The sequence below is a fragment of the Micromonospora sp. LOL_023 genome (assembly GCF_048060115.1).
In the GTDB taxonomy this organism is placed as follows: domain Bacteria; phylum Actinomycetota; class Actinomycetes; order Mycobacteriales; family Micromonosporaceae; genus Micromonospora_E.
Map to the genome: position 1 here is coordinate 56392 of NZ_JBHMIM010000018.1, position 55274 is coordinate 111665.

General features: G+C 71.0%; 37 protein-coding genes (1 of these 37 running past the window's edge). 5 read left to right on the top strand and 32 right to left on the bottom strand.

The features are described from left to right. Window positions 1-393, bottom strand: partial view of an ATP-grasp domain-containing protein gene (locus tag ACFHVL_RS12320; RefSeq protein ID WP_416627774.1) — the start only. Its footprint begins 984 nt before the window's first position; only the first 393 of its 1377 coding nucleotides appear in the window; it begins with the start codon at window positions 391-393; the stop codon falls past the left edge of the window. 155 nt (window positions 394-548) lie between these two features. Between ACFHVL_RS12320 and ACFHVL_RS12325 the strand changes: the two genes are divergently transcribed. Continuing rightward, a complete protein-coding gene (locus ACFHVL_RS12325; RefSeq protein WP_416627775.1) occupies window positions 549-1787 on the top strand; it encodes an RNA-guided endonuclease InsQ/TnpB family protein in 1239 nt (412 codons plus the stop codon). Here ACFHVL_RS12325 and ACFHVL_RS12330 read toward each other — a convergent pair. From ACFHVL_RS12330 to ACFHVL_RS12400, 15 genes are all read right to left on the bottom strand, one after another. Continuing rightward, on the bottom strand, window positions 1781-2710 hold the full coding sequence (locus ACFHVL_RS12330; RefSeq protein WP_416627776.1) for a 3-oxoacyl-[acyl-carrier-protein] synthase III C-terminal domain-containing protein: 930 nt from the start codon (window positions 2708-2710) through the stop codon (window positions 1781-1783). The genes ACFHVL_RS12325 and ACFHVL_RS12330 overlap by 7 nt on opposite strands. Further along, the gene (locus ACFHVL_RS12335) at window positions 2707-3996 is read right to left on the bottom strand and encodes a glutamate synthase-related protein (protein WP_416627777.1); all 1290 of its coding nucleotides are present in this window, start codon (window positions 3994-3996) and stop codon (window positions 2707-2709) included. The genes ACFHVL_RS12330 and ACFHVL_RS12335 overlap by 4 nt, the downstream gene beginning before the upstream one ends. Beyond that, window positions 3993-5003, bottom strand: coding sequence for an asparagine synthetase A (locus tag ACFHVL_RS12340; RefSeq protein ID WP_416627778.1), 1011 nt, complete (start codon window positions 5001-5003; stop codon window positions 3993-3995). The genes ACFHVL_RS12335 and ACFHVL_RS12340 overlap by 4 nt, the downstream gene beginning before the upstream one ends. Beyond that, complete coding sequence (locus tag ACFHVL_RS12345) at window positions 5000-6253, bottom strand: methylaspartate mutase (RefSeq protein ID WP_416627779.1); 1254 nt, start codon at window positions 6251-6253, stop codon at window positions 5000-5002. The genes ACFHVL_RS12340 and ACFHVL_RS12345 overlap by 4 nt, the downstream gene beginning before the upstream one ends. Then, window positions 6250-6708, bottom strand: coding sequence for a cobalamin B12-binding domain-containing protein (locus tag ACFHVL_RS12350; protein ID WP_416627780.1), 459 nt, complete (start codon window positions 6706-6708; stop codon window positions 6250-6252). Before ACFHVL_RS12350 ends, ACFHVL_RS12345 begins: the two co-directional genes overlap by 4 nt. A gap of 165 nt (window positions 6709-6873) precedes the next feature. After that, window positions 6874-7080 (bottom strand): MbtH family protein, encoded by a 207-nt coding sequence (locus ACFHVL_RS12355; RefSeq protein WP_416627781.1) that lies wholly within the window; start codon window positions 7078-7080, stop codon window positions 6874-6876. Between the two features lie 12 nt (window positions 7081-7092). Next, the gene (locus ACFHVL_RS12360) at window positions 7093-11070 is read right to left on the bottom strand and encodes a condensation domain-containing protein (protein WP_416627782.1); all 3978 of its coding nucleotides are present in this window, start codon (window positions 11068-11070) and stop codon (window positions 7093-7095) included. A 15-nt stretch (window positions 11071-11085) separates the two neighbouring features. Next, entirely contained in the window at window positions 11086-11883 is a 798-nt protein-coding gene (locus tag ACFHVL_RS12365; protein WP_416627783.1) for a thioesterase II family protein, read from the bottom strand. A 132-nt stretch (window positions 11884-12015) separates the two neighbouring features. Further along, window positions 12016-16884 carry an amino acid adenylation domain-containing protein gene (locus tag ACFHVL_RS12370; RefSeq protein WP_416627784.1) on the bottom strand — a complete coding sequence of 1623 codons (4869 nt, stop codon included), beginning with the start codon at window positions 16882-16884 and terminating at the stop codon, window positions 12016-12018. A 24-nt stretch (window positions 16885-16908) separates the two neighbouring features. Continuing rightward, window positions 16909-18708 carry a non-ribosomal peptide synthetase gene (locus ACFHVL_RS12375; protein ID WP_416627785.1) on the bottom strand — a complete coding sequence of 600 codons (1800 nt, stop codon included), beginning with the start codon at window positions 18706-18708 and terminating at the stop codon, window positions 16909-16911. Between the two features lie 8 nt (window positions 18709-18716). Continuing rightward, the gene (locus ACFHVL_RS12380) at window positions 18717-19748 is read right to left on the bottom strand and encodes a TauD/TfdA family dioxygenase (protein WP_416627786.1); all 1032 of its coding nucleotides are present in this window, start codon (window positions 19746-19748) and stop codon (window positions 18717-18719) included. A gap of 17 nt (window positions 19749-19765) precedes the next feature. Beyond that, window positions 19766-26125, bottom strand: coding sequence for an amino acid adenylation domain-containing protein (locus tag ACFHVL_RS12385; RefSeq protein ID WP_416627787.1), 6360 nt, complete (start codon window positions 26123-26125; stop codon window positions 19766-19768). 39 nt (window positions 26126-26164) lie between these two features. Then, complete coding sequence (locus ACFHVL_RS12390) at window positions 26165-26398, bottom strand: acyl carrier protein (protein ID WP_416627788.1); 234 nt, start codon at window positions 26396-26398, stop codon at window positions 26165-26167. 75 nt (window positions 26399-26473) lie between these two features. Then, a complete protein-coding gene (locus ACFHVL_RS12395) occupies window positions 26474-27496 on the bottom strand; it encodes a beta-ketoacyl-ACP synthase III (RefSeq protein WP_416627789.1) in 1023 nt (340 codons plus the stop codon). Between the two features lie 118 nt (window positions 27497-27614). Next, complete coding sequence (locus ACFHVL_RS12400) at window positions 27615-28955, bottom strand: helix-turn-helix domain-containing protein (protein ID WP_416627790.1); 1341 nt, start codon at window positions 28953-28955, stop codon at window positions 27615-27617. Between the two features lie 247 nt (window positions 28956-29202). On the opposite strand from ACFHVL_RS12400, the gene ACFHVL_RS12405 reads away from it, so the two are divergent. After that, window positions 29203-29400 carry a hypothetical protein gene (locus ACFHVL_RS12405; RefSeq protein ID WP_416627791.1) on the top strand — a complete coding sequence of 66 codons (198 nt, stop codon included), beginning with the start codon at window positions 29203-29205 and terminating at the stop codon, window positions 29398-29400. A 15-nt stretch (window positions 29401-29415) separates the two neighbouring features. Here ACFHVL_RS12405 and ACFHVL_RS12410 read toward each other — a convergent pair whose 3' ends face one another. The 12 genes from ACFHVL_RS12410 to ACFHVL_RS12465 all read right to left on the bottom strand — a co-directional run bounded on the left by ACFHVL_RS12410 (window position 29416) and on the right by ACFHVL_RS12465 (window position 43751). Continuing rightward, complete coding sequence (locus tag ACFHVL_RS12410) at window positions 29416-32373, bottom strand: AfsR/SARP family transcriptional regulator (RefSeq protein ID WP_416627792.1); 2958 nt, start codon at window positions 32371-32373, stop codon at window positions 29416-29418. 290 nt (window positions 32374-32663) lie between these two features. After that, complete coding sequence (locus ACFHVL_RS12415; RefSeq protein ID WP_416627793.1) at window positions 32664-33782, bottom strand: Gfo/Idh/MocA family protein; 1119 nt, start codon at window positions 33780-33782, stop codon at window positions 32664-32666. Further along, a complete protein-coding gene (locus ACFHVL_RS12420) occupies window positions 33752-34462 on the bottom strand; it encodes a ThuA domain-containing protein (RefSeq protein ID WP_416627794.1) in 711 nt (236 codons plus the stop codon). The genes ACFHVL_RS12415 and ACFHVL_RS12420 overlap by 31 nt, the downstream gene beginning before the upstream one ends. 178 nt (window positions 34463-34640) lie before the next feature. Continuing rightward, window positions 34641-35216 (bottom strand): class I SAM-dependent methyltransferase, encoded by a 576-nt coding sequence (locus ACFHVL_RS12425; RefSeq protein WP_416627795.1) that lies wholly within the window; start codon window positions 35214-35216, stop codon window positions 34641-34643. Between the two features lie 83 nt (window positions 35217-35299). Further along, window positions 35300-36535: a condensation domain-containing protein gene (locus ACFHVL_RS12430; protein WP_416627796.1), complete on the bottom strand. Its 1236-nt coding sequence runs from the start codon at window positions 36533-36535 to the stop codon at window positions 35300-35302. A 19-nt stretch (window positions 36536-36554) separates the two neighbouring features. Continuing rightward, window positions 36555-37610 (bottom strand): hypothetical protein, encoded by a 1056-nt coding sequence (locus ACFHVL_RS12435; RefSeq protein WP_416627797.1) that lies wholly within the window; start codon window positions 37608-37610, stop codon window positions 36555-36557. Next, complete coding sequence (locus ACFHVL_RS12440) at window positions 37607-38674, bottom strand: phosphotransferase family protein (RefSeq protein WP_416627798.1); 1068 nt, start codon at window positions 38672-38674, stop codon at window positions 37607-37609. The genes ACFHVL_RS12435 and ACFHVL_RS12440 overlap by 4 nt, the downstream gene beginning before the upstream one ends. Further along, window positions 38652-39662: a Gfo/Idh/MocA family protein gene (locus tag ACFHVL_RS12445; protein WP_416627799.1), complete on the bottom strand. Its 1011-nt coding sequence runs from the start codon at window positions 39660-39662 to the stop codon at window positions 38652-38654. The genes ACFHVL_RS12440 and ACFHVL_RS12445 overlap by 23 nt, the downstream gene beginning before the upstream one ends. Next, window positions 39652-40968, bottom strand: coding sequence for a hypothetical protein (locus ACFHVL_RS12450; protein WP_416627800.1), 1317 nt, complete (start codon window positions 40966-40968; stop codon window positions 39652-39654). Before ACFHVL_RS12450 ends, ACFHVL_RS12445 begins: the two co-directional genes overlap by 11 nt. Next, a complete protein-coding gene (locus tag ACFHVL_RS12455; RefSeq protein ID WP_416627801.1) occupies window positions 40965-41225 on the bottom strand; it encodes an acyl carrier protein in 261 nt (86 codons plus the stop codon). Before ACFHVL_RS12455 ends, ACFHVL_RS12450 begins: the two co-directional genes overlap by 4 nt. A gap of 4 nt (window positions 41226-41229) precedes the next feature. Beyond that, window positions 41230-42405: a radical SAM protein gene (locus tag ACFHVL_RS12460; RefSeq protein ID WP_416627802.1), complete on the bottom strand. Its 1176-nt coding sequence runs from the start codon at window positions 42403-42405 to the stop codon at window positions 41230-41232. After that, window positions 42378-43751 (bottom strand): MFS transporter, encoded by a 1374-nt coding sequence (locus ACFHVL_RS12465; protein WP_416627803.1) that lies wholly within the window; start codon window positions 43749-43751, stop codon window positions 42378-42380. The genes ACFHVL_RS12460 and ACFHVL_RS12465 overlap by 28 nt, the downstream gene beginning before the upstream one ends. A gap of 239 nt (window positions 43752-43990) precedes the next feature. Between ACFHVL_RS12465 and ACFHVL_RS12470 the strand changes: the two genes are divergently transcribed. Next, a complete protein-coding gene (locus ACFHVL_RS12470; protein WP_416627804.1) occupies window positions 43991-44776 on the top strand; it encodes a spermidine synthase in 786 nt (261 codons plus the stop codon). 451 nt (window positions 44777-45227) lie between these two features. On the opposite strand, the gene ACFHVL_RS12475 is transcribed toward ACFHVL_RS12470, so the two are convergent. From ACFHVL_RS12475 to ACFHVL_RS12490, 4 genes are all read right to left on the bottom strand, one after another. After that, window positions 45228-50696 (bottom strand): carboxyl transferase domain-containing protein, encoded by a 5469-nt coding sequence (locus tag ACFHVL_RS12475; RefSeq protein WP_416627805.1) that lies wholly within the window; start codon window positions 50694-50696, stop codon window positions 45228-45230. Window positions 50697-50892: 196 nt separating this feature from the next. Beyond that, window positions 50893-51600, bottom strand: a complete 708-nt coding sequence (locus ACFHVL_RS12480; protein ID WP_416627806.1) for a hypothetical protein — start codon at window positions 51598-51600, stop codon at window positions 50893-50895. A 110-nt stretch (window positions 51601-51710) separates the two neighbouring features. Further along, complete coding sequence (locus tag ACFHVL_RS12485; RefSeq protein WP_416627807.1) at window positions 51711-52190, bottom strand: tyrosine protein phosphatase; 480 nt, start codon at window positions 52188-52190, stop codon at window positions 51711-51713. A 49-nt stretch (window positions 52191-52239) separates the two neighbouring features. After that, a complete protein-coding gene (locus ACFHVL_RS12490) occupies window positions 52240-53328 on the bottom strand; it encodes a LacI family DNA-binding transcriptional regulator (RefSeq protein WP_416627808.1) in 1089 nt (362 codons plus the stop codon). Between the two features lie 164 nt (window positions 53329-53492). Between ACFHVL_RS12490 and ACFHVL_RS12495 the strand changes: the two genes are divergently transcribed. Together ACFHVL_RS12495 and ACFHVL_RS12500 are read left to right on the top strand one after the other, a co-directional pair. Continuing rightward, window positions 53493-54797, top strand: coding sequence for an ABC transporter substrate-binding protein (locus tag ACFHVL_RS12495; RefSeq protein WP_416627809.1), 1305 nt, complete (start codon window positions 53493-53495; stop codon window positions 54795-54797). Beyond that, window positions 54794-55198: a carbohydrate ABC transporter permease gene (locus tag ACFHVL_RS12500; RefSeq protein ID WP_416627810.1), complete on the top strand. Its 405-nt coding sequence runs from the start codon at window positions 54794-54796 to the stop codon at window positions 55196-55198. The genes ACFHVL_RS12495 and ACFHVL_RS12500 overlap by 4 nt, the downstream gene beginning before the upstream one ends. Window positions 55199-55274: the final 76 nt, after the last annotated feature.

Consider the following 55274-nt stretch of genomic DNA (forward strand, 5'->3'; position numbering starts at 1 on the left):
CGCGAGCGTCCGCAGCTCGTCGAGCAGCCGGGGCGAGCGCAGTGCGTCGACCGTGACCGAGTTGGCCGGGTCGTGTTCGTCGGTGACCAGGATCTCCGGCAGGTTCAGCCCGAGGCCCTCCAGGTACGCGAGGTAGTCGGGGTCCGGCGCGGACTTCAGCACGACGTGGTCGCCCTTGCCGGCGAGCAGGACGGCGAACTCGTCCATCCGGTTGACGATCGCGGTCGAGGCCCGGCCGCCGACCGAGGGCAGGCCGATCTCGTCGCGGGCCCACTCGTCTTCGACCTCGAAGTTGCCGAGCAGGACGAACGGGGTGTCCGGGTCGCCGGTGCACGCGTCTTTGACGCCTTCGAGGAAGGACAGGTTCGGCGCTGACATAGGGGTTCTCTTCATCAGATTCCTTCCGTGGATACTCCGGCGTTGCGGCCGGGGAGGAAATGGAACGTCTGCGGAGCGGGGCAGGGATAGCCGATCCGCCGCCGGGGCGGATCGGCGTCCATCCACACGCCACCGCAGGGCTCACCGGTCGAATTGTTAGACTGTGGACTGTGTCCAGGACCGTGAAGCGGGCGTTCAAGTACCGCTTCTACCCGACCCCCGGGCAGGCCGCCGAGCTTGCCCGGACCTTCGGCTGTGTCCGGCTGGTCTACAACATGGCACTGGCCGCGCGCAGCGAGGCGTGGACCCAACGTCGGGAACGGATCAACTACAACGCCACGTCGGCGATGCTGACCGGGTGGAAGAAGACCGACGAACTCGCGTTCCTCAACGACGTCTCCTCGGTCCCTCTGCAGCAGGCGCTGCGGCACCTGCAGACCGCGTTCACCAACTTCTGGGCGAAACGTGCCCGGTATCCGGCGTTCAAGTCGAGGAAGCGGTCGCGGCGGTCGGCGGAGTACACCGCCAGCGCGTTCCGCTGGCGCGACGGCCGGCTCACCCTCGCGAAGATGTCCGATCCGTTGGACATCGTCTGGTCCCGGCCCCTGCCGCAGGGTGCGGTGCCGTCGACTGTGACGGTGTCGCAGGACGCGGCGGGCCGCTGGTTCGTGTCCCTGCTCTGCGACGACCGGATCGCGCCGGCCCCGGCCTCCTCCGCAATGGTGGGGGTCGACGCCGGGCTCGACAGTCTGTTCACCCTGTCCAGCGGGGAGAAGATCCCCAACCCAAAGCATGAGCGGGCCGACCGCGATCGGCTGGCCCGCGCCCAGCGGAACCTGGCGCGTAAGGCCAGAGGTTCGGCGAACCGGGCCAGAGCCCGACTCGCGGTGGCCCGGGTTCATGCCCGGATCGCCGACCGCCGCCGTGATCACCTGCACAAGTCGAGCACTCGGCTCGTTCGTGAAAATCAAACGATCGTGATCGAGGACCTGGCCGTCCGCAACATGATGGCCAACCACAGTCTGGCCCGCGCTATCTCGGATGCGGGTTGGCGGCAGTTCCGGACGATGCTGGGGTACAAGGCGGACTGGTACGGCCGGGACCTGGCGGTCGTGGACCGTTGGTTCCCGTCGTCGAAGCTGTGCTCGGGCTGCGGCGTACTGGCTGAACACATGCCGTTGACGGTCCGGTTGTGGACGTGCCGGTGTGGGCGGACCCATGACCGGGATGTGAACGCGGCCCGCACCATTCTCGCGGAGGGGCTCTCCGTGATTGCCTGTGGAGGCGGTGTAAGACCTCAACGGGAGTCTTCCTCTCGGACGGGGTGGTCGTCGGTGAAACAGGAAACCCCGAGGGTGACCAAGGGAATCCCCGTTCCTTCAGGGCGGGGAGGAAGTCAAGCTCAGTGACGCAGGACCGCGGCGGAGAACGTGGCGCCCAGGCCCACGGAGGCCATCAGGTACGGGTCTCCGGGGCGCAGCCGGCCGGCGGCGCGGGCGTGGATGTAGTTGATGAACGGGTCGGCGGTGAAGCAGTGCCCGGTGACCGGGATGTTGTCGAGGAAGACCCGGTCCAGCGGAATGTCCAGCAGCCGGCAGGTCCACGACCAGGAGAGCCGGTTGACGTTGTGGGGCAGGACCAGCGCCAGGTCCGCGACGTCCAGGCCGGCCTCCCGGCATGCCTGCCGCATGACGCCGGCGAGCAGCTCGTTGTGGTCTTTGAGGAAGTCCGGATCGAGCGCGAACGGCGGGAACCCCTCGCAGTACTGGCCGATCGTGCGGGTGGCGTACCCGAGCAGCCGGTCGCGCTCACCGCCGGAGGTGACCAGACACGCGGCCGTCGACTCGCCCATCACGGTGCTCTCCGGGATCATCTCCAACGTCGAGCTGAAGACCTTCTCCCCGACCAGAATGAGCGCGAGCGCGTCCGGGTCGCCGTCCGCGTCGAGCAGTTCACCGGCGAGCCGCACCGCCAGCAGCCCGCCGGCGCAGGCGTGCTGGGTCAGGGTGAACACGACCGCGTTGGTCAGGCCAAGCGCGGCGCAGACGTCCTCGACCGGCCGCTCGCCGACCGTGGTGACGGTGGCGACGGTGCGCGCGGCGATCACGTACCGCACCCGGTCCTCATTGCCGCGCAGCTCGGTCAGGTTCGCGGCGGCGGCGGTGAGAATGCCGCGGAGGTCCTGCCCGGGTGCCCGGCGGACCGAGCCAAGCCCGTAGAACCGCCGAAACGTCCGTATCAGGCCGTCGTCGGAGCCGACGGAGGCACCGATGTCGGCGATGTCGACGCTCGTGTCGGGCAGGTGGCACCCGACGTCCAGCAGCGCGGTCATGGCTGTCCTCCGGTTCGCTCGACAGCGGGCAGGTCATCCGGTGCCGACGTCCACCGCGGTGGCGTGTCCGGCCACCACACGTCCTCCGGGGCGAGTGCGTCCGGTGTGTACTTTCCCAGCGCGCTGATCAGCAGCCGGCACTCCAGCGCCAGGCTCTCCACGAGCCGTACCAGGCCGGCGTCGGGGTCCTCGTCGACCGCGAGCAGGGCCGCGCGGCCGAGCCCGGCCGCCCTCGCGCCGAGCGCGAGAGCGCGGACCACCCGGCCGCCCTCCCACATCCGGCCGGTGACCAGCAGGCACCCGGTGGGCTGGCCGATGCGGCGCAGGCACTCGGCCAGCGGCAGCCCGACGCCGTCGAGGAAGCCCAGCGGCGCCCAGCCGGCACCGCCCTCGGCGCCGTCGACCGTCACCGCGTCGGCGCCGGCCCGCCATGCCGCGTCGACCGCCTCGGCGATGTCCCGGCCCGGGTGGAACTTCACCCAGATCCGCGCCTTCGGGAAGTTGTTGCGCATGAACCGCAGCTGCTGGCGGACGATCTCGGCGGTGAACGTGCCCGGGCTGGCGCAGCGCAGCCGGCTGTCCGGGTCGAGCACGTCGCTGACGGCGAACCGGTCGGCCAGCCGGGCCGCCTCGGCGGCCGGCAGCACGGTCATGCCACCCAGGCCCGGCTTGGCGCCCTGGCCGACCTTCAGTTCGAAGGCCAGCCGGCCCGACGCCAGCAGCGGCCCGGTCGCCGGGTCGCTGTAGACCAGGTTCCACACCTCGCTGTCGGCGTCCTCGGTGCTCTGCTGCACGACCACTCCGCCGAGCTGGTCGTCGGCCTGTTCGAGGTACGCCCCGATCCGGGCCAGCAGCGGCGACACGGCACCACCGCGGCGGTAGCCGTGCACCGGGACCATGTTCTCGCCGATCACCATCGGCACGCCGAGTCGGCCCGCCTGGCGGCTGGCGGCGATCGCGAGATCGCCGCTGCCCGCCCGGGTCGATCCGAACGCGGAGAGGAACACCGGCAGGCTGCTGGTGAAGCCGCCGATCCCGGTACGCAGGTCGACGTCGTCGTGCAGGGGTTCGCGGCCGAGGTCGATGAGTTTCTCCAGCCGCAGTGGCATGAACACCGGGGGCGCGAGCCGCGCGCGGTCCAGTGGGTCACCGGTGTCGACCGGTGACGCCGCGCCGAACAGCCGGGTGCCGTACTCGCCTGCCGGTGGGAACACCGCCGCCGTACCGGTGCGGGCCCGCAGCCGGATCCGCGCCTCCGGTAGCTCCACAGCCGTGAGGTTCTTCACGGTGCCACCACCCCGGGGAGCTTCGGGTAGGCGCTGACCTGCCAGAGCGCGTCCAACCCGGTGAGGTAGCGGACCAGCCGCTGCACGCCCATGCCGAACCCGGCGCTGGCCGGGATGCCCTCGCGGGCGACCCGCAGGTACCAGTCGTACTTGGCCGGGTTCTCGCCGCTCTCCCGCATCCGGGTGACGATCGTGCGGTAGTCGACCTCGCGTTCGCTGCCGCTGACGAGCTCGCCGTAGCCGCCGTGCGCGATGAGGTCGAAGTTGCGCAGCGTGCCCGGCCGCTGCGGATCCTCCCGGTCGTAGAAGCCTCGGGAGCCCTTCGGATAGTCGGTGACGAAGAACGGCCGGTCCGCCTTGTGCGACAGCAGTTCCTCACCGACCCAGTCGATTTCGGCGTCGCCGCTCTGCGCGTGTCCGCTGTCGTGCAGCCGGGCGACCGCCTCGGCGTGCGTGCAGACCTCGAAGCCACCGGCGAGCAACTCAGCGAAGGTGACCTCGTCGCGACCGAGGCCGCGCAGCACCTCCGGGACCTCCTGCCAGACCCGTCGGACCACGTGCTGGAGCAGACCGGCGGCGACGGCCATCGCGCCGGCACGGTCGGCCCCGGCGATCTCCACGTCGATCTGGTGGAACTCGACCAGATGGCGGCCGGTCGTCGCGGTCTCCGGCGGCTCGACGCGCACGTTCGGGGCCACGTAGAAGAGCCGGTCGAAGCCGCGCAGCGACGCCTGCTTGTACAGGATGGCACTGGTCATCAGCTTGTACGGATGTCCGTAGTAGTCGACGTCGAGCGCCTTGGCGCCCCGCCCGCCCGGATCGGTCACCGGCCCGACCAGCGGTGGCAGCAGCTCCACGAAGCCCTGGCCGCGCAGATACTCCCGCGCCGCCGACAAGGCCTCCTGCTGCACGAGCATCGCCGCTCTGGTCGTCGGTGCGCTCAGGTGTTCCCCGAGCGGGACCAGCCCGCACGGCTCCTGCTGCTGCATGTCTGCCTCCGCGTTCATCGGTCGAAGCTCCGGGCCACGTGGTTCAGGGCCGAGTGCAGCCGCGACGACGTCATCGCGGCCCGGTCGCCCGGCGTCGTATCGGGTCTGATCGGCATCCGGCCGACCGTCGCCCACCGCAGCCGCCCACCGTCGTCGATGTAGCTGCGTGCGCGGCCGGCGTTGTCGGGGTGCAGGCAGTAGGGAACGTCCAGCACGCCGCGGGCGAACGCCGCGAGCAGCGCGCGGCCCGGGTCGGCGTCCAGCTCCAGCACGGCCTCGATGAGTGTCCGCGCCTCGGTGTACACGCCGGTGCCGCCGGCAGGGCCGAGGCCGTCGTGCCGTTCGGTCACCGCCGCGACGGTGGCGGCGGTCTCCAGCGCGGCCACGTTCTCCCCGATGGTGGGGATACGGTGTGCCTCGGCGACCGTCTTGACGATCAGCCGTTCGGCCCCGGACCGGACGGCGAGCTCGGCGGCCGTTTCCAGCAGCCGTCGCGCGCCGCCGGCCGACGTCGGATACACCCCCATGTAGGCGTAGAGCACGACATGCCGGTCGACGTGCGCCGGCAGGAACTCACCGGCGAGCCGGCGCAGTGCCCGCACCGCCTCCCCGTCCTGTGCCGGGTCGGTCTGCTGCGCGTAGCTCAACGACACGCTGCCGATGCCGTGCTGGGCGAAGAACCGCGCCTCCAGCAGACTGATCGCCACCAGCAGACCCGGCGGGCAGAGCTGGCCGAGCAGGCAGCCGCCGAACGTCTCCAGGTGCGGTACCCGCGGCGCCGCGACCCGCTGGATCAGCAGGTGGCAGGCGCGTTCCCAGTTCGTCACCGACTCCCGCAGCGGCGTGCGGCCGTACGGCAGGCAGTAGGAGACCGGGCCGCCCTCGGTGGCGTCGAGCCCAGCAGCGGTCAGCGCCCGGACGATCTGCTGCGGACGAGACGAACCGTGCCGTACCTGGATCGGGAACGTCGGGTCGAGTACCCCGTCGAGCAACGCGCGGGTCCGGCTCAGCGGGTACGCCACGATGGGATACCCGTTGAGCGGTGTCCCGGCGGCGAGCGTGCGGTGTACGGCCCGGTGGTCGCCGAGCCGGGTGTAGCTGTCCAGGGTGATCGTTCCGACCGTGGTGGCCGCCGCGAATCTCGTGCGCTCCAGGCCGGCACGCATCCGGCGGGGGTCGCTGAAGCCCATCCGAGGCTGGACGACGAGGCGGCCGGCGGCCGCTGCGGCGATGACGAACTCGCCGAACGAGGTCGTCGCGCCGCTCATCGCAGCCCCGCCCGGATGGCGTCCACTCGAGGCGTGGCCGGCACGGTGGCCGCCACGCCGGCTGCCAGCCGGTGCAGCAAGCCCCGGAAGCTGTCGAGATCGCCGCCGTCGAACACCGCGGCGAAGCCGGCCGTGAGCAGCCGGTGCACCTGCTCGGCGGCGAGCCGACCGGTCACGCCGAGCTTGCCGCCGATCACCACGGGCGGCGCCGCCGAGCGGAGCTGGTCACGCAGCTGGGTGACAGCGCGCAGCCCGTCGGGGTAGCCGTGCCCGTTGACGCTGCTGAGCACGACGAGGTCCGGCTCCACCGTCCGGCACGAGTCCGCCAGCAGCGTCGGCGGGACGCACGGACCGAGGTTGACGACCCGGTGGCCCTGCTCCTCGACGAACAGCTGCAGGAACATCAGGTTCCAGGTGTGGGAGTCGGATGCCGCTCCGGTCACCAGAACCGTCAATCTCGGCTGCGATGTTGTGGGCACGAGTTGAACTTAGGGAACGGAGGAGGTGTCGATCGGCAGTTGTGGCGGCAGCCGCCACGGCAGTCGGTACCGCGGGAAATCAGCACGCAGAAGGCGGGCCGTGTGTGAACCACACGGCCCGCCTTCGGTGGGGAATCGCGGTCAGGTGTACTGGGCCACCAGGGACCGGGGACGGATGTCGGTCCAGTTCTCCTCGATGAAGTCCAGGCACTCCTGCCGGGGAGCGGTCTGCTTGACGACTGTCCAGCCATCGGGCACCGGCGCGAACTCCGGCCAGAGGGAATGCTGCCCCTCGTCGTTGACCAGCACCATGAAAGCGCCGTCGGCGTTGTCGAACGGATTCACCATCTCAGCTCCTCATCATTGCGGTAGACGCCGGGAATCCAGCGCCGCCAACGTCGCGGAAATCGTCGCGCCGATCTCGGCGAGCGGTTCCGGCTCGGTCATCCTCAGGTGATGCACGTCGATGGCGTGACGAGTCACCTCGCCGTCGACGTAGGGTTGCCAGCGCTCGACAGTAGGCGAGCGCGGTCCCTTGTCGGCGGTGGCCGTGAAGAACAACGCGTCGCCACGGAACACGTCGGGCCGGTGGGCCCGCATGATTTCCGCGTGATTGACGGAGGCGTCGACGAGCGCGCCGACCTCCCCGTCAGTGAGGCCAGCGAGGACCGGTTCCCGCCGGCGTAGCATCCGTACGACGGCATCCCGGTCGTAGCGGTCGAAGAACCCGTCCGGTAGGTCCGGCAGGCCGGTGTCCGGGCCGAAGAGCATCTCCAGGATCTCCGGCTCGGTCAGCGGACCCTGCGGCTCGCTGGGCAGCACCGGATAGGAGTCGAGCAGGGCGAGTAGCTCGACTTCGGCGCCCTCGGCGCGCAGCCGGGTCGCCATCTCGTGCGCGACGACCCCGCCGAAAGACCAGCCGAGCAGCCGGTACGGCCCCTCGGGCTGGACCCGACGCACCTGCCCCAGGTAGTCCGCCGCCATCTCCGCCACGCTGGTGGCCCGGTAACCCGGCTCGGTCGCGGCGCGGGTCTGCAGGCCGTAGACCGGCTGGTCCGGGTGCAGGTGCCCGGTGAGGCCAGCGTACGGCCAGCTCGTCCCGGCGACCGGGTGCACGCAGAACAGCGGCGGCCGGTCCCCCTGGGCCCGCAGCGGCAGCAGCACGGCCAGGGCGTCACCGGACCGGTCGGCGGCACCGATCCGCCGATCCAGCTCGGCCGCGGTCGGCGCGAGGAACAGGTCCCGGATGCCGACCTCCACCCCCAGCTCTGTCCGTACCCGGTTGGCCATCCGCAGCGCCAGCAGCGAGTACCCGCCAAGGTCGAAGAAGTTCTGCTCCGGCTCGACCGATGGCAGGCCGAGCACCTCGGCGAAGAGTCCGCACAGGACGGCGAGCCGGCGGCCGGACCCGACGGCCGGCACGACCGCGGCGGACGCGGACACGGCGGACGCGGTCAGCTCGGCGAGCCGGGCCCGGCGAGCGGCGAGGGCACGGGTCTGTGCGGCGGTCAGTACGGCGGCGGCGCCCACCCGGGTCGACGGGTCGGTCGCGAGTGCCCGCAGGAACTGGCCGAACACCTCCACGACCAGGCGGGCGCCTTCCTCGTCGAAGCAGTCGACGGCGTACTCCAGCCACGCCTCGATCCCGGCCGGCGCGCCTGCGGCGTCGCGCAGCTCCACGCAGGCCACGGAGAGGTCGAACTTCGCCGCGACCAGGTCGGCCGGCTCGATCCGCCCCTCGATGTCGCCGAGGCGCACGGCGGGCAGCCCACCGTCCTGCAACGTCAGCATCACCTGGAACAACGGGTGGTGCGCCAGCGACCGGGCCGGGTTGAGCCGCTCGACCAGCAGGTCGAACGGCAGATCCTGGTGCTCGTAGGCGGTCAGGTCGGCGTCGCGGACCCGGGCCACGAGGTCGTCGAGTGCCGGGTCGCCGCTCACGTCGGTCCGCAGCACGAGCGTGTTGACGAAGAAGCCGACCAGCTCGCGCAGCGCCTCGTCGGGCCGCCCGGCGACCGGGGTGCCGATCGGGATGTCCTCGCCGGCGCCCAACCGGGACAGCGCGGCGGCGAGCCCGGCCTGCAGCACCATGAACAGGCTGGCCCGGTGCCGACGGGCGAGCACCACGAGTCCACGGTGGGTGTCGGCGTCGAGGTGGACCACGGTCGAGGCACCCCGGCCGGTCGGCTCGGCCGGTCGGGGACGGTCGGCCGGCAGGTCGAGTACGGTCGGTGCGCCGCCGAGCGCCGTACGCCAGAAGTCCACCTGTCTGGACAGCCGGCTTTCCGGGTCGTCGGGGCTGCCGAGCAGCTCCTGGTGCCAGAGCGTGTAGTCGGCGTACTGGATCGGCAGTGGCTCCCAGCCCGGCGCGCTACCGGTGGTGCGCGCGGTGTACGCGGTGGACAGATCACGCAGCAGCGGTCCCATCGACGCGCCGTCGGTGGCGGCGTGGTGCACGACGACCGCGAGGCGCGCGGTGTCGCCGGCGATGAACAACCGCGCCCGGATCGGCAGGTCGACGGCGAGGTCGAAGGGCTCGTTCGCGAACCCGGCTACCGCGTCCTCCACTGACTCGGGCGTACAGTCGACGGTGGTGAACGGGACGTCCGTGGTGGCGAGGATCCGCTGGTACGGTTCGCCGCCGGTGGTGCCGAACACGGTGCGCAGCGCTTCGTGCCGGTCGACCACGTCGCCGAGCGCCGCCCGCAGCGCCGCCGGTTCGGGCACCGCGGCCAGGCGGAGCACAACTGGCACGTTGTAGGCCGGGGACGGCCCTTCGAGGCGGCTGAGGAGCCACAGCCGGCGCTGGGCGTACGACAGCGGCACGATGTCTTCGTCGTCGGGCGGAGCGGCCTCCGGCGGCCCGGCACGCAGCAGCCTACGGTCGACCTTTCCGGTGCTGGTGTACGGCAGGGCAGCCAGGACGTGCAGCACGCTCGGGATGGCGGGTGCGGGTAGCCGGCCGGCCAGGTGCGTCCGCAGCTGCGCTACGTCGACGTGGCCCGCCGCCACGACGTACCCGAGCAGCCGCTTGGCGCCATCAGGCAGGTCCTGCGCGACGACGGCCGCCTCCCGGACGGCCCGATGCGCCAGCAGCATGGACTCCACGGCGGCCGGGTCGATCCGGTACCCACTGATCTTCACCTCGTCGTCGACCCGGCGGATGAAGCCGATCTGCCCGTCGGGCAGCAGATCCACCACGTCACCGGTGCGGTAGGCCGGGGTGCCGGCACGCGTGGTGAACCGCCGTGCGGTCAGCTCCGGACGCCCGAGGTAGCCGCGGGCGAGAGCCGGACCGGAGATCCACAGCTCCCCGTCCACCACCGTGGCGCGGACGCCGGGCAACGGCAGGCCGATCGGCACCGCGGCACCGGCGAAGGTGGAGAGATCGGCGACGGTGGCCACCACGGTAGCCTCCGTCGGGCCGTACGTGTTCAGCAGCCGCACCGCCGGGCCGACGGTGGCGCACCACCTGGCGACCCGCTCCGGCAGCGCGGCCTCGCCGCCGATGATGACGGTCCGCACCGCCGGGGGAAGCCGCACCGCACCGGTGGCGACCGCGTACGCGAGCTCGTGCCAGTACGCGGTGGGCAGGTCCAGGACGGTCACCCCGTGCGCGGCGCAGCCGGCCAGCAACGCCGGCACGTCGAGCATGTCGTCGGTACGCAGGACGAGCGTGCCGCCCGCGCAGAGCGTGACGAACAGTTCCTCGACGCTGGCGTCGAAGTGCAGCGGGGCGAACTGCAGGACCCGGTCGGCCGGGCCGATGCCGTAGCGCTGCCGGGCGGCTGCGACGAAGTGTTCGAGGGCCTCGTGGCCGATGACGACACCGTTCGGCACGCCGGTCGAGCCGGAGGTGTAGATGACGTAGGCGACCTGCGGCCCGGCACCCGGCCCGGGCAGGACGGCGGTGCCGCCGACGCCGCAGAACGCGTCGGGCGGCGGGGGTGTGCCGCCCGACGCGTCGGTGAGGATGGCGTCGGTGCGGATGTCGCCGACAGCCGGGTCGAGTGGCAGGTAGCCGGCGCCGGTCCGCAGCACGGCCAGGATCGTGACGACCGCGTCGATCCCGCGCTGCTGTCGTACCGCGACCAGTCGGCCGGGTCCGGCACCGGCTCCCCGCAGCTCCTCGGCTCGCGCGGTGTACGCGGCGACCAGTTTCCGGTAGCTCAGCCGTGCCGCGTCGTGGACCAGAGCGGCCTGTTCGGGTGCCTGCGCCGCCCACCCGGCGACAAGGTCGAGCACGGGCGCGCGCGGCACGGCGAGTGGCTCACCGTCCACCACGAGGTCGGCGGTTGCGGCCACCTCGACGGGCGGCTCGGCGACGGCGACGGTCATCTGTACTCCTGCGGGTCAGGCGGGCTGGCGCTCGGCCGTGACCGCGTCGAGGACGCCGGTGACGAGCGACAGGAACGCGGTCAGCTGCTGCTGGAAGTAGAAGTGGCCGCCGGGCATCAGTTCGACCGCTGCCGTCGCGGAGGTGGTGGCCGACCATCCGGGCAGCGCGCTCGCCGGGACGACCGGGTCGGCCGCTCCGCCGATGACGGTCACCGGGCAGGTCAGCACGGCCGGGTCGGCGGTGAACCGGTACGCGTCGTCGATGGCGAAGTCGGCCCGGATCGACGGCATGACGACCTCGCGTAGTTCGGGCTCGTCGAGGATCCCGTTGTCGGTGCCGCCGCGCGCCTTGATCGCGGCGACGAGCGCGTCGTCGTCGAGCTGGTCCGGGTGCACGGGGCTCGGGTTCGGCAGGTAGGGCGGCCGGCAGGCCGACGCGATCAGCGCGCTGGGCGGCTGACCGGCGCCGGTGAGTTCCCGGGCCACCTCGAACGCGACGAGCGACCCCATGCTGTGCCCGAGGACCACCAGGTCGCCGGTGTCGGGCGGCAGACAGCGGACGACCGGGCCGGCGAGGTCGGCGATCGAAGCGCCCGGCGACTCGCTGAACCGGGCGCCGCGGCCCGGGTACTGACCGATCAGCAGGCGCACGTCGGCGGGGAGCAGCTCCCGCCATGGCGCGTACGAGTGGGCGTTGCCTCCGGAGTGCGGCAACACGAGCAGGGACACCCGGGGCGGTGTCGCCGCGCCGGGTAGCACCCAGACGACGTCCTCGGGGTCGCTGCCGGTGGCAGCGGTGTGGGCAGGGCTCACGAGTCGCTCCAATACACAGTGGGTGATCCGGTCGACATCCCTGCCCATGACGCTAGTGAGCGCAGGTGCCGGCGAGCGGCAGGTACGGCGGCGGCCCGGCGGCGGTGTCGCCCGCCGGCCCGCCGGATCGCGTCACAGTCGCGTGCCGGCCCGGGTGCGTCGCCGCAGTGCCGGCCGCTGCTGCGCGTCGGGCTCGGGCACCGCCGTACGCCCGGCGAGGTGCTCGGTGAGCGCGGCGACGGTCGGTGCCTGGAACACGTCGCGGATGCTGACCTCGATGCCGAGCACCGCGCTGATCCGGCTGCCGAGCTTCGCGGCCAGCAGGGAGTGGCCGCCGAGGTCGAAGAAGCTGTCATCGATGGAGACCGCCTGGACACCGAGGATCTCGGCGTACAGATCACAGAGCACCGCCTCGCGTGGGTCACGCGCAGCCCGACCCCGCACCGACGGCCCGTACACCGGCGCAGGCAACCGCCCACGGTCGACCTTGCCGTTGGCCATCAACGGGAACGTCGCCAACACCACCACCGCCGACGGCACCATATGCTCCGGCAACACCCCCGCCGCGAACCGCCGCAACTCCACCGCATCCACCCCGGCCACCGAATCAGCCGGCACCACATAGGCGACCAACCGCTTGTCACCAGGGGGGTCCGCCCGGGCCAACACCACCACCCGACCCACCGACCGATGCCGGGCCAACACCGCCTCCACCTCCCCCGGCTCGATCCGGAAACCCCGAATCTTCACCTGCTGATCCGCCCGACCCATCAACTCAACGACACCCGCAGCGCTCCACCGGGCCAAATCACCCGTGCGGTACATCCGCGCACCGGGCGCACCGAACAGGTCGGCCACGAACGCCGCCGCCGACAACCCACTACGGCCGAGGTACCCGTCGGCGAGACCGGTGCCCGAGACATAGAGCTCTCCGGTGATCCCAGCCGGAACCAGCCGCAACCGCTCATCCAGCACATAGCAGCGGCGGTCGCCGATCGGCGAACCGACCGGCAGTACCGCACCCGGCGGTTCCACGACGGGATACGCGTGGGTGAAAATCATGCTCTCGACCGGTCCGTACACGTGCAGCAAGCGCAACTCCGGACGGTCCCTTCGCAGCCGGGACACGTGATCCAACGACGGCTGCTCCCCACCGGTCATCACCTGCCGCAGCACCCCGAACACCGCCGGGTACTCGTCCACCACCAGGTTGAACAACCCGGTCGACAGGAACAGCGTGTCCACCCCGTGCTCCACCACCAGGCTCGCGATCAGGTCCGCCTGCGGCCGCTGACCCGGCTGCAACACACACACCCCGCCAGACAACAACGGACCCCAGAACTCCAACGCGAACGCATCCCACGACACCGGCGCACACTGCAACCAGACACCGCCGAAATCTGCATAGGACTGACCCGTCACCGTGCCCACCACCGCCCGATGCGACGACAACGCACCCTTCGGCCGCCCCGTCGAACCCGACGTGAACATCACACAAGCCGCATCACGCTCGTCCCCCACCACCCCCGGACCGTCACCGACCAGCCCATCCCAGACAGACTCCTCCACATTCACCACCGGCAAACCCGGAACCCGACCGGCCAACACCGAATCGGTCACCACCACCGACACACCCGCATCCGCGACCAACTCACCCAACCGCACATCCGGAAACTCCGGATCCAACATCGCGTAAGCCGCACCCGACTTCACCACCGCCAACACCGCGACCGCCATCGCCACACCCCGCGGCAACAACACCCCCACCACACCACCACGACCCACACCCAGGCTGAGCAGATACCGCGCCAACCGGTTCGCCGCCACATCCAACTCGCCGTAACTCAACCGCTCACCACCGAACACCACCGCCGTCGCCCCCGGACACGCCACCACCCAACGCCCGAACCGCTCAGCCAACGTGCCCCCACCAGCCCGCGGACCGGCACCCCAGCCGAGCACCAGATCGGCTTCACCGACGGCCAGGAGGTCGACGTCTGCGACCCTGACGTCGGGGTCGGCCGCGATCGCTTCGAGCAGTCGCACCAGGCGGTCGGCGAGCGCCGCGACGGTCGGCGGGTCGAACAGGTCGGTGGCGTACTCCAGTAGTCCACTGATGCCGGTCGGCGCACCGGCGGTGTCGCGGTGTTCGCGGACGGCGAGGCTGAGGTCGAACTTCGCCACGCCGGTGTCGAGCGGCACCTCCCGGCCGGACAGGCCGGCGTCGGCCAGGTCGGCCCCCACGGTCTGTTGCCAGACCAGCATCACCTGCACCACCGGGTGGTAGGCGGTGGACCGGGTCGGGTTCAGCTCCTCCACCAGGCGCTCGAAGGGCAGATCCTGGTGCGCGTAGGCGGCCAGGTCGACGTCGCGGACCCGGCCGAGCAGCTCCCGGAACGTCGGATTGCCCCCGGTGTCGGTACGCAGCACGAGCGTGTTGACGAAGAACCCGACCAGGTCGTCGAGCGCCTCGTCCGGACGACCGGCCACGACCGTGCCGAGCGGGACGTCGGTGCCGGCGCCGGACCGCGACAGCAGCACCGCCAGACCGGCCTGCAGCACCATGAACAACGTGGCCCCGGTCTCCCGGGCGATCTGCGCGAGCCGTTCGTGCACCCGCCTGTCGAGGGTGAACGGCACGAGGGCGCCGTCGTGTGACGGCTCCGCCGGCCGGGGCCGGTCCGTCGGCAGCTCCAGGACCTCGGGTACGCCGGCCAGGGCGCTCTTCCAGAACGCCAGTTGGGCCGCCATCGGACTTGCCTCGTCGGCGGGATCGCCGAGCTGGTCCCGTTGCCAGAGCGTGTAGTCGGCATACTGCACGGCGAGCGGCAGCCAGCCCGGCTGCCGGCCGGCGGTACGGGCGGCGTACGCCTGCGCGAGGTCCCGCAGCAGCGGCCCGAGCGAGGCGCCGTCGCCGGCGATGTGGTGCAGCAGCAGCACCAGGGTGGACCCGTCGTCGTCGGTGGTCCGCAGCAGCCAGGCTCGCACCGGCAGGTCGACAGCGAGGTCGAACACGTGACCGACGGCCCGGTCGATGGACGCGGCAAGGCCGACGGACGTGGTCGTCTCCACGGTCAGCTCGGGCCGGGCCTCGGGCAGGATCAGCTGGTACGGTTCGCCGTCCACGGCCGGAAACACCGTCCGCAGCGCCTCGTGCCGGTCCGCCACGTCGGCCAGCGCCGTTGCCAGACTGGCCTCGTCCGGCGACCGGTCCAGCCGGAGCACGATCGGAATGTTGTACGCGCGGTTCGCCACCGCCCACTGGCCCAGCACCCACAGCCTGCGCTGCGCGTAGGACAGCGGTACCCGTTCCGGGCGCGGTGCCGGCACCAACGCGGGCCGGGCGGCGGAGCCGTCCTGCTCGGCGATGCGGCGGTCGAGCTCGGCGGCCGTGGGAGCGAGGAACAGGTCACGGACGCCGACCTCGACGCCGAGAACGGTTCGCACCCGGTTCACCAGTCGCACGGCGAGCAGGGAGTGGCCGCCGGCGCGGAAGAAGCTCTCGTGCAGGCCGATCGCGGGCCGGCCCAGCACCTCGGCGAAGAGTCCGCACAGGATCTCCTGCCGCGCGGTCCGGGGCCCGGTGGCCGCGCCCGGTGCGGTGGCGACGGGAGATGTCGGGAGCGCGGCGACGAGCCGTTCCCGCCGGGCGGCCAACGAGGCGGCCTGCTCGCCGGTGAGCACGTCGGCCGCTGCCACCCGAGTCGACGGGTCGACCGCGAGTGCCCGCAGGGTCCGCGCGAGGGTGTCCAGCACCAGCCGGGCGGTCGCCTCGTCGAACAGGTCGGCGGCGTACTGCACCCACACGTCGATGCCGGTCGGCTCGCCCGCCGCGCCGCGGACCTCGGTGCAGTACACGCTGAGGTCGAACTTGGCCCCCGCCACGTCCGCCGGTTCGACCTGGCCGTCGAGGTCACCGAGGCGCACGGCGGGCGGCGCGCCGTTCTGCAGGGTCAGCATGACCTGGAAGTACGGATGGTGCGCCAGTGACCGGGCCGGGTTGAGTCGCTCCACGAGCAGGTCGAACGGCAGGTCATCGTGCGCGAACGCCGCCAGGTCCGTCTCCCGTACCCGCTCGACCAGCTCGGCGAACGTCGGGTCGCCGGAGACGTCGGTACGCAGCACGACCGAGTTGACGAAGAATCCCACCAGGTCGTGCAGTGCCTCGTCGGGCCGCCCGGCGACCGGGGCGCCGATCGGCACGTCGGTGCCCGCGCCCAGCCGGGTCAATGCGGCAGCCAGCCCGGCCTGCAACACCATGTACAGGCTGGCCTTGCCGTGCCGCCCGACGTCGAGTAGCCCCCGATGGGTCGTCGCGTCGAGCCAGGTGCTCACCCGGGCACCGGTTCCGCTCGGCTCGGGCGGCCGGGGGCGGTCCAGCGGCAGCGGCAGCACCTCCGGGACACCGTCGAGCGCCGCCCGCCAGTAGGCGAGCTGCTCGGCGGCGAGGCTCTCCGGGTCGTCCTCGGCACCGAGCAGCTCACGCTGCCAGAGCGTGTAGTCGGCGTACTGCACCGGCAACGGCTCCCACCCAGGCGGGCCGCCAGCCGCACGTGCGGCGTACGCCTGCGCCAAGTCACGCAACAGCGGCCCCATCGACCAGCCGTCGGTGGCGACGTGGTGCAGCACGATCGCCAGAAGCGACGTCCCGTCTCCGGCCAGGAACAGCCGGGCCCGGATCGGGGCCTCGGTGGCCAGGTCGAACGACTCGTTCGCGAACCGGGCCGCCGCGGCGTCGATGGTGTCCGGCGCGGCGGCGACGGTGAACAGCGGTAGGTCTAGCCGGTCCAGCACCCGCTGGGTCGGCTCGCCGTCCGCAGTGCCGTACACCGTCCGCAGTACCTCGTGCCGCTGCACCACGTCGGCCAGCGCCGCCGCCAGTACGGCGTGCTCCGGCACGCCGGTCATGCGCAGCATGACCGGAACGTTGTAGGCCGGTGACGGCCCTTCGAGACGGCTGAGAAACCACAAACGGCGCTGCGCGAACGACAACGGGGTCATCGCGATCCTCCTCTTCGATTTGGGTCAGACCCCGACGCGCTCGGCGTCGAGCAGCGACTCGATCTCACGGGCCAGGTCCCGCAGCCGCGGGTTGGCGTAGACGGTCTTCACCGGAAGTCGCACGCCGAGTTCCTTGCGCACGCCGGCGACCAGCTTGATGGCGAGCAGGGAGTGCCCGCCGAGCTTGAAGAAGTTGTCCTCGGCGCCGATCCGCGTCGCGCGCAGCACGTTCGCCCAGATGTCGGCGATGAGTCGCTCGACCGGGCCAGCCGGTTCGTCGACAGCCGGCGTGGGGTCGACGGGTACCGGCGCCGCCGGTACCGCCAGCGCGGCGCGGTCCAGCTTGCCGTTCGTCGTCGTGGGGAACCGGTCGAGCACCACCACGGCCGCGGGCACCATGTACACCGGTAGATGACCCTCGGCGTGCACCCGCAAGGCCGCCGGCTCGACCGGCTCACGGGTCCGTACGTAGGCCACCAGACCGGGCGCGCCCCACAGATCCTCGTGCAGCACCACGACCGCCTCGGCAACGGCCGCATGCCGGGCGAGGATCTCCTCGATCTCACCGAGTTCGAGCCGGTGGCCGCGCAACTTGACCTGGCCATCGCGGCGGCCCAGGTACTCCAGCCGGCCGTCGGCCAGACGGCACAGGTCGCCGGTGCGGTACATCCGGGTCCCGGCACCGTCAAGGTCGGCGACGAACCGCTCGGCGGTCAGCCCGGGGCGGCGGCGGTAGCCACGCCCGACCCGGGGCCCAGCCAGATACAGCTCGCCGACCTCGCCGGGTGGAACCGGCCGCAGCCACTCGTCGAGCAGGTGCAGGTGCAGTCCCGGTAGAACCGCGCCGAGGTGTGGGCCGGTGCCGGCGGTGATCGGTGCCGCGACGGCGTCGACCGTGCACTCGGTCGGGCCGTACAGGTTGACCGCCCGCACCACGCCCGCCTCGGTCAACTCGGCGATGCGACGCCACAGGTCCGGGCTGATCGCCTCGCCGCCGACCAGCATGGCGAGTGGGCCGCGCCGTGGGTCGTGCCGCTCGGCGAGGTGCTCCAGCAGCGGCTCCGCAAGCGACGGGGTGAGGTCCAGGTCGGTCAAACCGCTCCCGTCGACCAGCGCGGCGAGCAGCGCCGGGTCGGCCCGGGTGGCCTCGTCGACCATGACTACGGTGTCCCCGCGGCAGAGCCGTATCCACTGCTGCACCGACGCGTCGAACGACGGCGAGGCGTTCCAGCTCACCCGGCCGGCGTCGGAGTTGGCGATCCCGGCCTGCTCCAGCGCGACGAGCAGGCCGGTCGCGGCACCGCGGCTGATCTCCACACCCTTGGGGCGGCCGGTGGAGCCGGAGGTGAAGATGACGTACGCCAAAGTGTCCGGGTGCACCCGAACCGGCCGGAACCCGTCGGCCAACGGATCCCCGCTCACCGGACGCAGCGCGTCGATCGCGACATAGGGGACACCGGCCGTGGTGTCGTCCGAGCCGACGGTGCCGGGCGGCCCGACGACGAGGTCGGCGTCGGCCGTCTCGACGAGGTACCGACGGCGGTCAGCGGGCAGGCACGGGTCCACCGGAAGGTAGGCCGCGCCGGCGGTGAGCGTGCCGACGAGTCCGACAACCAGGTCGACGCCGCGCGGCAGGTGCAGCGCGACGACATGCTCGGGCCCGACGCCCCGCTCGGCGAGGGCCGCCGCGATCCGGGCCGCCTCGACACGCAGCTCGCCGAACGTGAGCGTCCGGCCGCCGGAGACGACGGCACACCGGTCGGCGGGCACCTCGGCCAACCGGTCCAGCAGGTCCAGGCCGGCACTGACGGTATTGTCGATCATGGTGCGGCTCACTTCCCGTACACGGTGTTCGCGGGCGCGGTGACCGGGTCGCAGTCGGCCAGCGCGATCGGGTCGCCCATGGCCACCAAGATCTTCCGAGCGCCCTGGAACGCCTCCCGGCCGTGCGCGCAGAGGATGTTGTCCACCAGCAGCAGGTCGCCCTCCTGCCAGGTCTCGCGGAGGGTCACCTGGTCGTACACCTGGTTGAGCGCCGCGGCCTCGGCCTCGGTGAGCGGCGTTCCGTCGCCGACGTACGTATCGAACGGCAGTCCGTCGTCGCCGTAGGTGTCGAGCAGCACGTCGCGCACGTCGGGATCGAGGCTCCACCGGCTCCAGAAGGCGACGTGGTTGAACCAGGTCCGCTCGCCAGTGACCGGGTGGGTGATGATGGCCGACCGGCGCTGCCGGGTGCGTAGCTCCCCGTCGGGCAGCCACTCGTATCCGATGACGTTCTCGCGGCAGTACGCCTCGACCTGGGCCGGGTCGTCGGTGGCGAAACTCGCGTGCCACGGCAGGCCGGCCAACTCGGAGAAGTTTCGTACCAGCAGCCAGCCCGTGGTGGCGAACCGCGCACGCAGATCGGCCGGGATCAGATCCAGCGCCCGGCGCATGTCCCCGACGGTGGTGGCACCGCCCGACTCCGGTGCGGTCACACAACCGAACAGCAGTACCGCCGGAAAGTCCAGCGTGTAGCTGTTCTCGTTGTGCAGCCGAATCGGCTGGGCGGCGGGCAGGTCGGTGGAGGAGAAAACACCTTCCCCGAAGTCGGTACGCGGAGTCGCCTTCTCCTTGTACGACGCGCGCTTGGGCAGCAGCACGTCCCGGACCCGCGCGAAGTCACCGGCGTCACGTACCGGGACGCCGCGGATCATCAGGCAACCGGAGCGGTTCAGCTCCCCCCGGATCGCCTCGCCCTGTTCACCGACCCAGGAGGTCGCGGCGTCGAGGCTGTCGAACGCCGGGGTCTTCAGGATCGGTGGCTTGCCTTTCTCGTAGCTGACGTCGAGATCGATGGTGGCGACCGTGTCGGTGGTCGGCATGGTGTTCCTCCCCTGTGTCAGGACTGGGCGACGACGGCTTGCGCGCCGCCGTCGATGAGCTCACCGGCGCGGGTGCGCCGACGCAGTGCGGGCAGGCGCCGCCGAGGTGCCTCGGTGCCGGCCGACGAGGCGGGAGTGAGCGTGTCGAGGTGCTCGGAGAGCGCCGCGACGGTCGGTGCCTGGAGCAGTTCACGGATGCCGACCTCCACGCCGAGAACAGCGCGCAGCCGGCTCGCCAGGCGAGGCACCAGCAGGGAGTGGCCGCCGAGGTCGAAGAAGCTGTCATCGATGGAGACCCCCTGGACGCCGAGAATCTCCGCGTACAGATCACACAGCACCGCCTCGCGTGCATCCCGCGCAGCCCGACCCCGCACCGACGGCCCGTACACCGGCGCAGGCAACTGCCTACGGTCGACCTTGCCGTTGGCCATCAACGGGAACGTCGCCAGCACCACCACCGCCGACGGCACCATGTGCTCCGGCAACACCCCCGCCACGAACCGCCGCAACTCCACCGCATCCACCCCGGCCACCGCATCAGCCGGCACCACATAAGCGACCAACCGCCTGTCACCGGGCCGGTCCACCCGGGCCAACACCACCACCCGACCCACCGCCGGATGCCGGGCCAACACCGCCTCCACCTCCCCCGGCTCCACCCGGAAACCCCGAATCTTCACCTGCTGATCCGCCCGACCCATCAACTCGACGACACCCGCCGCGCTCCACCGCGCCAGGTCGCCCGTGCGGTACATCCGCGCACCCGGCGCACCGAACGGATCAGCCACGAACGCCGCCGCCGACAACCCACTTCGGCCGAGGTACCCATCCGCCAGGCCGGTGCCCGAGACGTAGAGCTCTCCGGTGATCCCCGCCGGCACCAGCCGCAACCGGTCATCGAGCAGATAACAACGCCGGTCACCGATCGGCGAACCAACCGGCAACACCCCCACCGGCGGTCCCACGACCGGATACGCGTGGGTGAAGATCATGCTCTCCACCGGCCCGTACACATGAACCAACCGCAACTCCGGACGGTCCCGGCGCAGACGGGACACATGCTCCAACGACGGCTGCTCCCCACCCGTCATCACCTGCCGCAACACCCCGAACACCGCCGGGTATTCGTCCACGATCAGGTTGAACAACCCCGTCGACAGGAACAGTGTGTCCACCCCGTGCTCCACGACCAGGCTCGCGATCTGATCGGCCTGCGGCCGCTGCCCCGGCTGCAGCACACACGTCCCGCCAGACAGCAGCGGACCCCAGAACTCCAACGCGAACGCATCCCACGACACCGGCGCACACTGCAACCACACCGCACCCGGACTGAAGTCCACATACGACTGACCGGTCACTGTGCCCACCACCGCCCGATGCGACGACAACGCACCCTTCGGCCGCCCCGTCGAACCCGACGTGAACATCACACACGCCGCGTCACCCTCATCCCCCACCACCCCCGGATCATCACCCACCAGCCCATCCCAGACAGACTCATCGACATTCACCACCGGCAAGCCCGGAACCCGGCCAGCCAACACCGAATCAGTCACCACCACCGACACACCCGCGTCCGCGGCCAACTCACCCAACCGCACATCCGGAAACTCCGGATCCAACATCGCGTACGCCGCACCCGACTTCACCACCGCCAACACCGCAACCGCCATCGCCACACCACGCGGCAACAACACCCCCACCACACCACCACGACCCACACCCAGCAGATACCGCGCCAACCGGTTCGCCGCCACCTCCAACTCGCCATAACTCAACCGGTCACCACCGAACACCACCGCCGTCGCCCCCGGCTCCGCCACCGCGCGGCGCTGGAAGCGCTCAGCGAGGGTGCCGCCGCCAGCCGGCGGACCCGCACCCAACGCCAGCATGGCGAGTCGCTCGTCGGCGGAGAGCACCGCCAACTCCTCGATGCGCGTGCCCGGGTCGACGACGGCCTGGCCGGTCACCCGTACCAGCGCGGCAACGAGCCGTCGTACGGTCGACTCGTCGAACAGGTCGGTGCGGTACAGCATCACCCCACTGATGCCGGCGTCGCCCTCCTCGCGCAGCAGCAGGTCGAGGTCGAACTTCGCCGAGCCGGTGTCGACGACCTGGCTCGCGGCCGCCTCGGCGCCGCCCAACCGCAGCCGGTCACCGGCCGCCGGTTCCAACGCGAGGCAGACCTGGAACAGTGGGTGCCGAGCCAACGAGCGGGGCGGATTGAGCGCTTCGAGGAGCAGGTCGAACGGGACGTCCTGGTGGGCCAGGGCGTCCAACGCGGTAGCCCGGACCCGGCCGAGCAGCTCCCGGAACGTCGGATTGCCCCCGGTGTCGGTACGCAGCACGAGCGTGTTGACGAAGAACCCGACCAGGTCGTCGAGCGCCGCGTCCGGACGACCGGCGACAGGTGAGCCGATCGGCACATCCGTACCGGCCCCGAGGCGAGTCAGCGTGGCAGCCAAGGCAGCCTGCAGCACCATGAACACCGTGCAGCCCTCCGCCCTGGCGAGGGCCACCAGGCGCTGGTGCAGGTCCGCACCGATCCGCACGGGTACGGCACCGCCCCGGTGATCGGTGATGCCCGGTCGGGGTCGGTCGAACGGCAGCGGCAACTCGTCGGGGACCCCGTCCAGCGCCTGCCGCCAGTACGCGGTGTCCCGTGCCAGTACGCTCTGCGGGTCGCCCGCGTCGCCGAGCATCGCCCGCTGCCAGAACGCGTAGTGCGCGTAGCGGACCGGCAACGGCGTCCAGTCCGGCGCACTACCCGCGGACCGCGCGGCGTAGGCGGTGGCGAGGTCGGCCACCAGCGGCCGGACCGACTGCCCGTCGGTGGCGATGTGGTGCAGCAGCACCAGCAGGACGGACCCGGCAGCTCCGAGGTCGAGCAGAGTGACCCGGACCGGCGGCTGCGTGGTCAGGTCGAACGGCACCAGCGCCGCCGCGGCGAGCCGGGCGTCGACCTCGGCCGGGTCACACCGATGCACCGCGAAGGCCACGTCGTGTCCGTCCAGCACGACCTGATAAGGCTCGCCGTCCACGGAGCGGTAGACGGTGCGCAGGACGTCGTGGCGGTCTGCCACGTCGGCGCAGGCGCTCCGAAGCGTGTCGGCGTCGACCGGGGTGGCGAACCGGAACGACAGCGGCACGTGGTACGTCGCGGCCGGGCCGCTGACGCCGTCGAGGAACCAGAGACGGCGTTGGGCGTACGACAGTGGCAACCGCTCCGGCAGTGCTCCCGCGGTCAGCGGCAGCCGGGTGGGGACACCGCCGCTGGTCGCCAGCCGGTCGGCGAGCTCCGCCACGGTCGGGGCCTGGAACACGTCCCGGACGGTCAGCTCCGACCCGAGCGCGCGCCGAATCCGGCTGACCAGCCGGGCGGCGGTCAGCGAGTGACCGCCGAGTTCGAAGAACCCGTCATCGACGCTGACCGACGGCACCTCGAGGAGCTCGGCGAACAACCCGCAGAGCAGCTCCTCGCGGGCGTCACGGGGTGCCCGTCCGGCCGGTGTCGCGGCGAACTCCGGCGCGGGCAGGGCGCGGCGGTCCAGCTTGCCGTTCGCGGTGAGCGGCAACCGGTCCAGTACGACGACCGCGGCCGGTACCAGGTACTCGGGGAGTCTGACGCGCAGCCAGGACCGCAGTTGCCTACCGTCGAGCGTGCCGCCGGGCTCACCGATGGCGTAGCCGACCAGGCGCAGGGTGCCCGTACCGTCGGCCACGGTGACCACGGCGGCCTGCGCGACCGCGTCGTGGCCGAGCAGGACGGCCTCGACCTCGCCGGGTTCGACCCGGAACCCGCGGACCTTCACCTGCGCGTCGGCCCGCCCGCAGAACTCCAGTTGACCGGCGGCGGTCCAGCGGGCCAGATCGCCGGTGCGGTAGAGCCGCCTGCCGGCAGCGCCGAACGGGTCGGCGACGAACCGTTGCGCGGTGAGGCCCGGCCGGTCCAGGTACCCGTACGCAAGGCCGGTCCCCGCCAGGTAGACCTCACCTACCGCGCCGACCGGGACGGGACGCAGCCGGGCGTCGAGCAGGTACCCGCGCTTGTTGGCCACGGCCCGCCCGATCGGCACCCCGGTCCCCGCCGGCTGACCTGCGGGCACGTCGTACACCGTCGTGAAGCCCATCGACTCGGCCGGGCCGTACCCGTTGCGGACCGTCAGCGCGTCACCGTATCGGTCGAGGATGCGGGCCACGTGCGTGGCGGAGGCGGGCTCGCCGCCGGTGAACGCAAGCCGCACCCCGGCGAACGCCTCGGGGTGTTCGTCGACGAGGAAGTTGAACAGGCTGGAGGACAGCTGCAACATCGTGACACCGTGCGCGGCCACCAGCTCGGCGATGAGCGCCGGTTCCGGACGTTGGCCGGGCTGCAGCACGCAGACCCCACCGAATGCCAGCGCGCCCCAGAACTCCAGCGAGAACGCGTCCCAGGAAACCGGCGAGCACTGCAGGAAGACCTCGTCCGGGCCGAACGTGGCGTAGCGCTGGCCGACCAGCGTGCCGACCAGTGCCCGGTGCGACGAGACGACGCCCTTGGGCCGGCCGGTGGAGCCCGACGTGAACATGACGCAGGCCAGGTCGTCGCCGGTGACCGGCGCAGCGGGTGCGGTCGCCGGGTAGGCGGTTATGGCCGCCGCGTCGGTGTCGAGGCAGACCGTCCGGGCGTCGCCCGGCAGCCGCCCGACGAGCGCGGTCCGGGACACCACGTGCGACACTCCGGTGTCGGTCACCACCCAGCCGAGCCGCTCGTCGGGGAACTCCGGGTCGAGCACGGTGTACGCCGCGCCGGCTCGGACCACCGCCAGCAGCGTGACCGCGAGTTCGACACCGCGTTCCAACAACACGCCCACGATGTCGCCGCGGCGGACCTCGGCCGCGACGAGGTGGCGGGCCAGCCGGTTGGCGCACTCATCCAGTTCGCCGTAGGTGAGCCGGTCGGCACCGCACACCACAGCCGTCCGCTCAGGCGCGATCGCGGCCTGCTCGGCGACAAGCGCGCCGAGGTCGCCGTCGGCGACCGGGACAGCGGTGTCGTTCCATCCGCGCACGACGAGGTCCCGCTCCGCCGGGGAGACAAGCTCCAGGTCGCCGACGCGTACGCCGGGTCGGGCGGTCAGCTCGGCCACCAGCCGCAGGAAGCTCCGCAGATACGCGTCGAGATCCACGGCGGACCGGTACGCCTCGTCGATCGAGCAGTCGATCCGCACCGAACCGGCGGCCGTGCGAGACACCGTGGTCGAGAGTTCCTCGGCGGTTCCTCCGGTGGCGAACAGATGCGGGCGCACCCACATACCGACGAAGTGCGGCTCCTCCTCCGCCGCCACGATGTTCATCACCGGACCGAACAGACGTCGACCGTTGGCCGGCCAGTCCAGGTCACGCAGCAGGTCGGCCGCGTCGTAGCGCTGGTGCCACTGGGCGCGCAGCGACTGCGCGGCGATCCGGGTGGCCAACGACTCGCCGGTGCTGGTCGGCTCGACCTGGCAGCGCAGCGGCAGGACGTTGGCCGTCATGCCGGGGGTGTCGCGCCCGGTGATGCCGACCCGACCGGTCATCGGCAGGCTCAGCACCACATCGGTCTCGCCTGTCCACAGGTGCCGGTGCACCACGGCCGCGGCGACGAGTGCCTGCTGCCAGGTGACGTCCGCACGCCGCGCGAAGGCGACCAGCGCCGCGAAGACCTCCTCCGGAAGGTGCGCGGTCCGCCGCGCGATCCGGTTGGTGGCGGGCCCGGCCGTCGACACCGCCGACGGGTAGGTCGCGCCGTCCATGACCTTCCGCCAGTACGTCGCGTCCCGCCGCTGCGCCGCCGAACCCACGTACGCCGACTGCTCGTCCAGCAGCCGGGTGAACGCGCCGAACGGGGCACCGGTGGCCTGTCCGCTGGCCAGACCGGCGTAGATCTCCGCCATCCGACGACGCACGATCGTCGTGGAATACCCGTCACGGATCAGGTGGTGGGCCCGGTCGTACAGGATGAAGTGCTCGGGACCGAGCTGGAACAGCAGGTGGTTGTAGAGCGGTCCGGACTCAAGATCGGGGACGACGGCCATGTCGGCGCGCATCCGCCGTACGGCCTCGGCCTGCGGATCGGGCTCGCCGCTGAGATCGACCACGCCCGCGTCGACCTCCGGTGCCGGCCCGACGTACTGCCACGGCACCCCGTCGACCTCGACGAAGCGCAACCGCAGCGTCTCGTCCTCGGCGATCATGGCCAGCAGCGTGGCTCCCAGCAGGTCCGGGTCGACCGCACCGCGGACCTCCAGGTACCCGCCCATGTTGAAGACCGGATTGTCCGGGCCGATCCGCTGGGCGTACCAGACGCCGAGTTGGGCCGGGTTGAGCTGCCGCGCGCCGGATGGCAGGCCTGACATGGGTGCCCCTTCGTCTCGTCGGTTTTCGCAGTCAACCGGTCACTGGCGCCGCTGCACCAGGTCGAAGATGTCCTGCACGGAGTGGAGCCCGTCAAGATCGTTGTCTTCGATCGCGATCCCGAAAGCCGCCTCGATCTTCACCACGATGTCGACGAGGGAGAGTGAGTCGACGCCGAGTTCGACGCCGAGCCGAGCGGTCGGCTGAATCCGGCCCTCCAGGTCCGGCACAACCGCGACGACGATGTCCGAGACCTGCTCCAGGGTGGTGGTCATGGTGCGGTTCCTCTCGTTCCAGTACGCTCGGCGAGCGCGGGGGGCCTGACGGGGCGGTGGCTGGGCGACGGCGGTTCAGCGGAGGTCCGGCCAGGTGATCGCGGCCGCGGCCCAGGTGAGGCCGGCGCCGAACGCGGTGAGTACGATCCGGTCGCCGGGCCGCAGCCGGCCGGCCTCGGCGGCGTCGGCGAGCGCGAGCGGTATGGAAGCGGCCGAGGTGTTCGCCACCCGGTCCACGTTGACGAGCGCTCGCTCGGGTGCGACGCCGACCGCCTCGGCGGTCGCGGTGAGGATGCGTTTGTTGGCTTGGTGGCCGACAAGCCAGTCGACGTCGCCGACCGCCCAGCCCATCTGGCGCATGACCGTCTGAGAGGCCTCGGTCATCCGGGCGATCGCGTTACGGTAGACGACCCGGCCCTGCATCCGCAGGTACAGGTCGGCCCGGTCGGGTACGGTCCCGGCCACCTTCTGCCGCGCCCCGCCCGCGGCCACGAGCAGCAGGTCGGCGAGGTCACCATCGCTGGCCAGTACCTGGGCGGTCAACGCACCGGGCTCGTCGCGCCGGCCGCCCCGGATCACCAACGCACCGGCGCCGTCGCCGAAGATCGGCGCGGTCATCTTGTCGTCGGGGTCGGTGACGGTGCTCATCGCCTCCGCCCCGATGATCAGCCCGGTGGTGTACGGCCCTGCCGCCAGCAGCCCGGCACCCACGGTCAACGCGTACAGAAAGCCGGAACAGGCGGCGTTCACGTCGAACGCAGCGATGCCGGCCAGACCCAGCCGGGCCGCCACGAACGGCGCGGTGGACGGGAGCTGATGGTCGGGTGTGCAGGTAGCGACGACGAGGAAGTCGACCCGGTCGAGCCCGGCCGACTCCAGCGCCCGCCGGGCCGCGCCCACCGCAAGGTCCGACGTGGATGAGCCTGGATCCAGAATGTGCCGCTGCTCGATACCGGTCCGCTCGCGGATCCAGTCGGTGGTGACGTCGAGCCGTGCCGCGATCTCGTCGTTCTTCACCACCCGCTCGGGCAGACAGGCGCCGATGCCGGTGACGACCGCTGTCGGGGTGTCCGATCCAGACAAGCCACCCATGGACATCACTCCTCCTTCAGTGCCCGCCGCAGGGTTTGCTTCACGCACTTGACCATCGAACACCCGGCGTCGGCGGCGGGGCGGCAGTTCGCCCGGCACTCACGCCAGCAGATTCCACCGTCGATCACGACCGGCAGGTCGCCGGGACCGCCGCGGTGAGATGGCATGCCAGCACGAGATTGAGCACCTCGAACCGGCAGCGGCTCGCCTCGTACCAGGGCCTGACCACGCCGTGCAACAGCAAGCTGCGCAACCGCCGCCCAGCGTCGGGCAGCGGCAGCCCGGTCAGCGTCACCACGTCGTCGAGCTCGAACTCCCCGCCGAACTCACACAGCGCACCGAGCAGTTCCCGGTCGTCTGCCGGCAGCCGGTCGAGGTGGCGCATCAGGTCGTCGCGATAGCCGCAGCCGCCGTCCGGACCGGCGGCGTGGCCAAGCAGCCCTTCGGGGTCGCCGTCGAGACACCGGTACAGCACCTCCAGTTCGTACACCACAAGCCAGGACGCGGCGGCCCGCAGCGCGGCCGGCAGGCCGTCGACCTGGCGGCAGATCTCCGCCACGGCCGGCACGTCGGCGTCGCTCAGCGTGTACTGCGGCCGAACCTGGAGCACCCGGTCCAGGAACAGACGCACAGCCGGCACCCTCGCCAGCGTCCCGGCGTCGCGGATGTCGCTCAGATGGGGCAACTCCAGCGGGCCGAGCAGGAAGAGCCGTTCCGGCGGCACCCCCCACGCCCTGTCGGAGGTGACGATCAGGCGCAGCTCAGGGCAGCCCCGCAGCAGCAGCTCCAGGCGCTCGGGACGCGGGGAACGACCGTCGGCGCCGTCGATCACCAGCAGCGCAGGCGCCTCGCTCACCAGATCGACGAACGCGGCGACGCCACCACTCTGCCCCGCGAACAGATCCTCGACCGCGGCCCGCACCATCTCGGCGAGCGACTCGGCCATCTGCTTGCGGTGGTCGGCGACGGCGTCCGTCATCGCGTGCCACAGCACGGGCATCCCGTCGGAGGCGTGCAACCGGGTGGCCACCTCCAGGACCAGGCGAGTCTTGCCAACGCCGCTGAGCCCGACGACGTTGACCAGCCGCTCGCCACCTGAGGCGAGTTCGTTCTGCAGGGCCGCGAGTTCGGGCTCGCGGGCGATGAGCGGGTCTGTCGTGATCGGCGGCGCGGGCATCTCGTCGCCGGACCCCGGCAGCGGCCCGAAGACGAGCTGGCCCAGGGTCGCCGCGCTGGTGAGGTCGGCGCGGGCCCGTGGACCCAGCCGCAACGCCTCGGCAATGAGCCTCACCGTGTCCTGGCGGGGCCGCCGCGCCTTGCCCTGCTCCAGATCCCGAATCGCCCGAACGCTGATCGTGGAGAAGTCGGCGAGCTGCCGCTGGGTCATCCCGATCCGGACTCGATGCTGCCGGATGAGCCGCCCGAACTTCGATACGTCGTTGGCAGGGTCTATGTCGACGATCATGGTGCGCATCTCCTTGGTCGTGATGTCGACCGGGGAGGTGGCCGAGAGCCGCTGTAGCTGCCACTTCGGCCGGTCCCGATCACCTACGATCTTCCGGAGCGCGTTATCAGCCCACCATCACGACACCAACCGGCTGAGTTAGCCGACAGTGATAGCCACGGGATAGCAGCGGCGATAGTCCCAGGTATGCCGCCCTTCCTAACGTCGTCCCCAACACCGAACGGGAACCGACGAAGGGAAAACCGAGATGCGCGCTGTCGACGCCCTCAAGATAGCCATCGCCACCGGCGCGGTCGCCGCGGCCCTGACGATCAGTGCCGGTGCCGCACACGCCGACACCACGGACCCCGCCGTCGACGCCCCCACTGCAGCCACCACCGCCTCGCCGACACCGGCCCCCACTGCGACGCCCGGCGCCGGGACGCAGAACCACCCCTGGGACTGAACCGGCCCGGACGGTTCAGGAAACCGGCCTGGCCGCGGCGGTGACCGCCGCCAGCAGTTGCTCGGCCTCGTTCATCTCGCGATGCATGTTCCGGTCCTGGAACGTCGCGATCGCCTGTTCCAGCAGCCCGGCCGCCATTGCCGGCTCGCCGGCCCGGTCCATCAGCCGTGCGAGGTCCAGCCGCACCACCGCGGCACCGCCGTGGTCCATGACCTGTTCGCGGATGGCCAGCGCGTTCGCAAACAGCTCCTTCGCCTCCTGGATGCGCCCCATCTCGGCATTGACCTCGCCGAGGTTGCGTAGGAGGTGGCCCTCACCGATGGCGTCGCCGCTGTGGCGGACCATCCCGAGCACTTTGTCAAGGATCCGTTCCGCCGCCGCGGACTCCCCTCGTTGGGCTAGAACCTGACCGACCCGACGCAGCGCCTGCGCCTCACCACCGACGTACCCGGTGCAACGGTAGATCTCCAGCGCCTCCTCCAGCTCCGCGTGGGCGACCACGCCGTCCCCGCGCCGCATCCTGATGTGTGCCCGCTGGGTCAACACGCTCGCCCGGCCCACCACGTCATCGACAGCGTCGAACCCGGTGATCGCCAACCCGTACAACCGCAGCGCCTCGTCGTCAGCGCCACGCTGGCGCTCCAGCAACGCCAGGTCACGCCGGCACAACGCCAACCCGTGCCGGTCATCCACCTGTTCGAACAACGCCAGTGCGGCCTCCAGCGCCTCCCGGGCCTCCACGGGCTGGCGCCGGCTGCTGTGCAGCGTGCCGAGCGAGCCGAGCAGTACGGCGGTGCCACGGGTGTTGCCGCAGCGGCGAACCGCCTCGAGCGCGTGCCGGTGCGTCTTCTCCCACTGATCCAGATATCCGCGCGACTCGAAGAGCGTCACCAGCGTCGCGGCAAGATCCCAGGCCAGCTCGTCGAGGTCCGCCGCGGCGGCCTGCTCGACGGCCGCACAGAGGTTGACCTGCTCACCGTCGAGCCACTGCAACGGGTCGGTCAGCACCTGCTCGGCGTACATGCGCGGTGGCAGCCACCGCCTGGCGTCGCCGTGCAGGATCGTATAGTCGCCACCATAGATGCGACGATGGGCCTGCTCGGCGAGCGCGAGCCAGCCCCCGGTCATCCGCTCGAGCGCCGCCCGCCGCACCTGCACGCTGTCGTGCGCGACGAGTTGCTCCCTGGCGAAGACCCGGAGGATCTCGTGAAAGCGGTACCGGAACTCGCCGGTCGGCTCCACCGCGACCACGTCGAGCATCTGGACGTCGACAAGCGGCTCCAGCAGATCCGACGGGAACGCGCGGTGGTCGTCGAGGAGCGCGCCGGCGAGCCATCCCGGCAGCGACGGGCCTTCGGCGAGGCTCAGCAGGCGCAGCAACTGCCGGCCGGTGCGGCCCAGTCCGTCGTGGCTGAGTGAGATGCTGGCCCGGATCGTCATCTCGCCGTGGGTCAGCTCATCCAGCCGGTGCCGTTCGTTCGCCAGCCGGTGCACCATGGATGCCAGCGACCAGTGGGGACGGGCGGCCAGCCGGGCCGCGATGATCCTTATCGCCAGCGGCAGTCCACCGACCGTGCCGATCAGCGCCGTGGCGGCTTGCGGTTCCCGAGCCACCCGTCCTGCGCCGATGACCCGGCTGAGTAGTTCGAGGGCCTCGGCGGTGTCGAGAATGTCCAGCTCCAGCCGGTGTGCGCCTGGCAACGCGGTGAGCCGCGCACGACTGGTGACCAGCACCGCGCAGTCCCCGCTACCGGGCAGCAGCGGTCTGATCTGGCTCTCCGACGCCGCGTCGTCGAGCACGACGAGGGCCCGCCGGTGGGCCAGCAGATTGCGGTACATCTCGGCACGCTCGTCGACGTCGTCCGGGATCATCGACCCCGGGATGCCCAGTGCCCGGAGGAACCGGCCGAGCACCTCCATCGCCTCGACCGGTGCGGCGCGGGTGCCCCGCAGGTCGCAGTAGAGCTGCCCGCCGGGAAACTGGTCGTGACCCAGCCGGTGGGCGATGTGCTGCGCGAGCGTGCTCTTGCCGACGCCGGGCATCCCGACGATCACCACGACCCCGATCGGGCGGTGCGCCGTCTCGGAACCGGTGAGCGCCGCCTCCGCGGCGGCGACCAGGTCGTGGCGCCCCACGAAGTCGGCGGTGTCGGCCGGAAGTTGGCGGGGTCTCTCCACCCGGTACCCGGCGGAGGTAGGCACGGGGGCCGGCCGGTCCGCGTCGGCATCGGCCGCCGGGGCGGTGCTGGCGGAGACGTGGACCGGGGTCTCCTCGGTGCCTGGTACCAGCGCCGCGTCGCCGGAGTGGATCGCCTTCTCCAGCCGCCGCAGGTCCTCCCCTGGCTCCAGGCCGAGCTCCCGGATGAGCAGTTCGCGGCCGCTACGGTAGCTCTCGAGCGCCTCGGCCTGCCGGCCGGACCGGTACAGAGCGACCATCAGCTGGCCCCGCAGCCGCTCCCGCAGGGAGTACTCGTGGACCAGTCGCCCGATCTCTCCCACCAGCTGGTGGTGGTGGCCGAGCTCGAGCTCCAGGTCGAGGTAGGTCTCAACGGCGGAAAGCCGTTCCTCGTCGATCCGCAGTGCCTTGGTCCGAAGTGTCTCGCTGGGTATGCCACTCAGGCAAGGGCCGCGCCACAGCGCGACCGCGGCGCGTAGCAGTTCGGCGGCCTCGGCCCGGCGGCCCTCCTTGATCAGCGCTCGTGACCGGGTCACCTGACGGTTGAACACCCGCAGGTCGATGAGTTCCTCGGCTGCGCGCATCAGGTACCCCGGCGGCTTCGTGGCGATCGGGGCGTCGACGCCCGCGTCGGCGAAACTCTTACGCAGCCGGGAGACGCAGATCTGTACCTGGGTGCGGGCGGTGTCTGGTGGCTCCTCGTCCCAGATGAAGTCCACAAGGTGGTTGCTACTTACCACTCGGTTCGCCTCCATCAGGAGGGCGGCGAGGATGGTCTCCTGCCGGCCAGGCGGCACGCGGACCGGACCTGCCGGTCCGTTGACCTCGAGGGGACCAAGAACTCTGAACACGATCGGTGCCGGACCGATCAGTTGACCGTCTGCGGACACCAGGTGATTACTCTCCAAGGCCGACACCTTCAGAGATTGAGGAATTTTCGTCTACGTTGACCGAATGAGCGCACGCTGTCCATCACGCAAAGGGTGATCGTTTAGGGCCGCGTGAGGGGTTGCGCCGGGGCTCCATTAATGATCATCGGCGCGCTCATCTGGATCCCGCATCCCGAGCGACCGCCGTGCCGGCGTCCTCAGCGACCCCGGCCGAGGGCTGGCCGCCAGTCCTCGGCCGGGGTGAACGGGACGGGTGCGGGGCGCTGCACCGTCGTCGTCAGCTCGACCCGCCGGCCCTCGGCGGCCGACCGGAGCAAGGTGGTCATGATGTCGAGCACGTGCAGCCCTACCTCACCGCTGGACCGTGGCGGACGCATCTCGTCAGCCCGGACCAGGTCGATCAGGCCGACCCCCCGGGAGGCGGCGGCGTAGCCGGCCCGTGGTTCGAGGGACCGCCACCCGGGGCCGTCGAGCGCGAGATGGCGGACCTCGCCGTCGAACTTGTTCGGATCGGGTACGACGAGGGTGCCGGTCTCCCCCTGTACCTCGATCGGCGCGGCCGTCGTCGCGACACCGTCGAAGCTGGTCGTGAGAGTGCTCAGGGCACCGCCCGCGTGTTCCAGTACACCGGTCACGTGGGTCGGCACCTCGACCGGGATCCGCTGCCCGAGGCGGGGGCCCGAGCCGATGACCCGGGCATCACGCAGTTGGCTGGCCGCCCCGATCACCGCCCGGACCGGCCCGAGCAGGTGGACCAGCGCCGAAATGTAGTACGGCCCCATGTCCAGCAGCGGCCCGCCACCCCTGGCGTAGTAGAAGTCGGGGTTGGGGTGCCAGCGCTCGTGTCCCGGGGTGACCATGACGGCCGAAGCGCAGAGCGGACGCCCGATCAGTCCACCGTCGATCGCGGCTCGGGCGGTCTGCGTACCGGTGCCCAGGACGGTGTCCGGCGCGCAACCGACGCGGACGCCGACCGACGCCGCCCGGTCGATGATCGACCGGCCCTCTGGGAAGGTGACGGTGAGCGGCTTCTCGACGTAGACGTTCCTGCCGGCGTCGATCGCCGCGCCCGAGATCTCGGCGTGCGCCGCCGGGATCGTGAGGTTGAGCACCGTCGCCACCTCGGGGTGCTGAAGCAGTCGCTCGACGCTCACCGCCTCGGCATCGGGAATCGTGGCGGCGACGGCGACAGCCCGGGCCGCGTCCAGGTCGGCCACCGCGACGACGCGCACCGTCGGATGGCCGGCGAGCGTGTTCAGGTACGCGCGGGAGATGACCCCGAGACCTACGACGCCGACGCCGTGCGGGTCGCCCACACCATCCCCCTTTCGATGACGGTACGGACGCACGGGTGCTGCAGCACGTCGAGACTGTGTCCCGCCGTGGTCACGACGATCCGTCCGGCACCCCAGTTCCGGGTCCAGATCGCCGGCGAGGTGACCGGCCGGTGCCACGGGTGCCACGGCTGCGTCGGGTGGGTGGTGGTGGCCAGCACCTCGATCAGGTCGTCGTGCAGCACCCAGTACTGCTCGGTGACCAGGTCGAAGTCGGCGATTTCGGCGGTGATCGGATGTTCCCGGCCGAGGGCGGTGATCGTGACCGAGTGGGGCAGGAAGTTGTCCTTCTCCGCGCCGCTACGTTCGCACGGCTGGATGCCCGGATGGGTGGCGAACTGGCCGCCCACCAGGTGCAGGTAGTCCGAACAGGCGCGGAACGAGTCGACGATGCCGCCGTGCCAGCCGGTGAAACCCGTCCCGGCGACGATCGCCGCGGCCAGACCCGCCACCTGCTCGGAGGTGATCTGCGACATCGTCACGCATTGCACGATGAGGTCGGTGTCGGCCAGTTCGGCGGCATCGGCGTAGACCTCCGTCGACCCCTCCACCCGTACCGCGTATCCGCTGCGTTCGAGAAACGGGATGAACAACTCCGTCGCCTCGACCGGCCGGTGTCCCTCCCAGCCGCCCCGGACCACCAGGGCTCTGCGCCGCACCACGCCCGCTCCCTCCCCCGGCCCGTCTCGCCTGCGGGCCACCGCTACCGCTCAGCCGACGCCCGCAGCCTCCGACCATCGGCAAACCGTACCCGAGCACCACCCGCTCGGCTCTCGCCCGGCGGCAACCCACGTCGAGTGGATCGATGTTCAGACACCGGCGGCGGCCGGGCACGACCGGCTACCCGTCATGGCTTGGAATCTTTTTGCGGGCGACAATCCACGTGACGACGGGCCAAAGCGGATTGTTGCGGACGGCGAGTCGGTGCAGCGGATGCCAGCGACTCGCCGGTACGGGCCTGAATCGCAGGCCCAACCAGGTGATCGGCAGCATCGCCAGGTTTCCCCACCCACCCACATCGATCGGGTCGGCAACGCCACGGCAGAGCAGGCGCAGGGCGTCCGGAGTGAACCGCCAGAAGTCTTGGGGAGACCCGTGGATCTGGTTGAAGAAACAGGTGGTGTGGATGATGTGACCGCCAGGTCTGGTGACGCGGACGCTTTCCCGGACCGCGGCGAAGGGGTCGCCCTCGACGTGCTCGAGCACCTGGTCGCTGAGCACCACGTCGAACTCGTTGTCCGGAAACGGCAGCGCCAGCATGTCGAACTCTGGATAGTTGGCCTCGACGGTAGCAGCCTTCCCCAGGCCGATCTGTTCGGCGAAGTACTTCGATCCGCTGATCGCCAGGACGCTCAGTCCTGCGCCGCCCTCCCCGTCGATGGTGTTCGCTACCACGGAGGTCAGCCGCTCGTACATGACGTACCTCGTGGAGTGGGGGCGCCTGCCGTACGTCGGAGCCGCAGGCCCGCCACCCAGCACCCGCCCCAACCACGCACCGATCATGCGGTCACGTCCCGTACCCGCCCTGGCATCCGGTCCAGCACCGTCCGCACCACCTGCCCGGTCCACCCGAGCCCGTCGCCGCGTACATGTGCCGTCAACGCCCCGTCGACGTCCGTTCGGAACCTGATCCCCAGAAAGGAGGTGTCGCCGACGTCCGGCGGACCGGCGGCGGCGGCCACCGCAGCCAGTGACCGCCCGAACAGGATCGTGTCCGGTCGCAGTTGTGGAATCAGCTCGATGAACGGCACGAACCTCGCGGGGTCTGCGCCACGGCCAGTCACCCGGTCCAGGGTCCAGGTCGGGTATCGACAGTAGCGCACTGCCGCGCTCAACGTCAGGGCCAACGCGCGCAGCTCGGCGGTCGCGGTCAACGGCACCGCGACGTACGCCGGCGTCAGGCACGGGCCGGCCATGGTCCGCCAGCGCGGGCTGTCGCGGCGCTCGAACAGCGTGCTGAACAGCAGATGGTCACCCTTGCCGGCGACGGCGTACGGCGCCATCTGCTCGGTCAACACCGCGAGCAGCCCGGCGAACGGGGTACCCCGCCGCGATCGGGACCAGGACTGCAACCGGGCGAAATCGTCGCTGGGCAGCACCTGCCGGCGCAGCGCGAACGGCGGGCTGCTGGCCGCAGGCGACGGGGCGGCGAGAGCGACGTCGGCCAACACGGAGCGCCACCACCGGGCCGCCTCGGTCTCGTACGAGTCGGCCACCGCCGCCTCGTACACCGCGTACTCACCGTACTGTCCGGTCGGCGGCTCCGGTCGTGGCGCGCCGCACCGGGCGGCGTAAAGGTCGCCGAGGTCGCGCAGAATCCGCCAAAGCGTCACCGGGTCGCTGAACAGGTGGTGCAGATGCACGGCGAGCAGATGTTCCCGCGGCGACCGCCGAACCACCCGCAGCACCAGTGGGGTGCGTACGGTCGCGGCCGGAACCGGGTGGTGCAGCAACTCCTCGGCGGACCCGGACCACCCATCGAGCAGATCGATCGACGCGGGGACCACCTCCTCGACCACCTGTGTGCCCGCGTGGACGTCGACCCGGGCCCGCAACACGTCGTGCCGGGCGACCAGATCGTTGGCGGCGGCGGCCAGGACCCGCAGGTCGAGCGTGCCCATGATCAACAGTACGGCGTTGACGGTGAACCACGGGTCGGTGGCGCGCCCGGGCCTGGTGGCTTCCCCGGCGACCATGAAACGCTGCCAGGTCGACAGTGGCCAGACGGTACTCATCCCCACAACCTCTTTCCGGTCACAGTCCCGACGTCAGTTGTTCGGTCAGATCCGGCACCCGCCGCGCCGCGCCGCGTAGCGCGTTGTGCGCCCGGGCAAGCGCTTCGGACGGGTACCCCTGGTCACGCCATTCGTCGAAGGCGATGCCGAACCCGAGCCGCCGCCACAGGTCGCCGTTGCGCCGCTCGTGGTCACCGAAGGGTTCCAGCAGCACCAGCGGGGTCGCCGACCACAGCGAGTCGAGCAGCGTGCCACCGCCCGGTTTGCTGACCACCGCCATCGCGACGCGCGTCAGGTCGAACGAGGGGTGGTGGCCTGCGCCGCGGACGAAGTCGGTCGGGATGCCCGGGCGCAGCCGGCCGAGCGGGGGGTATCCGTCATCGGTCCACGGCTGCCAGTCCGGGTCGATGAGGTGGTACCGCACCGCCGGGTCGTCTACGGTCGCGTCCGCCCGCTCGTGGGCGATGACGTCCAACGTGTAGCCGGCCGCCACCAGGGCGCCCAGGTGGTCACGGTAGGTGCCCATCCCCCATCCGCCGCCGTGCAGCAGCAGAGTCCGGTCCCGGTCCGCCCACGGCAGCTGCGGCGTACGTGAAACCGGGATCGTCGCGGGTGTCGACACCCGCTCGGCGTCCGCGAGCCAGACCCGCTCGCCCGGGTAGGCGGTGCTGTCCTTGAACGACGGTGAGGCGACCGAGTCGACGTGGCACACGACCACGTGGGCGGGTTGTCGGTGCTGGTCGATGTAGCGGGCGACGACCGGCAACCAGTATCCGGAGAACACGACGAACCGGTGTGGTCGCCAGATCGACCAGTCGGCGAACAGCTCATCGAGGCGATCGCCCGGCACCGCCTCGACCGGGTTGGTCGCGATCCGCTGCCCGGTCAACGCGACGCGGAAGTCTCGGTGGAAGGCCACCTTCATCGCCGTGGTGGTGGCGAGTTTGGCCGGTGGCAGCAGGCGTTCCAGCACGGTGACCCGCACCGGTGTGTTCCGCTCCCGCAGCCGATCGGACAGCAGCAGGCCGGGGACATGCACGCCGAGGGCGACACCGGAGGTGAGCACCTCGATCATGATTCGGTCCAGGCCAGCCGGTCCACGGCTGCCCGAAGGTGGCTGGTGACCAACCTGGCCATGGCGCGGTCGTCCGGTCCGGTGGCCCCGCGCGGCACCGCTTCGACGGTCATGATCAGGTAGAGGTAGACGCGGTAGAGTTCCAGGCGCAACCGGGCCGCCACGCCGAGTTCCGGCCCGCCCTCCATTGGGTCGGCGTCCAGCGGCCCGCCCGCCGGACCGACGTCCAGCGTCCCGCCCGCGGAACGGTAGCCGGCGATCAGATCCGGGTCCTTCTCCGCTCGCCCGAACAGCCCGAGTGACGGCAGTTCGGCGAGAGGGTCTCCCCAGAACGCGCGCTCGCCGTCGACCACCCCGGTGACCCGGACCTGATCCGGGTCGACGAGCACGTTGCCCGGCCACAGATCGAAGTGGACCAGGGTCGGAACGGTGACCTCGGCGAGCGCCGGGCGGGCCGCAGAGACCCGGGCCTGCAGCATCTCGACGGGCACCGGCAGGTCGACACCGTACCGGGCGGCATCGGCGAGGACCGCTTCCAGCATTCCGGTGAACGCGGTCGGCCAGTCGGCGGACAGACCAAGCTGGGGGTAGCCGAAGCCGCCACCACTGACCCGGTGCAGGCCGGCGACCGCCGCGCCGAGCGTGCGCCGCAGCCGTACGGTGGGCTGCCCGGCGAGGCGGTGCTGGCTGTCGTACCAGTTGGCGCCGGGCAGTTCGGTCATCAGCAGCCAGTCGGCGGGTACCAGGTCACGGTCGGTGCAGACGTGCACGACCTCCGGCACCGGCAGCACGGGTGCCGCTGCGCGGTAGAAGGCGGCCTCGGTGGACAGCAGGTCACGCTCGTAGGTCAGGCCCGCCGCGGCCGGCGGCGGAGCGATCTTGAGAACCAGGCGTCGGGCCCCACCGGTGACCCGGAACACGGTGTTGAAGGTACCGCCGGAGGCTGGTTCGACCAGCGCGTCCGACGGCTCGGGCACTCCGGCCCGCCGCAACATCGCGATCAGTCGTGTCCGGTCCGGTCGGATCTGCCGACCACCCCCGTCAACGGTCATCTTGCTGGTCACCGAACCCCTTCTGATGGGTCGTGGCGCGGTCCTGAATCGTGGTCATCACGGCGACCCGCTGCGCCGCCGCGGCCAGTTCGGCGGTGCGGGCCGCCCCGTCTCCCGCGACGAGTTCGGCGAACCTCCGTAGCTGCCGGTCGTAGTAGGAAACCGGCGGGAAGGACTCGATGGTGGTACCACCGTCGGCGTGGCGTACCGCGATGTTCAAGGGCAGGGCTGCCACGATCGGCCGGAGGAAGGCCCGGACCCGGACCCGTGCCTGGGTGAACTGCAACTCGTGCTCGGCTACCGGTCTCGGGCCGAACCGGCACGCCAGTTCGGCCCGTACGCCACCCCGCTCGACGTGGGCGGCGAACTCGAGGTCGGCACCGCCCGGCATGACCCGCACCCGCCGGCCATCGCCGCGTACCCCGTCCAGGCCCATGATCGCCTGAACGGCCTGCAGCCAGTAGCTCGCCGTATCCAGGAAGATGCCGCCGCCGAGCTCGCGGCGCAGCCGGTACCCGCCGTCGGCCGGTGGGGTGAACTCGATGGTCGTCGTCACCGTGCGCAGCTGCCCGAACCTTTCCTCGGCGAGGATCTCCCGCACCGCGTCCTGCCACGGATGTCCCGCAGTGGGCACCGCCTCGGCGACGAGCACCCCTGTTTCGGCAGCTGCGGCCATCAGTGCAGCGGCCTCGCCGGTGGTCAGGCACAGCGGCTTCTCCACCAACACGTGCTTGCCGCAACGCGCGGCGGCCAGCGCCCACCTCGCGTGCGCGGAGTTGTGCAGCGACACGTAGACCGCGTCCAGCGTCGGGTCCGCGACCAGCGCGGCATAGTCCCGGTGCACCCGGGGCACACCGTGCCGCTGGGCGAACGCTCGCGCCCGGGCCGGATCACCGGCCGCGACCGCCACCGCTGTGACCCCGCTGATCGCGCGACTCGGCGCGATCACCGCCCGGGCCGCGATCCCAGTCGCCCCGATCAGGCCCAGCTCAAGCCACATGCGCCGACCCCGTCTGCCGCAATCCCACCGACGCCAACGACGCGAGTACGCGCTCCCGCAATCGCGCCGCCTGACCCGGTACGCCGCGCAGCACGCAGTGCCATCGGGTCACCGGCGTCGCCACGACACCGCCCAGGGGCACGCAGCCGGTCCGGGCCGACCGGCCGGCCCCGGCCGACCCGTCGGCCAGGTACAGCAGGTTGTCACGGCGCAACGCACCCAGCAGCTGGCCGGTGGTGGTGCCCGGCCGCGCGGCCAACTCGAACTGCCAGAGGTGACAGCGGGCCGGATCGCCCGGTCCGTCGGCGCAGAAGCGCTCCATTTGCAGCACCAGCCGCCCGAGTGAGATCCGGGCGTTGACCTCCAGCACGGGCAGCAGGGTGCCGTCGCCGAGCACCATCGCGTCGATCGACAGCGGGCCCCAGTAGCCGGCGGCGAACGCCCGCCGCGCCACCTCACCGGCCACCGCCCGCAGCTGCGGCTCCAGCGGCGCCACCGTCTCGTCCGCCGGCCCGGCGCCGGCGAACCGGAATCCCCGATTGTGTACGGAGCACACTCCCAGCCACCGCCAGGTCCCGTCACGGCCCAGTTCGCCGTGCGCGGACAGGTCGTGCCGCTTGGCGTAGTGCCGTTGCACGAGCAGCTCGACCCGGCTGCCGGCCGCCACCTGCCGGTCCAGTACCCGGGTGATCGCCCGCAGGACGCCCGGCGAGGCAACGGTCAAGGTGCCACCGCCGGCGACGCCGAACGGGTCCTTGACCACCGCCGGGAAACCGACCCGCGTCACCGCCCGCGCCAGCTCCGTGGTCGAGTTGACCGGCTCGGCCGCACCGACGTACCCGAGTTCCCGCACCACCTCGTTGGACCACCTTTTGGAGTTGACCCGCGCCACGTCCGCCACCGCCGGCAAAGGGTGCGTCGGCCGGTCCGCTGACGCGTGGGCGAGCGCGGTGATCGGGCTGGTGACCGCGTACGGGTCCAGACGGTGAGTGGCCAACAGTCGCGGTGCGGCGGGATCGGTGGCGAACGACTCGGCCACGTCGTCGGCCGTCGCGTTCCCGGCCACCGGGTGATTCGCGAACCGCAGGCCGGCCTCGGCCAACGCCGCGAGCAGCTCCCCGTCCATCGCTCGCCGGGTGACGAGCGTGTCGCCGGGCGCGCACATCCCCGCGAGCACCTCGTCCATCGCCTCGACCTGGCCCCGCGTCGACGACGCGAACGCGGTCGTTTCCGGCAGCCGGGCGAGATCGTCCGGGCGCCACCAACGCTCGGCATCGAACGTGCCGATCCGCAAGGCCGGCGTCACCGCGACGCCACGCCGTCCAGGGTGGCCACCCAGCTGCCGAAGGTCCGCACCGATCGCAACAGGTCCAGGCTCAGCGAGTCGTAGTCCAGCTCGATGTCGAACACGTCCTCCACGCCCAGCAGGAAGGAGATCGCCTGCAGGGAGTCCAGCCCGTACTCCTCGACCAGATCGGCGTCGGTGGCGATGTCGGCCGCTTCGGTGCCGTTCATCAGCACGCCCGCGAGCACGTTCTTGATCGTCGCGTAGATCTCTTCCACCCGGTCACACTCCGTTCAGGTACAGCAGAATGCACTTCGAGCAGACCGGCATCATGCCGCCAGCCGACAAGATCTTGCGGACCTCGCGGAACGCCTCGCCACGCCACAGCTCGACCACACCTGTGTCGTACAGGTTGCCGACCACGAACTCGGGGAAGAACTTGCACGAGCTGACGTTGCCGTCGGCATGCACCTCCAACCGGTTCGACACGGCCAGGCACTTGCTGCGGTTCTGTGCCGGTCGTGAGGTGCCGAGGATGAAGTCCTCCACCTCGTCCGGTTCCAGCTGAGGCTGGTAGCGCACCCGGACCCGCCACCGCCGCTCAGCCAGGCGGGTCATCGACTCACGCAGCACGGGCAACAGTTCGGGTGGCAGCTGGTACGTATAGGAATGCCAGGTGGGCCTGTCGGTGCCGGTGTCGTTGGCGAGCCAGGCGAAGGACCGCTCGTAGAGATCGTCCATCGCCCGTGCGACCTCGGGGCTGATGTACCACGGAAACTGGAAGTAGACGGTGTTGACGCCCAGCTCCTCGGCCCACTGCATGAACTCGTACATCGTGCCGACGGTGGCGTGGGAGACCATGCACGACAGCGAAACCTCGCCGTCGAAGTCACCGGCGCGTTTGAGCTCGAGCATACGTCGGATGTTCTGGGTGGTACGCGCAAAGGTGCCCGGACCACGGATCGCGTCGTGCTCGTCACCCAACCCGTCGAGGCTGACCAGCAGGTTCAGGTTCGCGCCGATACGAAGCAGATCGTCGAGGCGGCGGCGGAACAGCAGGCCGTTGGTGCACATATTCACCGTACGCGGGTAGCGTTCCAGCAGGTCGGTCAGCTCGGTGAACCTGGTGTACATCAACGGTTCACCGCCCCACAGGAACAGCTTGGCCCGGTTCGCGGCGGTGACCCGTAGTACCTCCGCCACCGCCCCGATGTCCAGCTCGGACCGTTGTTTGGCGGAGCTGAAATCGCGGAAGAAGCCTTGCTCGTTCCACTGGTAGCAGTGCACGCACCGCAGGTTGCACCGGTAGGTGAGCTGGAGGCTGATCTCCTGCGGCAGTGCGGCGGCGTACCCGGGGTCGTCACGTTGGTGTCTGCGGGCCGCCGATCGGATGGCGGCCGTGTGTTTGATGTCGGCGAACTCCTTGGTGTTCAACGTTCTGGTGGTAGTGGGGTGCATGGTCTCTCCCATCTGGCAGCGTCGGACGTACGCGGCCGGCTACGGTGATCGGGCAGCCGCGCGGGCAGGAGAAGGACGGATCCGGCCACGCACAGTCCCGCCGCCGCGATCACCACGGCGAGCGCACCCGACGAGCCGAGTGGGCCACCGACCAGGCTGGCGGCCGTCCCCCCGGTGAGCGCGCCGAGCGGGATCGCCGACGATGTCAGCACCCGCGCGGTGGCGTGTACGGTCGCCTGCCGGTCCGCCGGAGTCACCTGCTGCCGGATACTGGTGACCACCACCCCCCACGCCGGCATCCACAGCGCTGAGAAGGCGCGGATCGCGAACAGCAGGGCAACCGGCGCGGACACGAGCAGGCACAGCGGGAGCGCGACCCACGCCAGCCCTTCGAGGCAGGTCACCACCAATGCCCTGCGGGCACCGAGGATCCGGGTCAACGGTTCAGCGCCGAGGACCCCGAGCAACGCGGCGGCGGCACCGACCGCGAGCAACAGACCGGTGCTCGCACTGGACATACCGAGGGTGCGGTAGGCGAACAGCAGCAGGACCGCGTCGATGGCGCCGACGCCGAACGCCCGCAGCGCGGAGCTGGCGACCAACGGCCGGAGCAGGGGGTGGTGACGGGTGTAGCCCAGTCCGTCGCGTACCCGTCTCAGCACCGACGTCCGGTCCGGGCGGGGCAGTCGGGCAAGCCGGATCCGCGCGCGCAGCAGCGCCGACATCAGGAACGGCGCCGCGCCGATGAACAGCGCCGTGACCGCGCCGAGCCCGCCGACGACGGCACCGCCGAGTGCTGGACCGGCAAGCTTCGACGCGCTGTCCGAGGCCTGCTGACGGGAGTTCGCTGCGACCAGCCGTGCCGGCGGGACCAGTGCTGGCACCATGACCTGACCGCACAGGTCGCTGAAGACGGTGGCGACACCGGCGGCGGCGACCAGGGCGACGACCGGCACCACCGAGGTGATCCACCCGATGGCGACCGCGACCGCCAGCAGCACGAAGACCCCGCACCGGACCAGCTCGGCGGATATCGTCACGCGCAGCACGTTGGCTCGCACCAGCAGGGCGCCGGCGAACAGGCCGACGACCGGGTAGGCCAACCACCCCGCCGCAGCCACCATCCCCACCTCGACGTTCGACGCGTCGAGGAGCAGGATCACCATGGTCGGCACGGTGAATCCGGTCAGCCGGTCACCGATGGCGCTGGCCGTCTGCGCCGTCCAGAACAGTGCGAAGTCCCGGCTCATCGTCGCCGGGCGTGGAGGCCGGGCGACGGGTCCGGCGGACGACGGATCGTCGCCGGTGGTGTCCCGGTCCGTCCCGATTCCCGACCCGATACCCAACTGCTACTCCTACGTCACGGATCGTTATCGATCTATACAACCACAGAGGTCGATGATCGCCAACCGCCCCCGTCCCGCTTGCCGTCCTCCACGGTCCGATCCGTGGAACGAACCCGACGAATCAGCTCCGGGCCGTTCACGAATGTCGGCGCCGCGGCGGGATCGCGGCGGGATCGCAACGTCGAACGCGATCTGCAGGCCTGGCGTGTGTCCCGGACCGCAGCGCTAGGCTGCCGTTCGTGGAGGTACCCGACGACCGGCTCGGGCTGGCCGCCGATCCGGCCCGGCCCACCGGACGCACGCTGCTCGCCGGCGGCGTCGAGCAGTCGTACGTGGATGTCGCCGACCCCACGTACCTGCACTTCGACTACGTCCGCTGGATGGCCGCCATGGCCGATCTCGCCGCACCGGCCGGTGATCCGCTGGACGTGCTGCACCTCGGCGGCGGTGCGCTGACGCTGCCACGCTACATCGCCACCACCCGGCCCGGCTCGGTGCAGGTGGCGGTCGAGCGGGAATCGGCCGTGGTCGAGCTGGTGGCGCGTGAGCTGCCACCTCGACCGGCCGGTATCGAGGTCCACATCGCCGACGCTCTGGAGGCGGTCACCGCCGCTTACGCCGACGCGTACGACCTGGTGCTCGCCGACATCTACCAGGCTGCCCGGATGCCGCCGCACGTGACCACCGTCGCTTTCGCCGCCGAGGTCGCCCGGGTGTTGCGACCGGACGGCATCTATCTGGTCAACGTCACCGACCTGCCGCCACTGGTCCTCACCCGCGTTCAGGTGGCCACGCTGCGGGCGGTCTTCGCCGACGTCTGCGTCGTCGCCGATCGACGAATGCTGCGCGGCCGGCGGTACGGCAACGTGGTGCTCGCCGCGGCGCGGTGCCCGGATCGGCTGCCGGTGGCTCGTCTGGTGGTACGGGCGCTACGCGACCCGGTGCCCGCTGGCGTGCTGCACGGCCCAGCGCTCGACAGGTTCGTCGCCGGTGCCCGCCCCCGTACCGACGACACCGAGCGGTGAGGTCCGATACCAGGTATTCACCCACGGTCCGCACCGCAACGGCCTCGATCTGCTGGACGAAGCCCTCACCGAGGTCCGGGACCGCCTGTCCCGGACCGGCCGGAGGCGGACCGACCTGGTGCCGGCCTGCCTCGACTGGACGGATCTGCTGTACGCGGTGCCGCGGAACGGCAACGAGGTGTCCGCCCTGCTGGTCCGGATGCTCGCCGAGGCGGATACCTCTACCTCGGCCGGTGGCTGCGGACCGGGGTGGGCGGTGACCGCCGGGGTGCTGCTCGGCCACCGCATCAGCAGCCGACGGTCGGTGAGGCGCTGCCTTGGCGGCCGGCGGTCGCCGCGATCGTCCTGCTCGCGATCGTCCCCGCCGGTTTCGGTGTACCGCACCGCCGGGCACGGTTGCTTGGTCCCGGGCAAAGGATCTGACCGGGACCAAGCGGCTGCCGACGGCCGGTCAGTTCCGGATCAGCTGGGACTCGATGGTGTCGATGATGCGTGGCCGCAGTTCGGCGGCGCGGATCACCGCGTCGACCGAGCCGACCTCGACGGCACGCTGAATGTTGTGGATCCGGTCGAACTCGGTGGCCACCTCGCCCAGCTTCTCCGCCCGCACCGACGACCGCAGCTCGTCGAGCTCGGCGGCCAAAGCGGCGCGGTCGGTACCAGACGCGGCGGCCACCCGGGCCTCGAGATCCCGTACCCGCTGGTCGCGCGCGGTACGGGCGTCCACGTCGCCGGCGAACACGACCGCTGCGGCGGGAGCGCCGCCCAGCACCGAGGCGAATGAGCCCTCCAGCGCGAGTACGGTCATGTTGGGGTTCAGCGCCTTCGAGAACACCACGAACGCGCCGCCGTGGTACCGCGAGATCACGCAGAACACGATCGGCCCACGGAAGTTCACGATGGCCCGGCCGATCTCCGCGCCGTACTCCAGTTGCAGCTTGCGCATCGACTCGGGCGAGCCGTCGAAGCCCGACAGGTTGGCCAGCACGACGAGCGGTCGGTTGCCGCTGGCCGCGTTGATCGCCCGCGCGGCCTTCTTCGACGACTGCGGGAACAGCGTTCCGGCGGTGTAGGTGTCCGGCCCGTCGGTGGGCGGGAAGCCACGGCGTGCCACGGTGCGCGACTCGATACCGAGCAGACACACCGGCATGCCGCCGAGGTGCACGTCCTGCACCACGGCGGTCTCCGCGTCGGCCATCCCCGCCCAGCGCTCCAACACCGGATGGTCCTGGTCGGCCAACGCCCGCATCACGATCCGGATGTCGAACGGCTTCTTGCGATCCGGGTTGGCCTCGACCGAGAAGATCTCGCCGACGGTGGTGAAGTCGCTGCCGGCCACCGTGTGCGGGAAGGCGGAGATGTCGCGGTCGGTGGGGTCGGTGGTGCTCGCCCGCCGAGGCGAAGTCTCCCCCGGTGCGACGTACGTGTGGTCGTAGTGCGCCAGCAGAACGTTCCGTGCGGCGGTCAGATTCGGTGCCCAGTACTGCGCCTGACCGTTCGGACCCATCACCCGGTCGTAGCCGCCGATGCCGAAGTTGTCCTCGGCGGAGACGCCACCGGAGAAGTCGAGCGACTGCTTGCCGGTGAGCACCATCGCCGAGTCCGGCGTCATCACCAGGACCCCCTTGGTGTGCATCAGCATCGTCGCCTCGGCGTTCCAGTACGGCTGCGCACCGACGTTGATGCCCGCGACCACGATGTTGATCTCGCCGCCGGCCTGGGTGAACTCGACGATCCGCTTCAGCGCGCCGGCCACCCAGTCCATGTTCTCGGTGCCCGACGCCATCGAGATCCGGGCCCCGGCGGACAGTGCGTACCACTCCAACGGCACCCGCATCCGCTCGGCCAGGTCCAGGGCCGCGATGACCCGGCGGCACTCCGGCTCCGACAGGGCACCGAGCGACTTCGTCGGATCGCCGAGCAGCACGACCCGGGTGACGCCCTGCGGGTGCCGGGGAGTCACCGTGGTGACCACGCCGGCGACGATCGCCGCGCTGTTGCGCCCCTTGGCTCGATCGACCGGCACCAGCGCGTGGTCGTCGTCGAGGTCGTACTCGACGAAGTCGCCGAGCCTGCCGATCAGCTCGTACGGATACACGGTGTTGCGGCTGCTCGCCCGCAGCACCTTCAGCCGGTAGTCGTCCAGCGGCTCGACCGGCTCGACCGGCGGTTCGCCGACGCTCAGCTGGGCACCGCCGGCGGCGTCGAAGGAGATCCGAACGGCGATCTTCGCCAGCTCGCCGGTCCGGTGGTCGCGCTGGCGCCCGATGAACAGAATCTCCTCCAGGCCGGCTCCGACGGTCGTCGGGCGCACCCGCCCGGCGATCATCTCCATGTCCTCGCGGGTGAGGTCGTTGGGCGGCCACACGTAGATCACGATGCGGTTGGTGTTGAAGCGCGTCTTCGACGGGCGTCGCGACTGGGCCCGGCGGATCGAGTCGAGGCAGGCTGCGACGGTGTCCTCAGTGGTGGGCAGGGTGACCAGCCGGCCGTCGTGGTCGCGCAGTTGGGTCAGGTCACGCAGCTGGGCGAACGCGACGAGGCGCTCGTCCGACGGGTTCTCTCGCGCCACGCACTGGAAGAGGTAGACCTCCTCGTCCGACGACGGCAGCCTGGTCAGGTCGAACTTACGCAGCCGCTCCAGCTGCATCCGCTGCGCGATGTACGGGTGCAGGCCGCGGATCAGTCGTTCCTCGACCATTCCCCGGCTGGACGGGCGGAACGTGAAGTGATGGTGCATCACCGCTCCGGCCCGGCCCGCGATGGTGGTGGTCACCCGGCGGACCTGACGCGGCAACGGGTAGGCGGTGACGACCTCGAGCAGCGCCGCCACCATGGCGTCGAAGTCCTCCGGCTGGTTCTCCCAGGCGAGATAGATGTCGGCGTCGATGGACTGCCGACCGTTGGCCAGCTCCGCCAGCCCGGCGAGCGCGGCGCCCAACGCGTCGAAGCTCACCGCGGCGGTGACCACGCTCGAGTCCGCCCGCTCGGCGAGCACGAAACTGCACCCGGACACCTGGTGGGCGTGGACGCCGGCGAGTCCCTTGTTGCCGTAGTACCGCCGGGTCAGTACCTCCAGCATCACCGTGTTGTCGAGGTGGTCGCGAACGATACGCTGACCGAGCAGCCGGACCAGTGGTTCGGTGCTGCGTACCATCTCAGCGATGCGCTCGGCGCGATCCGGCGCGTCCGGTTGCGAGTCCAGGTGACGCAGGTGTGCGCGCACCTTGGCGTAGACGCGGGCCCGGTTGCGGCGCAGCAACGGCTGGGCGAACCAGGCGAACACCACGCCGCGGGCGAGGTCGGCGATCACCGGGAAACGGACCTGCGTCGCGGCCACCAGCCGTTCCAGCGCGAGACCGGCGGGCTCGTGTAGCAGCTGGCCTGGTGGGGGTTCGCGCAGCCAGGCGCGCAGCAGCGTCGCGACGACCGTGGCGTCGGCGGACGCGCGTTGCAGTGCGAGGAAGATCCGGAAGACGGCGGCTTCGAGTTCGGGAGAGCGCTCCAGGTCGGTGACGCCGTAGTGGCTGAGCGCCTTGGCGAGCTTGGTCTGGAAGGCATCCGGCAGTCCGGCCCGCTCGACGTCGAGGCTCTGCAGATAGGTGTGGAAGTATTCGCGGTCGCTGTGGACGTGGCCGTCGCCGCCGTCCTCGCCGGTCGGCCGGTTGCGGCTCAGTTCGGCGAGGTCCGCGAAGACCTCGACGAGGTCGATCTCCTCGGCCAGTGGCCGGTCGCCGTCCTCGGCGGCGGCCTGCCGCGCGACGAGGTAGCCGTCGAGGACCCGCCGGTCGTCGTGTGGATCGACGTCGAAGCCGAGCAGCAGGCCGCGCAGATCCTCCTGACCACGCCGGGAACGCTCGGCCGGGGGAAGATCCTCGGGCGCGACGGGCATGTCCAACTCGATGGGGGTGTCTGTGGAGGTGGTCGGCGTACCGGCTGCGTCGTCGGCGACCGGCTCCAACCGCAGCAGCGGTGCGCCCGCTTCGACCTGGTTGCCCACTGATACGGCGGATTCCTTCAGCCGCGCCTTGAACGGCGCCCGCAGGACCGTCTCCATCTTCATGGCTTCCAGCACCAACACCGGTGCGCCCTGCTCGACCTCGGCGCCGACCTGCACCGGCGTGGCGACGACCAGCGCGGGCATCGGCGCGCGGAGCACGCCGCCCTCGTCGCGGCTGACCCGGTGGGTCACGCCGTTGACCTCGGCCAGATGGACCGGCCCGTGCGTATCGGTGACCAGCCGGAATCGGGCGCCGTTGACGACGATCTGCCCGGTGTGCCGGTCGAAGCGGTCCAGCTCGACGTCGGCGCTGTGGACGATGTCCCCCGCCTCGATGCCGACCCGGAAACGGTATGCGCCGGTGCGCGCCACCCGTACGCGGTAGCCGACACCCCGGAGTTTGAGGTCCAGCGGTCGGCCGCTGGCGTGCTGCACCTGCGGGCGTCCGCCGGACGCCGTCGCCAGCAGGCGCTGCCGCTCGACGCGTTCGTCCTCTTCGTAGCCCTCGATGGCTGCGGCGGCGAGCGCGACGGCGACGTGCCGGTGCGCGACGAGCCGGCCTTCGCCGCGCACGCGGTCGATCCAGCCGGTGTCCGCGCTGGCGTCGATCACCTCGGGCTGGTCGAGCAGGTCAAGCACGAAGCTCTTGTTCGTCGCACCGCCCTCGATGATCACGGTGGTGTTGGCCATCGCCCGGCGCAGTCGGCCGAGCGCCTCGTCGCGGTCCCGCCCGTACGCGATGATCTTCGCGATCATGGAGTCGAAGGCGGCGGGTATGGTGTCGCCCTCGCTGACGCCGGTGTCCACCCGGATGCCTGGCCCGGAGGGCAGCACCAGCCGGGCGATCCGACCGGGCGACGGCGCGAAGTCGCGATCGGGGTCCTCGGCGTTGAGCCGGGCCTCGATGGCGTGCCCGCGTTCCACCGGCGGCTCGCCGGCGAGCCGCCCGCCCGCCGCCACGTGCAGCTGTGCCTTGACCAGGTCGAATCCGGTGGTGGACTCGGTGATCGGGTGCTCGACCTGCAGCCGGGTGTTGACTTCGAGGAACGCGAACATCCGGTCGCCCGGGTGGTAGAGGAACTCGACGGTCGCCGCGCCCCGGTAGCCGACGGCGATAGCCAGCCGTTCGGCGGACGCCTTGAGTTCGGCGGCCTGCGCCGGGCTGAGCACCGGCGACGCCGACTCCTCGATCACCTTCTGGTTGCGCCGCTGCACCGAACAGTCCCGGACCCCGAGCGCCCAGGCGGTACCCTGACCGTCGGCGATCACCTGGACCTCCACGTGTCGAGCACCGGTGACCAGGCGCTCCAGGAACACGACACCGCTGCCGAACGCCCGGGCCGCTTCCTGGCTGGTGCGCTCGAACGCGTCGGCGAGCTCGACCTCGTTGGTGACCACCCGGATGCCGCGCCCGCCGCCACCGGCGGTCGCCTTCAGCATCAACGGGTAGCCGATATCGGTCGCCGCCGTCAGTGCCGCGTCCAGGGTCTCGACCGCGCCGCGGCTCCACGGCGCGACCGGCACGCCGACCTCCTCGGCGATCAGCTTCGCGCCGATCTTGTCGCCGAGCCGGCGCATGGCGTCCGCGCTCGGTCCGACGAAGGTGACACCGGTCTTCTCGCACAGCTCCGCGAATGCCGGGGCCTCCGCGACGAACCCCCAACCGACCCACGCCGCGTCGGCTCCGGTCTGCACCAGTGCGCGCTCCAGCACCGTCAGATCGAGGTACGGCCGGGCGGACGCCGGGCCGAGGTCGTAGGCGATGTCCGCCTCGCGGACGAACGTCGCGGTGCGATCGACGTCGGTGTAGAGGGCGACGGTCTCGATTCGCGTCCCGGTCTCGGCGGCCAGTTCCCGGACCGCGTGGATGAGCCGCATCGCGGCCTCTCCACGGTTGACGATGGCAACACGGCTGAACACCCGATCGACCCCTCCGGTAGGCCTACGACTCACGCGTCGCGCAAGCGACTCCCGATAAGGATCACACGTTCGCCTGTCGGCCGGAAACGCCAGAGGGCCGAACATCGACGTACGGGTTCTGTCTCACACCTTTGGCGCTGTCGCACATCCGGTGGTGACCAGAAGGGTTCGACGGAGCAGCGAAGAGTATTCCAGGTCACTCACCTTCCGGTGCGCCGTCGGGGGTCAGCGCTCCCTGCCCCGGCGCGGCCGGGAGAAAGACGTGGACATGTCCGTTGCCGGCCTCGATGTTGAGCACGTCGAGTTGGGTCGCGGCGGTCGACCAGGTGGCGACCGCGATGTCCCGCTGGCGACCGGCGAGTTCCAGCAGCGCCGTGCGGGCGGCCGGCGGTTGGGCCAGCGCCGCCGCGTATGTGTCGACCGCGGCGTCGAGCGCCCGTACCGCCGCGGCCAGGCCGGAGCGGGCGATGTTCACGCCGGTGCCACCGGACGGCGGGTTGGCGAAGTTCCCGACCACGGCCGCGGTGACCATCTGCCAGCCCTCCACGTCGAACTGGGTGGCGGCCGGACCAGGGGGCCGACCTGCCGGCACTGCCGTGGCCAGCCCTTCGAGCACGGGTACGAGGCTTTCCTGCTCGCGCCGGGCCAGCGAGGTCAGCTCCACGATCTGCGCCGCGTTCCGTTCGGCCTCCTGTGCCCGCAGTACCGCGACCGGGTCGTCGGCCGAGACACCCGCCGGGCCGCCGTCCACCGGGTCGCCACCGGCGGTCACGGCCGCGATCGGCCCGGCGAGCAGGGCACCGAGCGCGAATGCGATCACCAGGGCGGCGGCGCGCCGGGCCGGTGGGGCAACCGGCCGGACGGTGCGCGCGGCCGGCGGCCGAGGCCGACTCTTGTTGGTCATCGTGCGAGCCTCCCAGACGATCCGCAGGACCCGTGGGTCCAGCACCGAGATCGCCGCCGAACTTATCGAACATGCACCAACGCGATCTCTGACGGTAGGTAGCGGAGTGGTTACCGCGACACCGGCCAGCGGTGCTGCTCCGCGGTTTCCGGCACCGGTACGCCACGGGCCCGGGCGATGTCGTCCCAGGCCTGCTCGATGTCGACCCCGAGCCGGGTCAGCAGCGCCGCGACGATCAGCGAGGACCGGCCGATACTCGCACGGCAGTGCACCGAGACGTGCCTTCCGCGGCGTAGGGCGGTGAGCAGCAGGTCCAGCAACGGCTCGACCGCCAGGTGGTCCGGCACACCGAGGTCGGCGATCGCGTGGCCGTGGAACTCCAGACCCGCCCGGATCGCCGCGGCTGGCTCGTCGGCCAGGCCGAGTTCGTCGCGTTCGGCGGCGGTGAGCAGGCAGACCAGGACGTCGACCCCGGCGGTACGCAGGGCGGCCAGCTCGTCGTCGAGCCAGTCACCACCCCGAGGTCGCGCCACGATGCTCAGCCACGCCGCAGGCGGTGCCGGTATCGGGTAGATGGCCGGTTTCAGCATGGTCCTCCCTCTCGCCGGTGGCCGCGGCCGCCACGATCGGTCCGGCCCATCAGACCGCCGTCGCCTGCCCGGTCGTGCCCCCGGCCGCCGCAGCCTCGACCGAGGTGGACTCGATGGTCCCGGTCGGAACCGGAATCGGCACGCTCTCCCCGATCGGGGGACGATGCGGACGACATGAGGCGCGGACGACCAACTCGGTCGGCAGCCGGATGTGGGCGTCCCGCTCGACGCCGGCGATCAGGTCGATGAGCAGGCGCAGCGCCTCGGCGCCCATCCGCTGCAAGGGCTGCATGATCGTGGTCAGCGGCGGGTTGACCAGTGCCGACTCCGGGATGTTGTCGAAGCCGATCACGGAGAAATCGTCGGGCACCGTCAGACCCATCTCGCGGGCGACGTTCAGCGTGGAGATGGCGGACAGGTCGTTGCCGGCGAAGACGGCGGTCGGTCGGTCCGGGACGGAGAGCAGTTCGGCCGCGGTGCCGGCGGCGCTCTCGATCCGGAACCCGCCGACCCGCACGAGAGTCTCGTCTACCGGCACGCCCGCGTCCGCCATGGCCTGGCGGAAGCCCGCCTCCCGCAACCGCGACGATTCCAGGTCGGTCCGGCCGCTGATATGCCCGATCCGGCGGTGACCGAGGGAGATCAGGTAGTTGGTCGCGAGGATGGCACCGGCGAAGTTGTCGGAGTCGACGGTGGGCAGTCCGGACGGACCCGTGTGCGGGTCCACCGCGACCACGTGGAAGCCCTGCTTGGTCTCCACCACCGTTGGGGTGACGACCACGGCACCGTCGATGAGTGTCCCGGACAGCCGCGCCAGCGACCGGCGCTCCCAGCCGATGGCCGCGCCGTCGCCGTCGCCCCCGGAGTAGGCCAGCAGTTGGTAGCCGGTGCCGGCAACCTCCCTGGATGCGCCCTTGAGCAGCTCGGTGGAGAACGGTTCGAACTCGGCCACGAGGATCCCGAGCACGTTCGTACGGTGACTGCGCAGGCTCTGCGCCCCCAGACTCGCCTCGTACCCGAGCTGGTGGATCACCTCCTGCACCCGCTCCACAGTGGCCTGCGCGACGCCGTACCGGCCGTTGACGACCTTCGATACGGTCGCCACCGAGACGCCGGCCGCGCGGGCTACGTCCGACATCTTCACACGCTGCGAAAACTCCACGCCGACGATGCTATGTGCCCGACGACGGCCCGTCACTGGCGAGTCGAAAACGTTATCGATATCGATTGACACCGCGTTTCGGGGCTGTAAAACTCGCCGTCAGGCCAAGCACCTCGACTGATCAGTCGAGGAGATCACACATGGCGATGTCACGCCGCACCGGCGCCGTCCTAGCGCTCTTTATGACCAGCACCCTCCTAGCCGCCGGCTGCTCCAGCGGCGACAGCGACGAACCCGCGGGTGAGCTGTACGAGAACCCGGTGACCCTGACCTGGTGGCACAACGCCTCCCAGGACGGACCTGGCAAGGATTACTGGAAGAAGGTCGCTGCGGACTTCTCCGCGCTGCACCCGACGGTCACGATCGACATCGAGGGGATCGAGACCAACCAGCTCCAGCAGACGCGAATCCCCGCTGCCCTGCTGAGCAACGACCCACCGGACATCTTCCAGGCCTGGGGCGGTGGCGAGCTTCGCGACCAGGTCGAGGCCGACTACCTCAAGGACATCACCGACGAGGTGCAGACCGAGGCGACCAGCATCGGCAGCGCGGTGGAGATCTGGCAGGCAGACGGCCGGCAGTACGGACTGCCGTACCGGATGGGCATCGAGGGCATCTGGTACAACAAGGACCTCTTCGCCCAGGCAGGCATCACCGCGCCCCCGACCACGTTCGACGAGCTCAACGACGCGGTCATCAAGCTCAAGGCGATCAACGTCATCCCGATCGCCCTCGGCGCCGGCGACAAGTGGCCCGCCGCGCACTGGTGGTACAACTTCGCGCTGCGCGCCTGCTCGGTGGAGACGCTCCGGTCGGCCACCACCGACCTGAACTTCGACGACCCGTGCTTCGTGAAGGCCGGCGAGGACCTGCAGGCCTTCATCGAGACCGAGCCGTTCCAGCCCAACTTCATCGCCACCCCGGGCCAGAACGATCCGACCAGTGCCAACGGACTGCTCGCCAACGGCCAGGCCGCCATGGAGCTGATGGGCGACTGGAACCGGGGCACGCTGGACACCGTCGCCTCCGACCCGGATGCCCTCGCCGAGTTCCTCGGTTGGTTCCCGGTGCCGGCGATCGCCGGCACCGCCGGTGACCCGAGCGCCGCACTCGGTGGCGGCGACGGCTTCGCCTGCGCCAAGAACGCCCCGGCGGAGTGCGTCGAATTCCTCAAGTACATCGTGAGCCCCGAGGTCCAGCAGGGCTACGCCGAGACCGGAACCGGCCTGCCGGTGGCTCCGGAAGCGGCGGCGGCCGTCACCGACCCGGCTCTCGCCTCGATCCTGCAGGCGACCACCGACGCCAGCTACGTCCAGCTCTGGTTGGACACCGCCTTCGGTAGCACCGTCGGCACCGCGATGAACGACGCGATCGTCGCGATCTTCGCGGGATCCGGCGCGCCCGAGGACGTCACAACGCAAATGAAGTCGGCCGCAAGCAGGTGACCACGATCAGTCAGAACCCGAACCCCGCCGGCGGCGTCTCCGCGTCGCCGGCGGGTGTCCGGCGCGCGGGTGCGCAGCGCCGTCCCTCCCGCGCGGCCGATACCCGGCGCAAGTGGTACGAGATCATCGGGCTGACGGCACCGGCGGTCATCGTCTATGTGATCTTCGTGCTGGTCCCGATGGGCTTCGCGTTCTACTACAGCCTCTTCCGCTGGCGGGGAGTCGGACCGCCCACCGATTTCGTCGGACTGAACAACTACATCCTCGCCTTCCAGGACCCAATCTTCCGGGACGCGCTGCGCAACAACGCGATCATCGTCGTCGGCTCGCTGCTGATCCAGGGTCCCATCGCCCTCACGGCCCCGGCGTTGTTCCGGCTTGAGAGGTTCTGTCCGTGTTGAGAACTGGACACGAGGCGAGTTGCGGAACGAGCGCGACTCCTGATGATCTTTCGGGTGACTAGCCTCGAAGTTCATC

Bases quoted from the DNA above. Each gene is read 5' to 3' on its own strand.
- ACFHVL_RS12395 (WP_416627789.1), bottom strand. From the start codon at position 27,496: ATGTCCATGGGTGGCTTGTCTGGATCGGACACCCCGACAGCGGTCGTC.
- ACFHVL_RS12460 (WP_416627802.1), bottom strand. From the start codon at position 42,405: ATGCACCCCACTACCACCAGAACGTTGAACACCAAGGAGTTCGCCGAC.
- ACFHVL_RS12435 (WP_416627797.1), bottom strand. From the start codon at position 37,610: ATGATCGAGGTGCTCACCTCCGGTGTCGCCCTCGGCGTGCATGTCCCC.
- ACFHVL_RS12340 (WP_416627778.1), bottom strand. From the start codon at position 5,003: ATGAACGCGGAGGCAGACATGCAGCAGCAGGAGCCGTGCGGGCTGGTC.
- ACFHVL_RS12485 (WP_416627807.1), bottom strand. From the start codon at position 52,190: ATGCTGAAACCGGCCATCTACCCGATACCGGCACCGCCTGCGGCGTGG.
- ACFHVL_RS12405 (WP_416627791.1), top strand. From the start codon at position 29,203: ATGCGCGCTGTCGACGCCCTCAAGATAGCCATCGCCACCGGCGCGGTC.
- ACFHVL_RS12490 (WP_416627808.1), bottom strand. From the start codon at position 53,328: ATGTCGGACGTAGCCCGCGCGGCCGGCGTCTCGGTGGCGACCGTATCG.
- ACFHVL_RS12375 (WP_416627785.1), bottom strand. From the start codon at position 18,708: ATGATCGACAATACCGTCAGTGCCGGCCTGGACCTGCTGGACCGGTTG.
- ACFHVL_RS12380 (WP_416627786.1), bottom strand. From the start codon at position 19,748: ATGCCGACCACCGACACGGTCGCCACCATCGATCTCGACGTCAGCTAC.
- ACFHVL_RS12355 (WP_416627781.1), bottom strand. From the start codon at position 7,080: ATGGTGAATCCGTTCGACAACGCCGACGGCGCTTTCATGGTGCTGGTC.
- ACFHVL_RS12360 (WP_416627782.1), bottom strand. From the start codon at position 11,070: ATGACCGTCGCCGTCGCCGAGCCGCCCGTCGAGGTGGCCGCAACCGCC.
- ACFHVL_RS12480 (WP_416627806.1), bottom strand. From the start codon at position 51,600: ATGACCAACAAGAGTCGGCCTCGGCCGCCGGCCGCGCGCACCGTCCGG.
- ACFHVL_RS12385 (WP_416627787.1), bottom strand. From the start codon at position 26,125: ATGTCAGGCCTGCCATCCGGCGCGCGGCAGCTCAACCCGGCCCAACTC.
- ACFHVL_RS12345 (WP_416627779.1), bottom strand. From the start codon at position 6,253: ATGAGCGGCGCGACGACCTCGTTCGGCGAGTTCGTCATCGCCGCAGCG.
- ACFHVL_RS12495 (WP_416627809.1), top strand. From the start codon at position 53,493: ATGGCGATGTCACGCCGCACCGGCGCCGTCCTAGCGCTCTTTATGACC.
- ACFHVL_RS12390 (WP_416627788.1), bottom strand. From the start codon at position 26,398: ATGACCACCACCCTGGAGCAGGTCTCGGACATCGTCGTCGCGGTTGTG.
- ACFHVL_RS12445 (WP_416627799.1), bottom strand. From the start codon at position 39,662: ATGTGGCTTGAGCTGGGCCTGATCGGGGCGACTGGGATCGCGGCCCGG.
- ACFHVL_RS12425 (WP_416627795.1), bottom strand. From the start codon at position 35,216: ATGTACGAGCGGCTGACCTCCGTGGTAGCGAACACCATCGACGGGGAG.
- ACFHVL_RS12400 (WP_416627790.1), bottom strand. From the start codon at position 28,955: ATGATCGTCGACATAGACCCTGCCAACGACGTATCGAAGTTCGGGCGG.
- ACFHVL_RS12370 (WP_416627784.1), bottom strand. From the start codon at position 16,884: ATGACCCCGTTGTCGTTCGCGCAGCGCCGTTTGTGGTTTCTCAGCCGT.
- ACFHVL_RS12430 (WP_416627796.1), bottom strand. From the start codon at position 36,535: ATGAGTACCGTCTGGCCACTGTCGACCTGGCAGCGTTTCATGGTCGCC.
- ACFHVL_RS12330 (WP_416627776.1), bottom strand. From the start codon at position 2,710: ATGACCGCGCTGCTGGACGTCGGGTGCCACCTGCCCGACACGAGCGTC.